Here is a 57059-nt window from a genome sequence, read left to right as displayed (position 1 = left end):
GGTCAGCGTGTGCCGGTGACCGTGGGCGTTGCTATGTCATTTCGCCGGCGTCCGTGACCATGCGGACGAGGGTGTCGACGAGTTCGTCGGCGGTGGTGTGCCACGTGCCTGTGTCGAGGTGGCCGCTGATCTCCATTCCCGCGATGCCGTGGGCGCTGGTCAGCAGCAGGGCACCGTAGCGCCGCGCGTTCCGCTTTCCCACGAGGTCGGCGACGATGTCCAGGAACTCGCCCTGAAAGCGTTCGGCCGCGCGTTCGGCCACGGCCGGGTCGCCTTCCGGCCCGCAGAGCTGACGCCGGAGGCGATCCATCCCGTCACCGAGTTGCCCAGGAAGGTTTGCGCGCCGCCTGAACAACACCTGGTACAGGTGCGGCTGCTCCCGGCCGACGTCGATGAGGGTGCGGAGAGCGCCGCGCAGCTTCTCGGAGGCTGACAAGGCCGGGTCGGTCCGCAGGGCGTGCACCTGGTCGCCCATCCGTTCCCAGCTTTCGGCCGCGACGGAGGTCAGCAGGCTGTCCTTGCCCGTGAAATGCCGGTACGGCGCTCCCCGGGTCACGCCTGCCCGGGCGCCCACCTCGCGCAAGGTGACCGCTTCGGGGCCGCCGAGGTCGAGGAGTTCGGCGGCTGCGTCGAGCAGAGCGCGACGGGTGGCGGCGGCGGACTCCGCACGGGTGGTCATGACGCCATCATAATGTTGACAACGTCATCTGAAACGGTACGGTAGCTCAGATGACAACGTCATCTGAGCATCGCAAGTTGATCGTCGTAACCGGAGCCTCCACGGGCGTGGGCGCGTCAGCCGCCCGCGAACTGGCTCGCCTGGGATTTCACGTCCTGGCCGGCGTACGACGCGACCGTGACGCTGACGCCATCCAATCGACAGGCATCGAGCCGATCATCCTCGACATCACCAAGTCCGAGCACGTGGAGGCACTCGCCGCGCGGGTGGCCGATGACCCCCGCGCACTGCACGCGCTCGTCAACAACGCCGGCGTCCAGGTGAACGCCCCAGTCGAAGTCCTGCCGATGGCGGAGTGGCGGCGGGCGTTCGACGTCAACCTGTTCGGCCACATCGCTGTCACTCAAGCGCTCCTACCCGCGCTGCTACGCAGCAAGGGCCGCGTCATCAACATCAGCTCGGTGGGCGGCAAGTTCGCCATGGCCACATACGGCGCGTACGCCGGCGCCAAGTTCGCCCTGGAGGCGGTCAGCGACTCGCTCCGCCGGGAGGTCGCTTCTCTTGGCGTACAGGTGGTGGTGGTCGAGCCCGGCGGCGTCCGCACGGAGATGGCTGCCCGCGGGGTCGAGACGGCGAACCACCTGGCTGCCCAAATGACGCCGGAGCAGGACGAGCGCTACGGCAGCCTCGTCCAGGCGAACAACAAGTTGATGACCTCGGGCACTGCTTCAGGGCTGACCGCCGACGCCGCCGCCCGGGTCATCGCGAGGGCTGTGACGGCGCGTAGACCGCGCACCCGCTACACCGCCGGCCGGGACGCCGCGCTGATCATGCGCCTGGGCCCGATGCTCTCCGACCGCATGCTCGACCGCGTCCTCGCCGCCAACCTGCGCCGCCACTACCCGAAGGAGACCGCGGGCCGATGAGGACTCCGCGAGCCGCTCCGTCGCCTGCGGTGCGGCCTCCGGTGAGGCGATGGCGGGCGGCGGTGGTTGACCGCTAGCCGGCGGTCAGCGAGTGCCGGTGACCGTCGAGTGGAAACGGTGGCCGGGCCGGCAGCACCTCCTGGAAGATGTAACCGCTCTTCTGCGCCACGCGGCAGGACGCCACGTTGTCCACCTGGTGCATGAGGTCGAGGCGGGTCAGGCCGGGAGACCGGTCGAACGCCCACCCGCTCAGCGCGACGACCGCCCGCGGGGCTATTCCGCGACCGCGGGCCCAGACCGCTGTCCAGTACCCCACCTCGGCCGTCGGGCCGTCGGGCGTGGCGTTCTTGAGCACCACGTTCGCCACCAGCCGTGGGCCGTCCGGGTCGTCCTGGAGGACGGCGAAGCTGTACCGGCTGCCGTCGTCCCAGTCCCGTCGCACCCGGTCCAGCCACTGCCGCGCCTCGGCGGCGTTGGTCACGGGCAGGCGGGTCCACCGCCGCAACACCGGATCCCGGTACGCGTCAACGAGGGCGTCCAGGTCGTCGGCGCACCAGGGTCGCAGAGCGAGGTCTCGCGCCGGGGAGACGGCTGGCGCCCGCAGCTCGATCAGCATCCGCACAGTCTGCCGCCGCGAGTCCTGATCGGGATGCCCCCACCCGTCGCGGGTCAGCCCCGGCGGCGCCAGCGCAGCCACCAGCTGCGGCGCGGCGACGCGACGGCGGTCACCGGCTCGACGGCGGGCGTAATGATCTCGGGCCGGGTGCGCTCGGCGCGCCAGCGGTGCACCACCGCCTCGGCGTTTACCGGCCGCACCACCACCCGGGGGCCTTCGGGGTTGCGCAGCCAGGCCACGATCTGCGCGTTGAGCTGCCCCACGAAATCCCGCACGGACTGCTCGGTGGGCAGGTCACGGACCTCGTCGGGGACCTGGTCGATGCGGCGGCGCAGTTGCAGCGGGGTGGGCAGGAGCAGGTCGCTCGGCAGCGCCTCACGCTCCAGGAAACTCTTGATCCACCACGACTCGTCGTACGGCGCGCCTTTGCCGGGGATCGGCTTGCCCATGCCGGGCAGGTCGTCGAACTCGCCGCGTTGCACGGCTCCCCGGATCTGCGCCTCCACGGCCGCGTCCCACGCCTCGGTCACCTTGCGGCACCTCCCCCGGTCACCGTAACGCGCCGCGTCCGCCCGCCGACACGCCTCGCAACAGGTCAGCGCGGCCGGGCCGTCGACCATTCCCGCCGTACGCCCACCAGGTGGTTTCGGCCCCCGTGGCCGGTTCAACACGGCAGGCCACCACCGGTCAGGTGGCTCTGGGCCACCGACGCCGGCCGCGTCTACGGTCGGTGCGGAGTGGATCAGCGAACGGGGGGACGGTCATGGTGAGCTCGGGTGCGGTGCTGGGCATCGCGTTGGTGGGGTTGGGGTTGGTGCTCACGCCCGGCCCGAACATGGTCTACCTGATCTCCCGGTCGGTGGCGCAGGGCCGCCGGGCCGGGCTGGTCTCGCTGCTCGGAGTGGCTGCCGGCTTCGGCGTCTACCTTGCTGCGGCGGTCGCCGGGCTGGCCACCGTCTTCGTCCTGGTGCCGACGCTGTACGCGGTGGTGAAGCTCGCCGGGGCCGGCTACCTGCTCTGGCTGGCCTGGCGCACGATCCGCCCCGGCGGGCGGTCACCGTTCACGCCCGCGCCACTGCCGCCGGACCGGCCGCGACGGCTGTTCACCATGGGCCTGGTCACCAACCTGCTCAACCCCAAGATCGCCATCCTGTACGTGTCGCTGCTGCCGCAGTTCGTCGACCCGACACGAGGGCATGTGGCGGCGCAGAGCCTGCTGCTCGGGCTGACCCAGATCACCGTGGCGCTGACAATGAACGCGCTGATCGTGCTCACCGCCGGTTCGCTCGCCGGGTTCTTCGCCCGCCGGCCGCTGTGGCTGCGGGTGCAGCGCTGGGTGACCGGGACGGCGCTCGCGGCGCTGGCCGTGCGCATCGCCGCCGACCGCAGCCGCGCCGCCGTCGCCACGCCCTGAGCGGCCGCAATCACGCCAGCGCCGGCACAGACCGAGCGTGCCCACCTGCGACGGCCGTACCAGGGTCAGCTTTCGGGGTCGCGGTGGCGGCGGACCATCCCGGCGGCCAGCGGCGCGGCGTCCAGGTCGCCGGCGGCGAGCCGGGCCGCGAGGGTACGCCGTACCAGCCGGTCGGCCAGCGCGGGCGCGTGCCGGCCGACGGCCATCTCGAGTCGGCCGCGTCTCGTGGTCGCCACATCCCGAGGTGCCCGTCGGGCGGTGGCGGTACGCAGGATCGCCGCGACGACACCGTCGACGGGCTCCGGTCGGGACACCCCTTGCAGGGACAGGCCGGCCTCGGCGGTGCTGTCGTGGATCGGTGAGGCCACCATGCTGGGGTAGACGACGCTCACGCCGACGTGGCTGCCGACCTCGTGGCGCAGCGCGTCGGCGTACGCGACGAGTGCCCGTTTGCTGACCCCGTACGCGGCGGCCAGTGGCAACGGCAGCACCGCCATCCTGCTGGCCACGAAGATCACCCGCCCACGGGCGGCGATCAGTGGGGGCAGTGCCGCGGCGGTGGTCCGCCAGGCGGCGAGCAGGTTGACCTCCAGTTGCTGGCGGACCACCTCGTCGGGCGGCAGTTCGGCAGGGGCGGGACCACCGATCCCCGCGTTGTTGATCAGCAGGTCGAGGCCGCCGAGCCGGTCGACAGCGGTGGCCACCGCGGCGGGTACGGCGTCCGGGTCGGTCAGGTCGCAGCCGAGCACCGGCACGTCGTCGTCGGGGCGCGGGCGGAGGTCGAGCCCGACGACCCGTGCGCCGGAGGCGCTCAGCGCGACTCCCAGGTGCCGGCCGAAGGTCCCGTTCGCCCCGGTGACGAGCACCCGCCGGCCGGCCAGCGAGCGGCCCGTCACCGCCCCGCTCCCGAGGCGGCCCGGCGGGCGCCGGAGGTCAGCTCACGTGTCAGCTCGGCCAGGTACGCGTCGAAGTCGACACGCATGGCCGGGCGACGCTGACCCCAACGGGCGGTCGCGGCGCGCAGTTCGGCCCGGCAGGCGGCGCGCTGCCGCTGCGGATCGGGCAGCGCGTACCGGCCGGCCAGGTGCGCGGCGATCAGCTTGGCCTGAGCCTCGACGAGGGGGAACGCAGAGCCGGTGGACTGCATCAGCCCGACGAACGTCAGGCCGGCAGCGTCGGGGTGGAACACGTGCCGGTACAGCGCCAAGGTGTCGGCGCCGCCGCCGAGCAGCGCTGGGTCGAGGAACGGGATCTGCACCCGGTAGCCGGTGCACCAGATGACCAGGTCGACGTGGTCGCTGCGGCCGTCGGTGAACTCGACCCGGTCGCCGTGCAGGGCGGCGACGCCGGGGCGGGCCTCGACGTCGCCGTGGGTCAGCCGGGACAGCAGCCCGTCGGAGAGCGTCGGATGGTCCTGGAGGAAGCCGTGGGTGGGTGCGGGCAGCCCGTAGCGGGAGGGGCTGCCGACGGTGGCGGTGAGCAGGGTCTGACTGATGCGTTGACGCAGTCGCCACGGCAGCCGGCGGGCCAGCGCTCCGTTGAGGGTGTCCGAGGGGCGGCCCAGCAGGTATTTGGGCACCACCCAGACTCCCCGGCGCAGCGACAGCAGAGTGCGCTGCGCGGCGTACGAGGCGTCGACGGCGATGTCCATTGCCGAGTTGCCGCCGCCGACGACGAGAACCCGCTTTCCCGCCAGCTGCTCCGGACCCCGGTAGTCGTGGCTGTGCATCTGCTCGGCGGTGCACTCGCCGGGGTACGGCGGGTCGGGCAGTCGCGGCACCCGGTTGTGGCCGTTGGCGACGACCACCGCCTCGACGGTGATCTCGACCGGCCCGTCCGGCCCGCTCGCGGTCACCGTCCACGTGCCGGCGGGGTCGCGGGTGACCTGCTCGACGGTGTGCCGCATGCGGATGCTGTCACGCAACCCGAAACGGTCGGCGTAGTCGGCCAGGTAGGCGGCGATCCGGCGGTGGTCGGGGTAGTCGGGCCAGTCGGCGGGCATCGGGTGGTCGGCGAACTCGGTGCGGCCACGGCTGGTGTTCAGGTGCAGCGTCCGGTAGGCGGGTGAGTCGGGCGCCCCGTACACCCAGAGGCCGCCAACCTGGTCGGTGGCCTCGAAACACACGGTGGGCACGGCCGCGTCGCGCAGTGCCTTGACGGCGGCGAGGCCGGCCGCGCCGGCGCCGATCACCGCGACAGTGGGTGGTGCCTGCATCGCTGCCCCCATGTAATCCAACGTCCGATGGATAATCGTCGGGTGGGGGCGGCCCGTCAAGAGGGCGGTGGCCCGTACAGGCCGTCCAGGAGACGGTGCACGAACGTCCGGAACTCGCGCCGCTCCCGGGCACCGGGGGCGCCTGCGGCCAGCGCCACGACGTGCCCGTGGGTGGCCCACACCAGGCTGCGTACGGTGACGTGCGGGGTCGGTTCGGTCAGCGCGCCGGCCTCCGCCGCGGCGGTCAGCAGCTCCGCCACCAACCGGTACAGCGGCTCGGCGTAGCGCTGGTCCAGTTCGGCGTGCCGCTGCGGTTCCAGCCAGCGGCGCAGCCACAGCGCTGTGGTCTCCGGGTGGTCCTCCAGGAAGTCGACGAACACGTCGACCAGATCGTGCAGCGCCCGCCGCGCCGCGTCAGGCCCCGCGTCGAGCGCCGCACGCGCCCGCTGCGCGGCCCCGGTGAGCACGTCCCGCTCGGCGCTGAACACCCGGGCGAAGCAGGCGTCGTACAGCGCGGCCTTCGTACCCGTGTGGTGCGCGACAGTGGCGACGTCCACGCCGGCGGCCGCGGCGACGTCCCGCAGCCCGACGGCGTCGAAGCCGCGCTCGGCGAACAGCGCGGTGGCGGCGGTGAGCACCACCTCGCGGGTCGGTCTGGTCTCCTCGCGTCGGGGCCGACCCGGACGGCGTCGGGGCATGGTCATGGCCGCCATTCTGCCCCTAGAATCCAGCAACCGTTGGATTGCGGAGAGGAAACGGCCATGACCGGGCTCGACCGGCGGCCCGCGGCCGCCACCGACGCGACGCTGCCCCGCGGCCCCCTGACGGGCTTCGCGGTCGGGTCGCTCGGCATGGGTGTCTGGGTGACAGTGCCCGGCCTGCTGCTGCTCTACTTCCTCACCGACGTGCTGGCCGTCGCACCCTGGCTCGCCGGCCTGGCGCTGCTGCTGCCGAAGATCGCCGACGTGCTGCTGCACCCGTGGATCGGTCACCGCGCCGACGTCGAGCAGACCCGCCGGGGCGACCGGCGTCGACTCCTGCTGGTCGGCTGCGCCCTGCCTGTCGCGTTCGCCGCGCTCTTCGCGGTGCCCGGAGGCCTGACCGGCGTGTCGGCCGCCGCCTGGGTGGCGGTGCTCTTCGTCGCCGGCAACCTGCTGTTCGCCGCCTACCAGGTCCCCTACCTGGCCACACCGGCCGACCTGCGGATCGGCTACCACGAACGCACCCGGCTGATGGCGTTCCGGATGGTCGTGCTGACCCTGGGCATCCTGGTCTCCGGCCTGCTGGCCCCGCTGCTCACCGGCGGCGACGCCGCGACCCGCGCCGGCTACCAGCGGATGGGTGTGATCCTCGCGGTCGGGATGCTGATCGCCATGCTTGTCGGCGTCGCCGGCATCGCCCGCCTGCGCGGCTCCGCGGCGACCCCCACCCCGGCGGGGCACGGCGGCTGGCGGGCGTTGCGCACGGCGCTGCGCGACAGGCAGTTCCGCTGGCTGGTCGCCGCCTACCTGGCCATGTCCACCACCACCCACCTGGTGCTGGCCGGGGTGCCCTACTACGCCGAGTACGAGCTGCGCGCCCCCGGCCTGACCACGGTGCTGGTGGCCGCGTTCGTCGCGCCGGCGCTACTGGTCACGCCGGCCTGGCTGGTCCTGGCCCGCCGGGTCGGCAAGCAGCGGGCTCTGCTGGGCGCGCAGGGCGCGTTCGCGGTCGGCTCGCTGGTGCTGGCGGTGGGCCGCCCGGCCGGCCTGCCACTGCTCATCGGTGCCGTGGCGGTGCTCGGCGTGGCGTTCGCCGGCATGCAGTTGCTGCCGTTCTCGATGCTGCCCGACGTGATCCGCGCCGCCACCACCAACACCACCGGCGCCGGCACCTACACGGGGGTGTGGACGGCCACCGAGGCCACCGGCGCGGCACTGGGCCCGTACGCGTACGCGCTGTGCCTGGCCGTTGGCGGTTTCGTGGCCTCCACGGCCGGTGAGTCGCCGGTGCAGCCGGACACGGCGCTCGCGGCGGTCCGCTACGGCTTCGGCCTGCTGCCGGCGGTGGCGATGCTCGCCGCGTTGCTGCTGCAACGCCGCTACACCCTGGACTCGGCGGCCCGGGCCGCGACCTGACCCCGTCGGCGGCCGGCACTAGACTGCCACCTCGATGGACGCCGAGCCCACCCCCACCGACACCCGCCCGTGCGCCCACTGTGGACAGCCGGTGCCGCAGCGCGTCGGCGCGGGTCGCCCCTTCCGCTACTGCCGGGACAACGACGGGGCGTGCCAGCGCGCCTCCCGCAACAGCCGGATGCGGCACCGCAACGCCCCCGGCCTGCCCGGGCAGGTGGCCCGCACGTGGGAGGCGGTGGACCGGCTCGACCAGATCGTCGAGACGCTGACCGAGGCCCTGCACGCCGAGCTGTCCCCGCTGGGTGTGCAACGGCAACTCGCCCAGGCGCACGCCGAGGCCGCCACCGAGATCGCCGCCGCCCAGATCGAACGCGACGAGGCCCGCGACGACGCCGAGAACGCCGCGGCCGACGCCGCACGCGCCCGGGAGCAGGCCCGCGTCGCCATCGCCGAGGCCGACGACGCCCGGCAGCGCGCCGAGCAGGCAACGCGGCAGGCCACCGCGGCCGACGAGCGCGCGCAGCACGCCGAGGCCGCCCGCGACGCGGCACGACACGACGCCAGCGCCGCCGAGGCGCTGCGCGTACAGGCCGAACACGACAGGGACCAGGCCCGCGCCGAGGTGCGGGACCTGCGGGCGCACCGCGACGCCGAGCGGCAGCGCGTAGCCGACCTGACCGTCGAGCGCGACGGGTTGCGCGCCGATATCGAGCGGGCCACCCGGGCCGCCGCCGACGCGACCGAGCGGGCCGGCCGGTGGCAGAGCGAGGTGCAGGACGTCCGCCGCCAGATCGACCAGGCCCGCGCCGACGCCGCCCGGACCCGCACCGAGGCCGCCGACGCGGCCCGCGCCCGCGAGCAGGCCGACCGGGCCCGCGACCGCGCCCAGGTCGCCGCCCGCGCGGCCGACGACGCCCGGCAGGAGGCCGCGGAGCTCGCCGCCCAGCTCCGCGCGGAGCTTGCCGCCACGGTCGCGCACCGCGACTCCCTCGCCGTCGAGCTGACCGCCGCCCGGCAGGCCGCCGCCACCGCCGAGGGCCGGCTCACCGCCCTGTCGGTACGCCTCGACGCCGCCGAGTCCGACCGTGACCTGGCCCAGCGGCGGGTGGCGCAGCTCGGTGACCAGGTCAGCGACCTGGCCGTGGCGCTGGCCCGCCTCGGCGCCGCCGCCCCCGGCGAGGCCGCCCGCTGACCGCTGGGGATGCCCGGCGCAACCTTCGCCGTGCCTGGGCGGTTAACATCCCCGGTGGCAGCCATCACCGCCGCCGCCGGAACACGGCCGGGCAGGTGTCCGGCCAGGCCGGCTACCCTTGGTTCCGGCCCACCTGTGGACGCATGGTGTCCTCGGGCGGGAATGGGGCGACGGGAACCCACCGTTACACCCGGAAGACCAGCACCACGAACGAGGGGAAGTCGATCATGGGCGAGCGTATGCTGCGCGGAAGCCGGCTAGGCGCGGTCAGCTACGAATCCGACCGCAACACGGAGCTCGCGCCGCGTCAGACCCGCGAGTACCTGTGTGCCAAGGGCCACCAGTTCGAGGTGCCGTTCGCCGTCGACGCCGAGGTCCCGACGACCTGGGAGTGCAAGTTCGACGGCAGCGTCGCCCGACTCGTCGACGGCAACGAGCCGGAGCAGAAGAAGGCCAAGCCGCCGCGTACCCACTGGGACATGCTGCTGGAGCGGCGCTCGATCGCCGAGCTCGAGGACATCCTCGCCGAACGGCTCCAGGAGGTTCGCACCCGCCGCGGCCGCGCCTGAGCAAGCCGCACCACACGCGTCGGCGCCCCCGGGGAATTCCCCGGGGGCGCCGACGTATCTGTGCCTCAGTTACGCGGGCCGGGCTCGACGATCTCACCCTCGATGGCCCGACCGCCGTCCACCACGACCGGCGGCGGCTCCGGCTGCGGACGTGGCGTCGGTTGCGGCGCGCCCTGGCGCACCCGCACCGTACGCGGCCCGAACAGGTCACCGGCGACCATCGACGACACCCGCCGCTCGGCGGTGCGTTGCACCCCGGCGCGGGCCAGACGACGCAGCGGCGGCACCATCAGCAACAACCCGACCAGGCCACTGACCAGCCCGGGAACCGCCAGCAGCAGCGCACCGGCCAACCCGACAAGGCCGTCGGTGACCTGCCGCCCCGGGGGCTGCCCGGCCTGCGCGGCCGTCCGGAACCCCCGCCACGCGCGCATCCCCTCACGGCGCAGCAGCACCAACCCCAGCAGAGACGCGGCGAACACCACAAGCACCGCCGCACCGAACCCCACCGCCCGCCCCAACAGGACGAACGCCGCCACCTCCACAAGCACCGCCAGCAGCAGGGCAACCGGTACGAACCTCAGTCCTCGCCGCATCTCACCTCATCGCTAATTGGGCGGCACACCCACACGCGCCGCACATCCAGCATGACACGGCCGTGCTCACGGCCACCGCACCTGACCTGTGGAGGTGCCGTTCACACCACGCCGTACCGCCTGACGGCGGTCCTGCACACCCCACCTGGTGATCCGCCACAACGCCTCGGCGACGATGCGTGGGCTCATCTTGCTGTCCCCATGCTCCCGCTCGGCGAACGTGATCGGCACCTCGACGATCCGCACACCGGCCTGGTGGGCCAGACGGGACAACTCCACCTGGAACGAGTAGCCCTGGGAGCAGACCGACTCCAGGTCGATGGCGTCCAGGGCGCTGATCCGGTACACCCGGTAGCCGCCCGTGGCGTCGGACACGGGCATGCCCAGCGCGAGGCGCGCGTACAGGTTGCCGCCACGCGACAGCAGCAGACGCCGCAGCGGCCAGTTCACCACCCGCGCCCCGCTGGTCCAGCGGGACCCGATCACCACGTCGGCGTCGCGGGCGGCCTCCAGCAGCGCCGGCAGGTCCTCGGGGGCGTGCGAGCCGTCGGCGTCCATCTCCACGACCGCGTCGTAGCCGCGCTCGCGCGCCCACCCGAAACCGGCCAGGTACGCCGCGCCGAGGCCCTGCTTGCCCTCACGGTGCAGAACCCGCACATGCGGGTCGTTCTCGGCCAGAGCGTCGGCGATCGCGCCGGTGCCGTCGGGGCTGTTGTCGTCGGCGATGAGGATCCGCACGGCGGGCGCGGCACGGCGGACCCGGCCCACGATCGCCGCCACGTTGTCGGCCTCGTTGTAGGTGGGGATCACCACCAGCACCTGACCCACGCCGGGCACCTCGTCGGGTCGCCGGATCGTATCGGTCGCCTGGATCACGGTTCCTCCGCTCCGCCGGCGTACCGGCTGCTGCTATCCGGGCACGACCCGCTGCCGGCGGCGCAGCACCCCCGCGCCGACCAGGGCTGCCACTGCCAACCCGGCCAGGGCCAGCTCCGGCCACCAACCGAGACGGGTGGCGAGGGTCCGTCCGTCGTGCAGCCGCAGCTCCCGCACCACGACCTCCCGGGTGTTGAACCCGGTGGCGTCGCTTACCCGCCCGTCGGGGGCGACGAACCCGGACACCCCGACAGTGGACGCCATCAACGCCGGCCGGCCGTGCTCCACCGCCCGCAACCGCACCATCGCCAACTGCTGGCGGGCCTCGGCCACATCGAACGTCGCGTTGTTCGTCTGCACCACAAGCAGCTGCGCGCCGCCGGTGACGGTGTCGCGGACCACCTCGTCGTAGGCCACCTCGAAGCAGATGACATCACCCAGGACGATCGGGCCGGCGCGTACCACGCCCGGGGTGCTTCCGGGTACGAAGTCGTTGCGGACCAGGTCGACCTTGTCGCTGACCATCCGGGCGATGTCGCGCAGCGGCACGTACTCGGCGAACGGCACCGGGTGCCGCTTCGTGTAGAGCTGCGACATGTCCGCCCCGGTGTCGGGCTGCCACAGGATGCCCGCGTTGCGGACCTGCCCCGGGCCGGGGCCGAGCAGCACCGCGCCGACCAGGATCGGTGCGCGGATCGTGTCGGCGGCCTGGGAGATGCGGGCCCCGGCAGTGGGGTTGCGCAGCGGGTCGATGTCGCTGGAGTTCTCCGGCCACACCACAAGGTCGGGTTGGCGTTGCGTACCGGCGGCGACCTGAGCGGCCAACTCGATTGTGGCGTCGACGTGGTTGTTGAGCACCGCCTGGCGCTGGGCGTTGAAGTCCAGCCCGAGGCGGGGGACGTTGCCCTGCACGATGGCCACGGTGACGGGCGCGCCGCTGCCCGCGGCGGCGAGCGGCACGAGCAGGCCCGCGGCGACCACTGCCACCGCGGCGACGGCCGGCGCGATCACCGGCGCCCACCGCCGCGCGGGCGCAGCCCCGGTAAGGGCGTTGCCGCCCGGCGCCGGGTCGCGCCCGTCGGTGTCGGCTGGTGCGGTGTCGGCTGGTGTTTGGCGGGCGGCCCTGAGGGTGGTCCAGGCGTGCCACGCGGCGGTGACCAGCAGCCCGCCGGTGAGGGCCACCGCGAAGGTGACAAGCGGAGCGCCGCCCAGCGCGGCCAGCCGCAGCAGCGGGGAGTCGTCCTGGCTGAACGCCAGCCGCCCCCACGGGAACCCGCCGAACGGCGTACGGTCGCGCAGCGCCTCCTGTCCGACCCAGAGCAGCCCGGTCAGCGCCGGCCACGCCCAGCGGCCACGGTCGGCCAGCGGCGACACCCAGGCGGTGGCCGCGCCCAGCAGGGCCAGGTAGCCGGCCTGAAGCAGCGACAGCAGCACCCACGGCAGGTAGCCGGTGTGCAGGTTCGTCCAGGACAGCAGCGGCGCGAACAGCGCCACCCCGGTGAGGAAGCCCACGCCGGCGCCGGCGCGCAACCTGCGGCGGTGCGCGGCGGCGGCCAGCAACGCCACCCCGACGGGCGCGAGCGGCCACACGCCGTACGGCGGGAACGCCAACAGCAGCGCCAGACCGGCGACGACGGCCATCGGCGCGGCGACCTTCAGCGGCAGCGGCCGCCCCGCGGCAACCGGAGGCGGCGGCACCGCCGGGGAGTGGGTCTCGTCCCGGTCCAGCATCGTCACCGCAGCATCCCCTCGATCACGGGGCGAAGGCTACCTGGCCGGGCGGCACATCGGCCGCATCGGGCTGCCGGGGACAGACCACCCGGCGGACATGAAATCGGGGCGCGGCTCGCGCCGCGCCCCGATGCTCCCAGGCCCTCCCCGGCCGGTGTGGCGAGGACGAGGAGCGCCGACCTTCGGACCGACCGGACGCGGACTGGCTGCCCCCGCCGGGCCGTTGTCTACTGGCCGTGCACCTCACCCTGCCCGTACACCGGTAACCGCGACCGGTTCGCGCCGCCCCGCCGACCCCCGCCCGCTGGACCTGGCCGCTGCGACGATGACGCTCAACTGTCGCTCGGCCAGCGGACGAAGGGACGAAGCGAACAACAGCCGCTTCCCGTGGTAGGACTCAAAGACGGTACGTGCCGACCCCCGCCTCCTGTCAACCCACCCCCGGCCTGTCGTGTGATGTACCACGGCGTGTCGGCCGGTGTTTCTCACTGCGTGCCCAGATGGTGGCGCAGCAGTGCCCCCGCCGCCGCCCGGTGCTCCTCGGCGAGCAGCCCGCCGGCGGCCAACACGTAGTCCACGTCCACCACGGCGCGGGCCGCCCGCGGCAGCGCCCACCCGCCGGCGTGGTCGGCGAGGACCGCCGCCAGCACCTCGGCGGACACCGGCGCGGCGGCGTGCCGCAGCACCCCACCGGAGCCCACCAGCAGCCTCACGTCGCGCAGATCCCGGCCGGCGCGTTCCCCGGTGGCGGCCCCACGGGCGTGCCGCCGCAACGCGACGGTCGCGGCGAGCGTGGCGATACGCCGGTCCACGGCCCGCTCGGCGTCGTCGCCGGCCAGGAACGCCGGGTCGGCGGCCCGCCGTTCCGCCGCGACCGCCAGATCGTCGGCGTCGGCGGCGGCCAGCAGCCGCTCCTCGACAGCGGCGCGCACCACCCCGGGGGCGCTCCACCGCATACCCAGGTCACCCTCGACGGTGCGGGCCCGCCACAGGCTCCCGGCCACCTCACGGCCCGGCCCAGCGGCCCGCTCGTCGGGGGTGAGCACCGAATACACGTCGGTGGTGGCCCCACCCACGTCGACCACCGCGAGGTCCCCGCCGATCGTGTCGGCGAGCACCTCCACACCGGTGAGTACGGCGTCGGGGGTGGCCGCGCGTACCAACCGGGCGAACCGGCCGCCCTTGGACAACCGTTTGCCGCCGATGACGTGGCGCAGGAACACCGCCCGGATCGCCGCCCGCGCCGACGCGGGCGCCAGCACACCGATGCGGGGCAGTACGTTGTCCGCGCCCGTCACCGGCACCCCGGCGGCCTCCAACAGCCCTGTCAACTCGTCGCGCACGTCACCGTTGCCCGCCAGCACCACAGGTATCCGGAAGCGGGCCCGGGCCAGCCGTGTGGCGTTGTGGGTGATCGTGTCGGCGTCACCACCGTCGGTGCCACCCACGAGCAGCACCACATCCGGTCGGGCCGCGCGCAACGCCGCCAGATCTGCCCTACCGAGACGCCCGGCGGCAACGTGCACCACGTGCGCCCCGGCGGACAACCCGACCCGCCGACCCGCCTGTGCGGTGACCAGCGGCTCATAGCCGACCACGGCAAGCCGCAACCCACCGCCGGCCGACGAGCACACGTACCACGGCACGTCACCCACACCCAGCCCGGCGGTCGCCGCCGCGACCGCGGCGTCCAGGCCCCGCAGCACATCGCTGCCCACCGTCGTGGGCGCGGCCGCCGCACCCACCAGCACACCGGCGGCCAGATCCACCACGGCCGCCTTGGTGTACGTCGAGCCGACGTCCGCGCAGACCGCCAGGGTCACAGGCCTCCCCTGTTCGCGACTGCGGGGCTCGCAACCCCGGCTCACTCCTCGCGACTCACACCTGCGGCGGGAACGACCACGGTGCCGGTCGCGGTGACCGCCACGATCGGCGGGTCGAGGACCTCGGCGGCGGACTCGGAGCGGTCCGGGCGGCCCCGGCACACCACCGCGCAGCTCAACTCCAGGGTGCGGCTGCGCGAGCCCACCTTCGACACCCGCGCCGTCACCTCCACCACGTCACCGGCGCGGATCGGCGCGAGGAACCGCACATCGGCGTACCCGGCGAACAGACCCTCGTCGCCGTCGGTACGGATGCACACCTCAGTGGCCACGTCGCCGAACAACCCGAGGGCGTACGCCCCGTCGACGAGGTTGCCGGCGTAGTGGGCGTGCGCGTACGGCACATACCGCCGGTGCGTCACCGTCAACCCGAGCCTGGAGTCGGTCATGCCATCGCCTTCCGCTGCGTGATCAGGGCGTGCACGAGGTAACTGGCCACCTCGCCGGGCGTGGTGCCCCGACCGAAGATCCGGTCCACACCCAACTCGTCGGTCATCGACTCGTCGAACCGGGGACCACCGACGATCAGCAACGGCCGACGGCCCGCCGGCATCGCCTCACGGAACGCCGCCGACATCTCCCGGGTGTTGTGCAGGTGCGCGTCGCGCTGGGTGACGACCTGCGACACGAGCACCGCGTCGGCCTTCTCCACCCGCGCCGCCTCCACCAGCTCCGGCACACTGACCTGCGCACCCAGGTTGGTGACCTTCAACTCCCGGTAGTACTCCAGGCCCTTCTCCCCCGCGATGCCCTTCACGTTGAGGATCGCGTCGATGCCCACGGTGTGCGCGTCGGTGCCGATGCACGCCCCCACCACCGACAGCTTGCGCCGCAGTCGCTGCTTCACCACAGTGTTGACCTCCTTGGCCGACAGCAGCGCGAAGTCCCGCTCCACCACCTGCACCCCGTCCAGGTCCACCAGGTGGTTCACCCGCCCGTACACGACGAAGAACGTGAACCCGTCGCCCATCGGTTTGGCGTGCACCACCATCGCCGGGTCGATGCCCATCCGGTTGGCCAACTGCACCGCCGCGCCCTCGGCCCGCTTGTCGTGCGGCACCGGCAGCGTGAACGACACCTGCACCATCCCGTCACCTGTGGTGTCCCCGTACGGCCGCACGATCTGCCCACTCACGCCGCCGCCTCCAGGATCTCGGTGGCCGGGTTGCAGTAGTCCGCCTCGTGCGCGGCGACCCCAGCGAGGCCCTTACCCCGGTCAGCGGGCCGTTTCATGATCCCGAACGTGCCCTCGGCGATCGCCGTCAGAAGCGTCTGCTCCCCGATGCGCTCCAACAGGTCCAGCGCCTCACCGAGAACCTGGTTGGCCCGGCGGCGGATGAACCCGCCCGGCGCCGGCACGAAGTCCTCGTGCAACCCGCCGGCCGCGCCCAGCACGTACCGCACGTTCTGCAGGGCGATGTCCCGGTCCGACAGCCACGGCGTCACCACCGCCTCGGTCATCATCCCCACCAGCAGGATGCCCTGCCCGGTCAGCGCGCCCGCAAGGTTGAAGAACCCGTCCAGCAGGTTGCCCCGGAAAACGTCACCTGTCATGTGCTTCGTCGGCGGCATCCACTTCAGCGGCGCCTCCGGGAACAACTCCCGGGCCAACAGGGCGTGCGCCAACTCCAACCGGAACGACTCCGGCACCTCCGGGTTGATCTCGAACGCGTGCCCCAGGCCCAACTGCCAGTCCGCCAACCCCGCCTCGTGGGCGAAGAACTCGTTGAGCAGCTGCGACACCGTCACCGTGTGCGCCTCGTCGACCGCGTCGGCGGTCGTCAGGTAGTTGTCCTCACCGGTGTTGATGATGATCCCCGCGCGGGCGTGCACCTGACGGGAGAACCGCTGGTCCACGAACGTACGGATCGGGTTGATGTCGCGGAACAGGATCCCGTACATCGAGTCGTTGAGCATCATGTCGAGGCGTTCCAACCCGGCAAGGGTCGCCATCTCCGGCATGCACAACCCCGACGCGTAGTTGGTCAACCGCACGTAGCGGCCCAACTCCTTCGACGACTCGTCCAACGCCGCCCGCATCAGCCGGAAGTTCTCCTGCGTGGCGTACGTGCCCGCGAACCCCTCCCGCGTCGCGCCCTCGGGAACGTAGTCCAGCAGCGACTGCCCCGTGGAACGGATCACCGCGATCACGTCCGCGCCCGCCCGCGCCGCCGCCTGCGCCTGCGGGATGTCCTCGTAGATGTCGCCGGTCGCCACGATCAGGTAGATCCACGGCCGCTGCGCCGGGTCACCGTGCCGCTTGACGAGCCGGTCCCGCTCCGCACGTCGCCTGTCGATGCGCCGTACACCCGCTCCGACGGCCTTGCGCGCCGCGGACCGGGCTGTCGTCGCGGCCCGGCCGGTCGGCACGGCGAAACGCACCGACCCGGCAGCCGCCTTCTGCGCCAGCAACGTCACGTCGGTGATGCCCTCACGGGCGAGGGCATCGAACACCGGCACCGCCACACCGTGGCCCAACCCGATGTCCGCGACGACCGCGTCGACGAGCCGGTTCACCCACGGAATGCCGTCCGGGTCGGCGCCGCTCACCCCGGCCAGCCGCAGCACGGCCCTCTCCACCGACACAGTGGTGTGGCTACGGGCCAGGTCCACCACCGGCTGTCCGGCCCGACGCGCCAACTCCCGCGCCCGCGCCACAAGCACCGGATCAAGATCAAGCTTTCCGGTCACGCCACACCGCTCATCTGCTCGCTCACGACGACCCTTCCTCGTAGATGACCTCACCGCGCAGCACCAGACGCCGGCACACAGGCAGCGGCGTCGGATCGTCCGGACCCCGCAACTCCGGATCCTCGGCCAGCAACACCGGCAGACCCCGATCCACACCCGCCGGCGTCGACCACACCGCGAACGTCGCCGGCGCCCCCAACGCCAGGACCCCCTCGACGTCCAGGTGCACCGCCCGCCACCCACCACGGGTGTGCGCCGCGAACGCCGACCGCACACCCATCCGCTGCGCCGGATTGTGGTGCGCCGCCGCCGCCCGCACCGACCCCCACGGATCCAGCGGCGTCACCGGCGAATCCGACCCGAACGCCAACGCCACACCCACCGAATGCATCGCACCCATCGGGTTGGACTCCAACGACCGGTCCAACCCCAACCGCGACTCGTACATCCGGCCCGCGCCACCCCACAACCTGTCGAACGCCGGCTGCATGCTCGCCACGACCCCGTACTCCACGAACCCGGCGATCAACCGCTTACTCATGATCTCCGCGTGCTCGATGCGGTGCCGAGCAGCCCGCAGCCGCTCCACACCCACCGCCCGCGCCGCCGCCGCGAAACCGTCGAGAACCGTGCCGATCGCCGCGTCACCGATCGCGTGGAACCCTCCCTGCATGCCATGCGCCGCACAGTCCAGCAGATGATCACGCACCTGCTCCGCCGACAGGTACCCGTGCCCACACCCGTCACCATCGCCGTACGGCTGCGACACGTGCGCCGTCCGCGACCCCAACGCCCCATCGGCGAACAGGTCACCACCAGCGCCCACCGCACCCAACTCCCGGGCCCGCGCCGCGCCACCCAGCTCACCCCAGTACCCGTACACCTCCGGCAACCCATCACCGGAGATGCCCAGCAGACCGGTGAAGTCCTCCTCGTCGGAGATCTCCGGCCCACCGCACTCGTGCACCGCCGCGATACCCAGCGACGCCGCGTGCGCGAGCGCCACCCGCTGCGCGGCCACCCGCTGCGCACGACTCACCGACCCCTGCGCCGCCGCCCGCACCACATGATGCGCGTCGCGCCGCAACCAACCCGACGCGTCGAAGCCGGCCGCGTCGGCCGCCTGCGGGCACGCCGCCAGCAGCGCCGACGACACCAACGCCGAATGGATCGACGCCTGCGACAGATACACCCGCCGACCGTCGGCCGCCCGGTCCAGCGCCGCCGCATCCGGCAACGTCGCGTCCGACCAGCCCGACTCGTCCCAGCCGTGCCCCAACACCACAGCGTCCACCGGCAGCCCCGCCGCGTACGTTGCCACCGCGTCGAGCAACTGCCCCGCCGACCGCACCCCGGACAACTCCAGCCCGGACAGCGTCAACCCGGTGTCGGTGGCATGCACGTGGGCGTCGACGAACGCCGGCGTCACCAGCGCACCATCGAGATCCACCACCCGGTCGGCAGGCGGCGCGTCACCGTCAATGCCCAACCAGGCGATCCGCCCACCGGAGACCAACAGCGCGGTAGCGCTCGGATCAGCGGGACAGTGCAGCACACCGCCGCGGTACAACGTCGAGGGGTTCGTCATGACCTCAGTCTGCCGCCACCCGCGCCGCGAAGAGCCGACGCACCCCCGGCTCGGCACGCAGCAACCCCAACGCCAACTCCGCGTGCCCCGGCACGTAGCCGTTGCCCACAAGCATCGTCACGTCCGCCGCCAACCCCTCGGCGCCCAACGCCGCCGCGGAGAAGCTCGTCGCCATCGAGAAGAAGACCACAGTGCCACCGTCAGCCGTGGACAGCACCGCCCCGTGCTCACAGCCCGGCACGTCCACGCACACCACAGTCACGTCCGCCGGGGCACCCAGCGCCGTCGTCACCGCCGTCGACAACCCCACCGGATCCCGCGCGTCGGCCAACGCCACCACCGACGCAAGATCGGCCGCCACCAGCGCGTCACGCTCCGCCGCGACCGGCACCACCCCGACGGTACGCGCCGCACCCGCACGTCGCGCCGCCGCAAGCGACAGCGACCCGCTCTTGCCCGCCCCGCCGATCACCGCCACCCGCACCGGCGTCGGATCACCTGCACGGCGCCGGTCCTCGACGTAGCGCGCCACCACCCGCGCGGTCAACGCCGGCGCCCCGCACACGTCGAGCACCGCCAGGGACAACTGCGGGTCCTCGTCCTCGGGCAGCACCGCCGCGATGGAACGGGCGAACAGGATCGCCCACCCGTCGCACGGCACCTGCTCGCTGCGCCCGTCCCAGCGGGCCAGCCCGTCGGTCACCACAAGCGGCGTCAACGTGAGCGACACAAGCGTGGCGACCCGCTCCCCCGCCTTGAGCCCCAGCGGGGAACGCCGACCGGCCTCCTCGACAGTGCCGATCAGCATCCCGCCGGAACCGGTCACCGGGTTCTGCATCTTGCCCCGCGTCGAAATGATCTCCAGTACCTCGGCGCGGACGGCGTCCCCGTCGCCACCGTGCTTCTCCGACAACTGCCGGAAGCTCGCCGCGTCCAGGTTGAGTCGCTGCACCCGGATCCGCACCTCGTTCGGGGCGATCGCGGCGGACGTGTCAAGCCGCCAGGCCGCCTGCGGCAGCACCCCCGCTGGCTCCACGACGCGGTGCAGTCCCACCGGTGACGTCACGCCGACCTCCCCTGTCCAGCCGTCCGAAGCCCCGGTCAAGGCTCGCGTAACGGGAAAACTTACGGCAGACTAATTTCTTTGCCGGATATTTTCCAGTAGCCTTCGAGCCTCATGATCAGCCACGAGCACCGAGGAGGGGCCGTGACCCAGACCCAACCGGTCGAGACCATCGCTCAACCACGTCACGCCCCGGTCGCCGTGCCGAGCGCCGGGCAGCCGTACGAATACCGCCGCCAGCCGCTTGTCGAACCCGACTGGACCCGCTTCCCCGGCTGGCGCCACGTCACCCGCGACCAGTGGGAATCCGCCCAGTGGCAGCGCGTCAACTGCGTCAAGAACGTCAAGCAACTACGCGCCGTCCTCGGCGACCTCGTCGACGAGAGCTTCTACGCCGACGTCCAGGCCGACCAGCAGGCACTGGCCACCATGTCGATGCTCGTACCACCCCAAATGATCAACACGATGGTGCCGTTCGCGCCGCCCACCACCGAGGCGCTGCTCGCCGACCCCATCCGCCGCTACATGATCCCGGTCGCCTCCGACCGCCGCACCGACTGGCCGTCACACCCCTACGCCAGCCGTGACTCCCTGCACGAGCACGACATGTGGGTCGCCGAAGGCCTCACCCACCGCTACCCCACAAAGGTCCTCGCCGAACTGCTCTCCACCTGCCCGCAGTACTGCGGGCACTGCACCCGCATGGACCTCGTCGGCAACTCCACCCCCGCCGTCGACAAACTCAAGCTCACCCTCAAGCCCGTCGACCGCTACGACGCCCACATCAGCTACCTCAAGGCCCACCCCGGCGTCCGCGACGTCGTCGTCTCCGGCGGCGACGTGGCAAACGTCCCCTGGCGCAACCTCGAGTCGTACCTGATGCGCCTCCTGGAACTGGAGACGGTCCGCGACATCCGGCTCGCCACCAAGGCCCTCATGGGCCTCCCCCAGCACTGGCTGCAGCCCGACGTCGTCGAAGGGCTGGAGCGGGTGGCCCGTACCGCCGCCCGCCGCGGCGTCAACCTCGCCATCCACACCCACGTCAACCACGCCCAGTCGCTCACCCCTCTGGTCGCCAAGGCCGCACAGACCGCCCTCGACGTCGGCGTACGCGACGTCCGCAACCAGGGCGTCCTCATGCGCGGCGTCAACGCCACCACACCCGAGCTGCTCGACCTCTGCTTCGCGCTCCAGGGCGAGGCCGGGATCCTGCCGTACTACTTCTACATGTGCGACATGATCCCCAACGCCGAACACTGGCGGGTCCCCGTCTGGCACGCTCAGCAACTCCAGCACGACATCATGGGCTACCTGCCCGGCTACGCCACCCCACGCATCGTCTGCGACGTGCCCTTCGTCGGGAAGCGGTGGGTGCACATGCTCACCGACTACGACCGCGACCGCGGCATCTCCTACTGGACCAAGAACTACCGGACCTCCATCGAGTCGGCAGACCTGGAGGCCCTCAACAAGCGCTACGCCTACTACGACCCGATCGACACCCTGCCCGACAGCGGGCAGCAGTGGTGGACCGACCACCGCGACGACTGATCCACCACCCGGAGCGCCTGTTGCGCCGCGAGGGCGCCCGGTGCCGCGGGCCGTCGGCTGTCAGCCGTCGTAGGCATCGGCCGTCGTAGGCGACGGCGACGTAGGTCTGCGGCGAGCGTGATACCTCTGCGTCATCAATATGACTCTGCGGTATCACGCTCGCCCATCAAGCCCGCTGGCCGTGCTTGCCGCAATGGCTGGCATGAACGCATACGGCCTCGGCGGCAAGGTCGACCCGCCGCTGCATCCTCCCTGCTCGGCCAGCAGCCGCCGGACTCTCAGCCGCCGGTCAGGACCTCCGACAGCGTCGCTGGCACCAGGCCCCGCTCGCGCAACCCGGCCAGGATGTGCGGCAACGCCTCGTCGGTCATCGAGGCGTTCGCCTCGGTCACGTGCATGATCACGATCGACCCGGGGCGCGCCTTGTCCAGCACCGCGCGCACCAGTGGCTGCCACGCCTCGGCGAACGGATCACCGCTGACCACGTCCCCGTCGACAACCGTCAGCCCGAGCGGAGCGAGCGCGTCCAGCGCAGCCTTGTCGTGGCACAGGCCCGGAAAGCGGAAGTACCGGGTCTGCCGACCCCCGTACGGCTCGATCACCCGGAACGTCTTCGCCACGTCCTCGGTCATGCCCCTCGCCGGCAACCGGGGAAGGCCGTAGCAGTCCCCCGTGAACGCCAGGTGCCCGTACGTGTGGTTGGCCAGCTCGAACCGCGGATTGCCGGCGATCCGCCGAGTCACCTCCGGATAGCGCTGCACCCACTTGCCGGTCAGGAAGAACGTCGCCGGCACCTGCTCCCGCTCCAGCAGGTCAAGGATGCGCAGGTTGGCGTACGACCGCACCCGGCCGCTGCGCAGACTGTGCAGCATCCCGTCGGTCATGTCCGCGTCGAACGTCAACGCCACCCGGTTGCCGACACGCGGCCCGTGATCGACGACCGGTGGCCTGATCCCCGTCGGCGTCGCACCCGGAACACCAGTCGGCTGCGGGCTCACCGGCGCCGCGACAGCGCCCGACGGCGAAGCCGAAACCGCCGGGATCGAAGCCGCCGGAGCAGGGACCGCCGGCGGCGAAGCGCCCGACGGGGCGACCGAAGCACCGGACGGGCTCACGAAGACCGGCGAGGACGCCCGGGAGGGCGGGGTGCCGCAAGCCGTGACGCCGAGCACGGCACCTGCCGCCAGAACACCTGCCAGAAGCCGGAGCCGAAAGTGGATCACGCAGCGGATCATGACAGACGCGAAAGGGACTCGGTGTCCCCCGCTCAGCCGCCTACACGGAACCGCCTCGCGGCGCGTACATGATGACGGCGACACCGAGCAGACACAGCACCGCACCCGTGACGTCCCACCGGTCCGGGCGGAAACCGTCGACCACCATCGCCCAGCCCAACGAGCCCGCCACGAACACCCCGCCGTACGCGGCCAGGATCCGGCCGAAGTTCGCATCCGGCTGGAACGTCGCCACGAAGCCGTAGCAGCCCAACGCCACCACACCGGCGGCGATCCACCACAGGCCGCGCTGCTCCCGCCAGCCCTGCCAGACCAGCCAGGCGCCACCGATCTCGGCCAGCGCCGCGAGCGCGAACAACACAAGCGAACGAAGCACCGTCACCCGGCGACAGTAGCCGCAGCACCACGGGTCCCCGGGCCGTCGTACGCCCGGGGACCCGTGGACAGCTCAGGTCACTTGGTGAAGGAGTCCTTCGCGTTGCGACCCGCGTCCTTCATGTTCTGACCGGCCTGCTTGGCGCGCGCCTCGCTCTTCTCGCTGGCGCCCTCGCCCCGCATCCGCTCGTTGTCGGTCATGTCGCCAACGCGCTCCTTCGCGGCGCCGGCCATCTGCTCAACCTTGTTACGTGCCTTCTCGGTGAAGCTCATCGCGCCTCCTCGGTCTGGCGACTGTCCCCACCCGCTTGCCCGGTCTCTGGGTGCCGAAACCGGCGGTGCCGGTCGGCACAACCCGTAAGGCATCCTAGGAAGATAGGTGGGATGGTGGAGCCGCATGCCTCCGTCCGCACGGTGGTTAACTGGCCGGATGGGAGAGCTCCTGCTGATCCGGCACGGCGAGACCACCTGGAGTGCCGCCCGCCGGCACACCTCGTACACCGATCTGGAGCTGACCCCCAACGGTGAGCGCCAGGCCCGCACCCTCGCGGCGTTTCTGGCCGGCAGGCGGTTCGCCACGGTGCTGAGCAGCCCTCGCACGCGGGCCCTGCACACCGCGCAGCTGGCAGGGCTCACCGTCGACGGCGTCGACGAGGATCTCGTCGAGTGGAACTACGGCGAGTACGAGGGGCGCACCACCGTCGACATCCACTCCGACCAGCCGCAGTGGAACATCTGGACCGACGGCTGCCCCGGCGGTGAATCACCCGCCCAGGTGGGCGCCCGGCTCGACCGGGTGCTGGCCCGGGCCACGCCGCTGCTGGACCAGGGCACCGTAGCCCTTGTCGGTCACGCGCACAGCCTGCGGGTCCTCGGCGCCCGCTGGGTCGGCCTGCCCCCGTCCGCAGGCGGCCTCCTGCGGCTGGACACCGCCACCGTCAGCGCGCTCGGTCACGAGCACGGACGGCGGGTCATCCTTCGGTGGAACCAGCCGGCTCCGCCGGCACCCGGGACCGCGACCGACTCGGTCCCCCCGCGCTGATCTTCGGCGGCCGGCTCTCGTACGGGGTGGACAACACCACCGTCGTCCGGGTCGTCACGCTCGCCGAGGTGCGGATCTCCTGTAACACCCGCTCCAGGTCAGCCGGGCTGGCCACCCGCACCAGCAGCATGTAGAAGTCCTCCCCCGCCACCGAATAGCACGAGTCGATCTCGGGCAGGTGGGCCAGCCGCTCCGGCGCGTCGTCCGGCTGCGACGGGTCGAACGGCCGGATCGCCACGAACGCCGTCAACGGCAGGTCCAGCGCCTCGAAGGAGACCTTGGCGGCGTACCCCTTGATCACCCCGCGCTGCTCCAGCCGGCGCACCCGCTGGTGCACGGCGGACACCGACAACCCCACCTTCTCGGCCAGGTCGGTGTACGACAGGCGGCCGTCAGCGGTGAGCGCGGCGAGGACAGCGCGGTCGATCTCTTCCACGGCGAGCAACCTACCGGGAAAACGGCCCGACGGCGACGGGCACGGCGAAGCCGCCGCACCCGTCGCAGCCCGCTCAGCCCTTCGCCAGCGACCGGGAAATCACCAACCGCTGGATCTGGTTGGTGCCCTCCACGATCTGCAACACCTTCGCCTCACGCATGTAGCGCTCCACCGGGTGGTCAGCCACGTAGCCGGCACCACCGAGCACCTGCACCGCGTCGGTGGTCACCCGCATCGCCATGTCGGTGGCGAACAGCTTGGCCTTGGCCGCCTCGATCGAGTACGGCCGCCCGGCGTCGCGCAGCCGCGCCGCCGCGAGGGTCAGCGCGCGGGCCGCCGAAATCTGCGTCGCCGCGTCGGCGAGACCGAACCCGAGACCCTGGAAGTCGATGATGGCGCGGCCGAACTGCTGGCGCTCGCGGGCGTAGGAGACCGCGTAGTCGAGCGCGGCCTGGGCCAGCCCGACCGCGCAGGCAGCGATGCCGAGCCTCCCCGAGTCCAACGCGGACATCGCGATCGTGAAGCCCGCGCCCTCGCCCCCGACGAGCCGGTCGGCCGGCACCCGGGCCTGGTCGAAGACGATCTGCGCCACCGGCGAGGACCGCAATCCCATGGTCCGCTCGGCCGCCTGCGGCGCGATGCCCGGCGTCGCGGCGTCGGCGACCACGCAGGAGATCCCTTTTGGACCCGGGCCTCCGGTGCGGCAGAACACGTTGTAGAAGTCGGCGTTCCGGGCGTGGGTGATCCACGCCTTGGTGCCGGAGAGGACGTACGCGTCGCCGTCGCGGACCGCCCGGGTGGTCAGCGCCGCAGCGTCGGAGCCGCCCTGCGGCTCGGAGAGGCAGTACGCCCCGAGCAGTTCACCGCCGAGCATGTCCGGCAGCAGCTTGCGCTGCTCGTCGGTGCCGAACGCGGCCACCGGATAGCAGGACAGGGTGTGCACGCTCACCGCCTCGGCGACCGCGAGCCACCGGCTGGCCAGGATCTCCAGCACCTGGAGGTACACCTCGTAGGGCTGGGCTGCCCCGCCGTACTCCTCGGGGTAGGGCAGGCCGAGCAGGCCGGCCCTACCGATGGTGCGCAGCACGTCGCGGGGGAACTCGGCGCGTTCCTCGAAGCCGGCGGCCTTGGGTGCGAGCTCCCGGTCGGCGAGCTCGGTGGCGAGGTCCAGCAGGTCGTGGGCCTCGTCGGTGGGGAGGATCCGGTCGACAGTCATAAGGCGATGAGCTCCGTGGGGGTGGTATTGAGCCGTTGCACGCCGTCCGTTGTGCAGACGACGATGTCCTCGATGCGGGCGCCGTGTCGGCCCGCGAGGTAGATGCCCGGTTCGATGGAGAATGCCATCCCGGGTTCCAGGGGCCTGTCGTTGCCAGCGACCAGGTAGGGCTCCTCGTGACCGTCCAGCCCGATGCCGTGGCCGGTGCGGTGCAGGAACGCGGGGCCGTAGCCGGCGGCGGCGATCGGTTCCCGGGCCGCGGCGTCGGCCCCCGCGCCGGTGACCCCGGGTCGCACGGCCGCCACCGCCGCGCGTTGGGCGTCGCGCAGCACCGCGTAGTAGTCCAGGAACTCGGCCGGCGCCGGCCCGCCCGCCACGTAGGTGCGGGTGCAGTCGGAGCGGTAGCCCGACGGCATCGTGCCGCCGATGTCGACAACCACCGGTTCGCCGGCGCCGATCGGCCGGTTCGAGGTGCCGTGGTGCGGGCTCGCCCCGTTGGGACCGGCGGCCACGATGACGAAGTCGACGCTGACGTGCCCGGCGGCCCGGATCGCGGCGGCGATGTCGGTGGCCACCTCGGCCTCGGTGCGGCCGGGGCGCAGCCATTCGCCCATCCGCAGGTGCACCTCGTCGATGGCCACGCCGGCCTCGGCGAGCGCCGCGACCTCCGCCGGGGACTTACGGATGCGCAGCTCGCGCAGCACCTCGGAGGCGAGCCGCTGCGCGGCGCCGGGCAGCACCGCGCGCAGTGCGAGAACCTGCTCGGCCCACATCCGGTCGGCCAACCCCACCGATGCCGGCGGGCCGTCGAGGGCTGCCACCACAAGGGGGTACGGGTCGACGCCGTCGGCGTGGTCGACGATGCGCAGGCCGGTGGCCGGTGACGCCTCGGCGGCCGGACGTTCCAGGGTCGGCACGATGAGCGTGGGCTCACCCTCGGCGGGCAGCACCAGGCAGGTGAGCCGCTCCCCCGCGTGTGCGTCGTAGCCGGTCAGATAGCGCAGGTCGGAACCGGGGGTGAGCACCAGCGCGTCCAGACCGGCGGCCGCTGTGGCGCGCTGCGCGGCGATCAACCGGTCGGACGGGTACAGCTCGTCGATTCCCACCTCGTCAGCTTAACGGTCGTTTGGGCATCCCCAGAAGCCGCGCGGGGTCCGCCGTGGGAAATCCACCGGGGTTGATTGACGCCGACAGTTAACACTCTTTAAGATTTGGCTGCCTCGAGGCCATACCCGCGTTTTCGCACCTCCCGCCCGTGACAACCCTGCGCGGGCGGGCGTCGTCCCCCGCCCGGGAAGGCCCCACCGATGCCCTCAACACTGCGCCGCGCGCTCACCGCCGGCCTGCTCGCGCTGGCCACCGCCGGCGCCACCCTCACCCTCGTCCCCACCGCCGCGCAGGCCGCCGTACTGCCCAACAACTTCAAGAGCGTCGGCTACCTGCCCTCGTGGGCCGGCAACGTCAACACCATCCAGTACAACAAACTCACCCACATCAACTACGCCTTCGTGCTGCCCAACAACGACGGCAGCCTGCGCCCTGTGGAGAACCCCAGCAAGCTCTCCTCGCTGGTCTCGCTCGGGCACGCCAACAACGTCAAGGTGTCGATCGCTGTCGGCGGCTGGAACGACGGCAACGACTCGGCCTTCGAAGCCCTCGCCGCCAACGCAGGTACCCGGACCGCCTTCGTCAACAACCTCGTCAACTTCGTCAACCAGTACAACCTCGACGGTGTCGACATGGACTGGGAATACCCGGACCCGGGGACCTCGGCCAACAACTACACCCAGCTCATGACCCAGCTCGGCAGCGCACTGCACAGCAGGGGCAAGCTCCTCACCGCCGCCGTGGTCTCCGAGGGCACCTACGTGCAGGGCGTACCCACCGCCGTCTTCGCCCAGGTCGACTGGCTCAACATCATGGCGTACGACGGCGGCAGCCCACACGCCAACTACGACTGGTCGATCGCCAGCATCAACCTGTGGAAGTCGCGCGGCCTGCCCGCCAGCAAGGCAGTGCTCGGCATCCCGTTCTACAGCCGCCCCGGCTACTACACGTACTCGGCGCTTGTCGGCATGGACCCGGCCAACGCCAACCGGGACTGCGCCACCGTCAGCGGCGTGCAGCAGTGCTACAACGGCATCCCGACGGTCAAGCGCAAGACCCAGTGGGCGCTCGCCAACGCCGGCGGCGTCATGAACTGGGAACTGTCGCAGGACACCACGGGCTCGACCTCGCTTGTCAGCGCCATGTACGACACCATCATGGGCGGCACCACCCCGCCGCCGAGCGGGCGTACCGGCCGGATCACCGGGATCGGCGGCAAGTGCGTCGACGTGGCCTCCGCGAGCACCGCCAACGGAACCGCAGTGCAGCTGTGGGCCTGCAACGGCACCAACGCGCAGACCTGGACGGTGGCCGGTGACAGCACCCTGCGGGCGCTCGGCAAGTGCGCCGACATCACCAGCGGCTCCACCGCCAACGGCGCGAAGATCCAGCTCTGGGACTGCAACGGCACCGGAGCCCAGGTCTGGCAGGCGCAGTCCGACGGCACGCTGCGCAACCCGCAGTCCAACAAGTGCCTGGACGCCAGCGACAACAGCTCCGCCGACGGCACCCGGTTGCAGATCTGGGACTGCTTCGCCGGCGCCAACCAGCGCTGGGCGCTTCCCGCCTGACGGCACGGTCCGTGAGATCCCCGGCCGACGCGCCCCGCGCCGGCCGGGGATCCTCGCGCTCACGCTCATCGCCGGCCGGGGATCCTCGCGCTCACGCTCATCGCCGGCGCGCTGGCCGACGGACGCTCTGGTTTTCCCGGTCGGACGGCCCCGGCGGTCATAGCCTGGGGTCAGGAACCCGCACGGGCTCCCGACCGGGAGGAGCGACGTGGCAGCGAACCAGGCGAACCGGGCGGCCACACGCCGTCGCCGTCAGCTGTGGGCCGGCGTCCTCGCGCTCGTCGGTCTGGTGCTGCTGGTCATCGGGCTCACCGTGGCCGACGGTGTCGCGGCCTGGATCGAGGTGCTTGTCGCCGTCGTGCTGCTGGTGACCAGCTATGTCGTGCAGCACCTGGCCCGGCGGGCGACCGTCTACGGGCACGACGAGCAACGCTGACGCCGCCGTCGGCAGGGCGTACCCGAGATCGTCGGAGGGCTGTGCCAGGCTGTCCGGCGTGGCACATCGACCCCCGATCCTGCTGATCGACGCAGCCAGCCTCTACTTCCGGGCCTACTTCGGCATTCCGGAGTCCGCAGCCCGCACCGAGGACGGCACTCCCGTCAACGCGGTACGTGGCTTCCTCGACATGCTCGCCACCCTCATCCGTGGACGCGGCGCCGACCGGATGGTCTGCGCCCTCGACTACGACTGGCGGCCGGCGTGGCGGGTCGAGCTGCTGCCGTCGTACAAGGCGCACCGGGTTGCCCCGCAGGGCGGCGAGGTCGTTCCGGACACGCTCTCCCCGCAGGTGCCGATGATCCTGGAGGTGCTGGCCGCGATCGGCATCACCGCCGTCGGGGCGACCGGCTACGAGGCCGACGACGTGCTCGGCACGCTGTCGGTGACCCAGCCGGGCCCGGTCGAGGTCGTCTCCGGCGACCGGGACCTCTTCCAGCTCATCGACGACAGCCGACCGGTCCGGCTGCTCTACGTCGGGCGCGGCGTGGCCAAGCTCGACGACTGTGACGACGCAGCGGTGCGCGCCCGCTACGGCGTGCCGGCCGACAGGTACGCCGACTTCGCGGCGCTGCGCGGCGACCCCAGCGACGGCCTGCCCGGCGTGCCCGGTGTCGGCGAGAAGACCGCCGCCCGGCTCATCGAGCGGTACGGCAGCATCGCCGGCATCCTTGCCGCGCTCGACGACTCCGACTCGTCCTTCGCGCCGGGCCTGCGCACCAAGCTCGCCGCCGCCCGTGACTACCTGGCGGTCGCCCCGACTGTGGTCCAGGTGGCCCTGGACGTGCCGCTGCCGGAGCTGCCCACCGCCCTGCCGACTTCTCCCGCCGACCCGGACCGGCTCCTCGAACTGGCCGCCCAGTGGAACCTGGCCGGCTCGACCCGCCGCCTCGTGGACGCCCTGGCCGACCACTGACTCCGGCCGACGCTGGCCGGGCCGGCGTCAGCCGCGTAGTTCGGCCGTGCGGGCGGCCATCACCCTCATGGCGTACCGCTGCATGCCGGGGCCGAAGGTGATGCGCGGAAGGCGGAGGCTGTCATCGGTCGCGTCTCCCGACGGATGCGCAGGGGGTGCTGGGACGGGCGGAAGCTATTTGACCTTGCGGGTCGACCGGACCACGATGCCCTCGTACTCCGGGTGCTTGCGCAGCCACTCGGCGAGGAACGGGCAGATCGGCACGACCATGCGCCTCTTGGCCTGGGCGTCGTCCATCACCGCGCGGGCCAGCGTCGACCCGACGCCTCTGCCCTCGTACGCCGGATCGGTCTCGGTGTGGGTGTAGACGATGATGCTGCCGGTCAGTTGGTAGGTGACGAATCCAGCGACAGCGCCCGCCTCGTCGCGCGCCTCGAACCGCTCCCGCGTCGGCGCCTCTGTCACTGTGAACTGCACCGGACCATCCAATCACAGCCGGCTCTGCTCGATTCCGGCACGACGCACGGGCGGGCCCACCCCCAGTTGAGGGTGGGCCCGCCCGTGCGTGGTCCTCAGTGCCGTCGGCGGCCGTACATGCCGGCGACGATTGCCACACCGATCGCCGCGAACACGATCTGGATGAACAGTTCGATCCAGTCGACGCCGGCGGTGTCGTCGACGCCGAACACACCGGCAACGAGGGTGCCGAGGATCGCGGCCAGTACGCCGATGGCAAGGGTGAGCCAGATCGGGATGTTCTGCTTGCCCGGCACCACCAGCCGGCCGAGGGCCCCGATGATCAGACCGATGATGATGGCGGTGAAGAAGCCCGTAACCTCCACGGGAACCGTCCTTCCTCAGTGTCGTGAAGCTGAAATTTTTCGTCGGCGACGCTTTCGTGCCCCCGATGGTGCGCCACCGAAACCGGAGATCGGCTCGTCAGCCGATTTGTCACGCGACTGTCATGAAACGTATGACTGCGCCCCACGGCCGGCGGTCGCGGTCACTGCGGCACGATGAGCGGGGCGAAGTCGGTGCGGGTGAGGGGCCGTTCGGTGAGCGAGCCGTCGGCGCGCGGCACGCCGAGGGGCTTGCCGTCGCGCAGGAACGTGACGGTGGCGACGTCGTCGCGGCTGGTCAGGGTGCAGACGATCTGGCCGAAGGCGAGGACCTCGTCGCTGCGGCCCACATCGTGGCCGGGTTCGTCGACAACGACGCGGGCCTCGGCGTCGGTGACCGTCGCCCCGGCGGCGGTCACCGCACCCGCGAGCGCGCTCGTCAACCCGTCGTCCCGCTCGGTCGTGGTGGGCCCGGCGAGCAGATGCCGCAGATGCTCCTCGACAGTCGGCGGACGTTCCACGCGCCGGAGCACGGGGACGATGCGGTTGTCACGCAGCAGACAGAGGATCTCCGCGGCGCTGCCGGCCGGGACCGTGGCATCCGTGGAAGCCACTGTCGGAAACGGCCCGCGTGGGGGCGTCACCGGCCGGGCCGTGTCGTCGGTGGGGATGCCACAGCCGGCGAGCAGCGCGGCGAGCGTCACCGCGACGACCAGACGACGGCCCGTCATGGCAGGCTCTCCGCGAGGGTGACCCGGAAGCGGGCGCCGCCGCCGGGCCGGTCGCCGAGGGTGACGTCGCCGGCGTGCGCGGCGGCGTGCTGGGCGACGAGCGCGAGCCCGAGACCGGTGCCGTCGCCGGTGCCACGGGTGTTCGCGGCGCGGCCCCGCACGAACCGGTCGAAGATCGCCTCACGGTCCTCGACCGGCACGCCCGGGCCCTCGTCGTCGACCTCGATGACACCTGCGCTGCCGTCGCGGCCCAACCGGACGGCCACCGGGCCGCCGCCGTAGGTTGCCGCGTTGCCGAGCAGGTTCGCGAGGATCTGGGCTACCCGCCGCCGCTCCACCTGCCAGGTCGCCGGCACGCCCGGACCGAGGTGGACCATGCTCGCGGGCAGGTCCAGGGCGTGACAGGCGTCCCGGGCCAGCGCCACCACGTCCACCGGGGCCCGACGGGCGGGGTGGTCACTGCGGGCCAGGTCGATCAGGTCGTTGACGAGCCGCTGGAAGCGGTCGATCTCGTCGGCGACGAGACCGGCGGCCGTCGCCGTACGTTCGTCCTGGTGTTCGCGGCGGCGGGCCAGGACGCTGGCCGCCGCGGCGAGGGTCTGCAACGGGGACCGCAGTTCGTGGCTGACGTCTGCGGCGAAGCGGCGGTCCCGTTCGATGCGCTGCGCGAGCCTGTCGACCATCTGGTTGAACGACGACGACAGGCGGGTCAGGTCGGGGTCGGTGGTCGGGTCGAGGCGGGCGGTGAAGTCACCGGCGGCGATCTTCTCGGCGGCGTCGGCGACCGCCGTCAGTGGACGCAGCCCGTGCCGGGTGGCGTACCAGCCGAGCGCGGCACCGGAGCCCGCCACCATGATCGCCACGGTGGTCAGCGCCAACGCCAGGACCTGGAACGTCTGCTCCAGCTCACGCAGGGAGTTGACCTCGAAATACATCGACGTGTCAGACAGCGGCACCCCGACCACCAGGGCGGGCTGGCCGTCGAGGCGTACCCGCTGCAACGCCGGCTCCCCGGCGGCCACGAGCCGTCGCAGGTCGACAGGGATGGACGTGGTGGTGCCCGAGTCGACGGTACGGGCGTACCACTCGCCGTCCAGGTGCAGCACGGGCCGGCGGCCCCCGCCGGTGTCCAGCGAGCGCAGCACCTCCACCACGTCCGGGGTGTCCGTGTCGAGGCCGGCGCGCACGATGGCGGCGTCGAAGTAGGCGGCGCGCAGGGCCGTACGCTCGCGTTCCTCAAGCAGGGAGCGGCTGACCAGCTCGTACGAGACGAGGGCCATCGACGCGGCCAGCAGGAGCGCACCGACGGCGAACGCGGCGGTGACCCGGGTACGGAGTCCGAGGCGGTGTCTCATCGCTGCAGCTTGTAGCCCATACCCCGCAGGGTGACCAGGTGGCGGGGCGTGGCCGGATCCCGTTCGATCTTCTGCCGCAGCCTGCCCACGTGCACGTCGACAAGCCGCTCGTCGCCCAGGTCGTAGCCCCAGACCCGTTGCAGCAACTGCTGCCGGGACAGCACGCGACCGGCGTGCTCGGCCAGCTCGCAGAGCAGCCGGAACTCGGTGCGGGTGACCGGCACGGGCTGGCCGGCCCGCCGGACCTCCCCCGCGTCTGGGCTGATCTCCAGGTCGCCGAAGGCTAACACGGGCACCGGCGCAGGCCCCGGACCGGCGACGCCCGCGCGGGCGCGGCGACGCAGGGCGCGCAGCCGGGCGGTCAACTCCTTGATCGCCACGGGCTTGACCACGTAGTCGTCGGCGCCGGCTTCGAGCGCGGCCACGATGTCGTGGGTCTCGTCGCGGGCGCTGACCACCACGATCGGGACGTCGTCGTCGCGGCGCAACTGCCGGATGCACTCGAAACCGTCAAGGCCCGGCAGCATCAGGTCGACAAGCACGTAGTCGGCCGGGTCACGGCGCTGGGCGCGCAGGCCCTCCTCGGCGGTGGCCGCGCCGACGGCGTCGTACCCCTCGTCCTCCAATGCGAGCAGCAGCGCCAGCCGGATGCGGTCGTCGTCCTCGATCACCAGTACGGCCGTCATACAGGGAATCATCCCCAGGCCGCACGCCGCGCGGCCAACCGCGCCCGCCGGTTGGTGGATTTGTCACGCAACTGTCATGGATCCGCGCGGTGACCGCCAAGCCGGCCCGGCACGGTCGTTGGCGTACAGGGCCGCGAGCGAAGGGGTACGCCATGACGGAGTCACCGGCACCGACGTCGTGGACGCTGCCGATGGTCGAGGTGTGCATCGACACGTTCGACCTGGCCGGTCTGCCGGAGACCGGGGTCGTGTTCGACAGGCTGCTGGCGCTGCGTCCCGGCCGCGTCGTGGTGGACCTGTCACGGTGCCGGCACATCGACGCCGCCGCCATCGGGCTGCTGCTCGACGTCCACCGGCGGCTGGTACGGGCCGACGGGGTCCTCACCATCCGTAACCCGAACCCCCGCATCCGGCGCATCCTGCACACCGCCCGGCTGGAGCAGGTTCTGCCGATCGTCATCGACGCCGAGGACGGCCAGCCCGAAGCCGCCCCGCCATCGCCGATCGCGCAGGGCCGGGCGCCCGTGACCACCCGGCACTGACGCCGGCAGCGACAGGAGAGGCAGCATGAGTGTCAGCGGGTTGGTCAGCGCCGTCGTCGTCGGCGTGGTCGCGGGGGCTCTCGGCCGGCGTGTCGTTCCCGGCCCGCACAGCGTTCCGCTGTGGGTCGCCCTGACCGTCGGCGTCGTCGCCGCGCTGATCGGGTCCACCGCCGCGCGCCTGGCCGGTGTCACCGCCCAGGGGTTCGGTTTCCTGGAGTTCCTCCTGCAGATCGGCGTCGCCGGTGTCGGCGTCGTTCTCGTCGTGGTGACCACGGGACGAGCCACCTCAGAGACGCCAGAACCGTGACGCACGGGATCCGCACCACCGATTTGAGCCCGCACCGAGGTCGTCCGCGGCCGGGCACGGACGTAGGAAGGACAGCGCCATGACCGTCGTCCCCGACGACGACCTGATGACCCTGATCTGCGACATCTGCGGTGACTCCCTCCGGGCCACCGCGTGCGTGCTGCCCGACGCGGAGGTCGTCTGGACGCTGGTGTCCGAACACGGCTGGAGTGGATCGCCGTTCGCCACCGGCCCCCATCGCTGCCCGCACTGCAGCCTGCGGCCGACCTCGCAGGGCGCAACGGTCTCGTGCAGCGACCACGGACCCGGCGGCATCCTCGCCATCGACCACCTCGACGACGTGACGGTCGTCGCGGCCACCGGCGACATCGACCTCGAAGCCGGTGACACACTGCGCTCCGCCCTGCGGCACGCCGCCGAGATGGGTGGGCACGTCGTTGTCGACCTGAGCCACGTGCACCTCATCGACTCCACCGGACTGGGCCTGCTCGTGCGCGCCCACCAGGACGCCCGCGGCCGTGGCGCCACGCTCAGCCTCGCCGCGCCGTCGCGGTTCATCCGCACCGTCCTGCACACCATGCGCCTGGACGGGACGTTCCCGATCTTCGAGAGCCGCGCCGACGCGCTCGCCCACCTGTCGCAGGACGCGTCCGTGTCGGGCACCCGCGTCTGATCACGGCCGATCCACCAGCAAGGAGCTCTTTTCGTGCACATGCCATGGCCGCTGCCTGACGAGAACTGGTTCGCCGCCAGTCAGCCCGAGCCGGACAGCCCGGACCGGCGGCTCGAGGCGCTTGTCGCGCAGCGACTGAGCGCCGACTCGACCACGAGGCGGCAGCGGATCGGCGTCACAGTGCAGAACCGGGTGGTCATCCTGTCCGGGTTGGTGAGCGACACTGACGCACGCCAGGTCGCCGCGGAACTCGCCTGGGACGTGCCGGGAGTCTTCGACGTCTGCAACACGCTGCGGCTCGGCGACCAGCGCCGCAGCCGCCGCTGAACCGGGTCGCACCACGCCGCAGCTCGCCGGCCAGGACCGCGCCGCCCGCAGCTCGCCCGCCAGGGGCCGTATGTCAGAGGCCCTGGCGGGCGAGCGCGTCGTTCAGTAGGCGTGCCCCTGTGGGAAACGCCGCGGGGTTGGGGCCGGCGTAGCTGAGTCGGAGGAACGGCCCTGTGGGTTCGGCGGGAAACCACTCGGTCCCGGGGGCGATGACGAGCCCGGCGTCTCCCGCGTCGGAGGCGAGCCGTTTGACGTCTGTGCCGTCGGGCAGGCGGACCCACAGGTTCAACCCTCCGGCCGGCACCCTGTCGATGTGCGCCAGTGGGGCGTGCTCGCGTAGCGCGGTGACGAGGAGATCGCGTCGCGCGCCCAGTTGCTGGCGCAGGCCGCGCAGGTGCGTGGCGAAGGAGGGCTGGGTGACGACGTCGAGCGCGGCGGCTTGCAGGAGGCCGCTGACGTACATCGACTCGGCGGCCTGGTCGGCCAGGAGCCGTTCGCGGGCCGGGCCCCGGGCGATGACGGCCGCCACGCGGATGGCCGGCGACACGCTCTTGGTGAGCGAGCGCAGGTAGACGACGTGGCCGCTGTCGTCGTGGGCGGCCAGGGGTGTCGCGGTGGCGGTGTCGCCGAGGTCGTGGGCCCAGTCGTCCTCGACGACGAAGGCGCCGTGCTCGCGTACGACGGTGAGCACCTGCTCGTGCAGCGCCGCCGACCACCGTGCTCCGGTGGGGTTGGCGTGGTTCGGTTGGGCGTAGAGCACCCGGGCGGCCGTCTCGGCGAACGCGCGGGCCACCTCGCGGGGGTCCGGCCCGTCGGGGCCGCTGGGGACCGGTACGACCCGCACGCCTGCCTGCCGTGCGGCCAGGATGGCTCCCCAGTAGGTCGGGGACTCCAGCAGCAGTGGTTGACCGGGCCCGACCAGGGCGCGGAACACCGAGCTCAGTCCACTCTGGCTGCCGGGGACGATGATGACGTCGCTGGGTGTGGGTGGTGTTCCGCCGAGCGGGGTGACGGCACGCACCTCGTCGGCGAACCAGGACTGCAACTCCGGCAGGCCGGCGGTGGGCGGCCGGGTCAGCGCAGCCTCCGTGCGAGCCGCCCGGGCGAGCGCGGAGCGGACCAGACGCTCCGGGAGAAGCTCCCGGTCCGGGTAGCCGGCGTGCAGCGCGACGACGTCGTTGGGGGCGCTGCGCAGCGCTGTCGGCACCGCGCCGGAAAGGGCGTGCGGCGCGCGTAGCGCGGCGGTCTGCCAGCCGTAGTCGGCCGGTCGCGCCGTCCGTACGGCGCGGACGAACGTGCCGACTCCGGGCCGGCTCTCGACGAGCCCGCGGGCGGTGAGGGTACGCAGCGCCTGCTGCACCGTCACGGGACTGGCCTGGTAGCGGGCGACCAGTTCCCGGGTGGACGGCAGCCGTGCACCGGGTGCGGCCGTCGTGATCCACCGGGCGAGGTCGGTGGCGATCCGGGTGCTGCTACCGTCATTCATGAGAACACAGAGTAGCGCTACTGCAATCACGCGGACGGCGATACCGCCGGCCGGGCTTCGCTGGGGTCTGGTGGGAGTAGCGGCGTTCTCGCTCACCGTCCCCCTCACCCGACTGGCAGTGGGCGGCCTGTCGCCCCTGTTCATCGGGTCGGCCCGAGCGGTCGTCGCGGCGCTGCTGGCCGCGATCGCTCTGACGATCACGCGCCAGCGCCTGCCGCGCGGCGCGCAGTGGCTCCGCCTCGCCGTGGTGGGCGGCGGCGTCGTCGTCGGGTTTCCGCTGCTGACCTCGTTCGCCCTGACCAGCGCGCCGGCCAGCCACGGCGCTGTCGTGATCGCCGTGCTGCCGGCGGTGACCGCCATGCTCGCCGTCCTGCGCGGACACGAGCGCCCGCCCGGCCGGTTCTGGGTCGCCGCCGGCGCTGGCGCGGTGGCCGCCACGGTCTTCGCCTCGGCGCAGTGGGGTGGCCTCGGTCGACTGCACCCCGCCGACCTGCTGCTCTTCGGCGCGGTCGTGGCCGCCGCCGCCGGGTACGCCGAGGGCGGTCTGCTGGCCCGCGAGCTGGGCGCCTGGCAGACCGTCTCCTGGGCGCTCGTCCTGTGCTCCCCGCTCATGGTGGCCCTGACTGTCGTCGCCGTCGCCCGAGAGGTCCCGCAGGGCACGCCTGCGCAGTGGGCGGCGTTCGGCTACCTCGGCGCGGTCAGCATGTTCCTCGGCTTCTTCGCCTGGTACCACGGGCTGGCGATCGGGCCGATGGCGCAGGTCAGCCAGGTGCAACTCGCCCAGCCCGTCATGAGCATCGCCTGGGCGGCCCTGCTGCTGGGCGAGCAGATCGGCGCCACGACGCTCGTCGGCGGCCTCGTGGTCATCCTGTGCGCCGCGACAGCGATCCGCACGCGACTCGGCACCAACCGGTGATGGGACGCGGGCCGGCGCGTAACCTCGGCACATGTGGATCGTGCGGGGGTTCGGTGGCTGACGCGGACGACGTGCGGCGACTGGCGCTCGCTCTGCCGCACGTGGTGGAGGTCGACAGCGCCGGCTTCGACTTCCGGGTGGCCGACAAGGGATTTGTCTGGTCCTATCCGGAGCGCCGCCCCGGCAAGCCACGGCTGATCCGCACCGACGTCGCCGTGCTGTTCGTCGGCGACGAGGCCGAGAAGCAGGCATTGCTGCTCGGCGAGCCCTACCTCTTCTTCACCGCGCCCGGTTACGAAGGGCTGCCCCTGGTGCTGCTGCGCCTGCCCGAGGTCGGCGTCGAACGCCTCAGCGAACTCGTCACCGACGCGTGGCGGATGCGGGCACCGGCCGCGCTCGTCGCCGACCTCGACGACCCCGCGACGCTCTCGGGCTAGCGACCCCGCCGCCGGCAGGCGGCCGCCGAGCCGGACCGGGCCGCGGCCGGACCGGGCGGCAGCGAGCAAGAGGGCCAGCCGCGTTGCGGCAAATAGCGACATCCGTACGCAACCTGGTTGACACATTGACGCGGATCTCGGCGTTCGATTACCGTGCGAGTCAGAGAGAGCGCTCTCTCAGTCGACCTTCTCCTCATTTCAGACGCAACGCGCCGGAACGGGCACGGACCGTGACCCGGCGTGCGATGGAGGCACCATGAAACCTCCCGTCCCCCACCGTCGATGGGTCCTGGCCGCCACCACGGCCCTGGCCCTGGTCGTCGGCGGCCTCACGATCCCCCTCACCCGCGCCGCCGAGGCCGCCGCCGTCGGCGCCGGTAGCTACACCACCACCCCGGTCGGCCCGCTCCCCTCCGGCTGCGGCTCGATGTCGAGCAACCCCCGGCAGTTCGCCACCGCCAACGCGCCCGCCGGTGCCATCCCCACAAACGACTGGTGGTCCTCGCTGCTCTGGAAGCGCACCGACTGCTCCTTCAGCGAGCCCCTGCACGCCCACCCGATCTCGTACGACACGTTCACCGACGGTCTCGGGTTCTCCGCCAACTCCACGCCCGCCATCAGCGGCACCGCCACCGGTGTCGGCGAGTTCCACTACCCGTACGTGCAGGACATCCGGGTCGGCGTCGCCGGGCTCGGCGCACCCCAGGTCAAGGTCGACGGCTGGAGCGACTGGACGGTCAGTCCGCACTGGAGCGACGGCACCCGCACCCTGCGGGCCACCATCGGCCACGGCCTGCCGTTCGCGTACTTCCAGAGCACCGGCGGCGACGCGGTGATCAGCACGAGCGGCAACCCGGAGGTCTGGTCCAACAGCGGTGCCACAATCGGATTCCGGGTCAACGGCCACGACTACGTGGGGTACGCCCCCAGCGGCGCCAGCTGGAGTGTCGCCTCCGGCCGGATCTCGTCGGGGCTGGCCGGTCGCGGGTACTTCTCGGTGGCCCTGCTGCCGCCGACCTCCAGCGCGTCGGAGCGCTCCGACCTGGCCGCGACGTACGGCAGGTACGCGCACGCCCACGTCACCGGCACCACAGTCTCGTACACCTACGACCAGGCCACGAGCGGGCTGAACACCACGTACGCGTTCACCACCACCGCCCGGGAGGGCAGCGCCACGCAGACTGTGGTCAGCCTCTACCCGCACCAGTGGAAGTCGCTGTCCGGGTCCACCCCGATCACGCCGACGTACCCGTCGGCGCGGGGGCGGATGAAGGTGCTCACCGGCGTCAGCCAGTTCCGCACCGCCATGAAGTTCCAGGGCGTACTGCCGGAGTTGCCGGCCGTCGGTGACGGCAGTGGCGCCGACCTGGCGACGCTCAACGGTCACCTGGCCGCCGCACGTAGCAACCCGATGGACCAGCGCGGCGGCGACACCTACTGGACCGGCAAGGGGCTCGGCCGGGCCGCCCGGCTCGCCGAGGTCGCCGACCTGGTCAACGACACGGCCACCCGCGACAGTGCGCTGAACGCCATCCGCAGCACGCTCACCGACTGGTTCACCGCGTCGAGCGGAAAGACCAGCAGGGTCTTCTACTACGACAGCAACTGGGGCACCCTCATCGGCTACCCGGCGTCGTACGGCTCGGACCAGGAGCTCAACGACCACCACTTCCACTACGGCTACTACATCGCGGCCGCCGCGACTCTCGCCAAGTTCGACCCGTCGTGGGCCTCCACCAGCCGCTACGGCGGCATGGTGGACCTGCTGATCCGCGACGCCAACAACTACCGACGCGACGACACGCGCTTTCCCTACCTGCGGGACTTCGACATCTACGCCGGCCACGACTGGGCCTCCGGGCACGGCTCGTTCGGCTCCGGAAACAACCAGGAGTCCTCGTCGGAGGGAATGAACTTCGCCAGCGCCCTCATCCAGTGGGGACAGGTCACCGGCAACACCGCCGTCCGTGACGCCGGCATCTTCCTCTACACCACGCAGGCCGCGGCCATCCAGGAGTACTGGTTCGACGTCAGCGACCAGAACTTCCCGGCCGCGTTCGGACACTCGACTGTCGGCATGGTCTGGGGCGACGGCGGCGCGTACGCCACCTGGTTCAGCGCCGAGCCGGAGATGATCCAGGGCATCAACCTGCTGCCGATCACCGGCGGGCATCTCTACCTGGGCAACAACCCGGCGTACGTACGCACCAACTACGCCGAACTGGTCCGCAACAACGGCGGGCCACCCACTGTGTGGCAGGACATCCTGTGGCAGTTCCAGGCCCTCGGCGACGGTGACGCGGCGCTGGCGAACCTGCGGGCGAACCCCAACTACACAGTCGAGGAGGGCGAGAGCCGGGCGCACACGTTCCACTGGATCCGCAACCTCGCGGCGTTGGGCACCGTCGACACGACGGTCACCGCCAACCATCCGCTGAGCGCGGTCTTCTCCCGCAACGGTTCACGCACCTATGTGGCGTCGAACCCGACCGCGAGCCCGATCACCGTCACGTTCTCCAACGGCACCAGGCTCACCGTGGCGGCCGGAAAGACTGCCACCACCGGGGCGTACACCTGGAGCGGTGGCAACGCCGCTGGCGGCGTCACCCCGACCACGCCGCCCACCACGGCACCGCCGACCACGGCACCGCCCACGACGGCTCCCCCGACGACGGCTCCCCCGACCACGCCGCCGCCCAGCTCGGGCTCTCCGACCCGGTACCTGCTGTCGAACGGCGGGCTGGGCACCGCCGGAAGCGCGGCCACGACGACTGTCGCGGCGGCAAACGGAAACCACGACGGTACGCCGACCAACGCGCGCGTGTTCACGGCGACCGGCCTCAACCTCGCCTACTCCGGCGGGCAGAGCGCGTTCGACCTGTTCCTGGACGCGGGCACGGCGGTCGGCAACGGCGTGCAGGTGCGGATCTCCTACGACCTGACCGGCAACGGCAGTTGGGAGCGGGTGGAGACCTTCCGCTACTTCGCCACCGACCCGGTTTCCGGCTACGAGCACTACACCCAGAGCGCCGGCCTGGCCTCGGCCACCGGAACGTTGGGCGCGCTGTCCAACGGCACGGTCCGGGTGGAGGTCTGGTCGGCGATCGGCAACAACCCCACAACCCTGGGCATCGGCAACCAGTCGGTGCTCCGGCTCCCCTACTCCTGAGCGCGCTTTCCGGGTCGCCGTCGGTCGGGCAACGACCGGCGGCGACCCGGAACCGCGTCCAGGTGGACCTGCGGCGAGCAAACCGACAGACCACCCAAACGACGCATCACGGCATCGACGCCGAGGATCGGACACCGATTCGGCAACCTGGGCGTGGCAGCCAAAAACTTTTGTCAGGTTCCTACAACTGAGCGGCGGTCTGTTCGGCGGTTGCGCCATGGCATTCCGCGCCCCGAGCCGGAAAAGTGATCACTGCCGGGAGCCCATCAACTCGCGGCGTGCACATGATGGTCTACCAAAGGGGTCAGTCGGGTGTTCAACCGTGTCGCCATCGTCAACCGTGGTGAAGCCGCCATGCGGCTCATCCACGCGGTCCGAGAGCTGGCCGCGGAGACGGGCATCCGGATCGAGACGATCGCCCTCTACACGGACGTCGACCGCACCGCCACGTTCGTCCGCGAGGCGGACATCGCCTACGACCTCGGCCCGGCGTCCACGCGCCCGTACCTCAACCTGGCCACCCTGGAGCGCGCCCTCGTCGAGACCGGGGCGGACGCCGCCTGGGTCGGCTGGGGCTTCGTCGCCGAGGACCCGGCGTTCGCGGAGCTGTGCGAGAAGATCGGCGTCACGTTCATCGGCCCGAGCCCGGACGCCATGCGCCAGCTCGGCGACAAGATCGGTTCGAAGCTGATCGCCGAGAAGGTGGGCGTACCTGTCGCGCCGTGGAGCCGCGGCGCCGTGGAGACACTTACCGCCGCCCGCGCCTCGGCCGCCGAGGTCGGCTACCCGCTGATGCTGAAGGCCACCGCCGGCGGTGGCGGCCGTGGCATCCGCGTGGTCCGCGACGAGGCCGAACTGATCGACGCGTACGAGCGCACCAGCCAGGAGGCGGCGCGGGCGTTCGGCAGCGGCATCGTGTTCCTGGAGCGCCTTGTCACCGGCGCCCGGCACGTCGAGGTCCAGGTGATCGCCGACGGGCAGGGCACAGCGTGGGCGCTCGGCGTACGCGACTGCTCGGTGCAGCGCCGCAACCAGAAGGTCATCGAGGAGTCGGCGTCGCCGGTGCTCAGCCCCGAGCAGGCAGCCGAGCTGAAGACGTCGGCGGAGCGGCTCGCCATCGCCGTCGGCTACCGCGGCGCGGCGACAGTCGAGTTCCTCTACCACCCCGGCGACCGGCTGTTCGCGTTCCTGGAGGTCAACACCCGCCTCCAGGTCGAGCACCCGATCACCGAGCTGACCACCGGATTCGACCTGGTCAAGGCCCAGCTGCACGTCGCGGCGGGCGGCCGGCTCGACGGTGAGCCCCCGGTCGAGCGCGGGCACGCCATCGAGGCCCGGCTCAACGCCGAGGACCCCGACCGGGACTTCGCGCCGTCGCCGGGGCGCATCGCGCGGCTGGACCTGCCCAGCGGCCCCGGCATCCGGGTGGACACCGGCGTCAGCGAGGGCGACACCATCCCCGCCGACTTCGACTCGATGATCGCGAAGATCATCGCGTACGGGCGCAACCGCGACGAGGCGCTTGGCAAACTGCGCCGGGCGATGGCGAACACCACGGTGATCATCGAGGGTGGCGCGACGAACAAGAGCTTCGTGCTCGACCTGCTCGACCAGCCCGAGGTGCTCGACGCCAGCGCGGACACCGGCTGGATCGACAGGGTCCGGGGCGAGGGCCGGCTCGTCACGCACCGGCACTCCGCTGTTGCGCTTGCCGCGGCCGCCATCGAGTCGTACGAGGAGGAGGAGCGGGCCGAGCGGCAGCGACTGCTGTCGACGGCCTCCGGCGGGCGCCCGCAGGTGCAGCACGCCAGCGGCCGTCCGCTGGACCTCAAGCTGCGCGGCGTCACCTACCGCCTGCGGGTGGCACGCATCGGCGCGCACCGGTTCCGCGTCGGCATCGAGGCGGGCGGCACCGTACGCACCGCCGACGTCGTCCTGGACCGCTTCGACAGGCACACCGGCCAGATCGTCGTCAACGGCATCCGGTACCGCCTGCTCACCGGCACCCACGGCCCGACCCATCTCGTCGAGGTCGACGGCGTCACCCACCGGGTCAGCCGCGACGAGGGCGGCGTCGTCCGCTCCCCCATGCCGGCTCTGGTCGTGGCCACACCGCTGGAGGTCGGCGCCGAGGTCGAGGCCGGCGCGCCGGTGCTGGTGCTGGAAGCCATGAAGATGGAGACGGTGCTGCGCGCGCCGTTCCGGGCGCGACTCAAGGAGTGCGCCGTCTCCGTCGGCAGCCAGGTGGAGGCCGGAGCGCCGCTGCTGCGGCTGGAACCCCTCGGCGACGAGTCCGCGACGACTGTGGCCGGCCCGAGCGCCGCCGCCGTCGAGCTGGACCTGCCCGCCGCCGACGACGACGTGTCGGCGTACCAGCGCAGCCGGCGCGGCCAGGAGGATCTGCGCGGCCTGCTGCTCGGCTTCGACGTCGACCCGCACGACGACCGTCGCGTGCTCGACGACTACCTCGCGGTACGGCGGACGGCCGCCGAGGAGGGCCACCCGCCGCTCGCCGCCGAACTGGACCTCATCGAGGTCTTCGCCGACCTGACCGAGTTGAGCCGCAACCGGCCCACCGGCGAGGACGGCGGCGCCCACGTCCGTAGTGCGCGCGAGTACTTCCACACGTACCTGCAGAGCCTGGACGTGGAGCGGGCCGGGCTGCCGGACGGCTTCCAGGCCAAGCTCGCCAAGGCGCTCGGTCACTACGGTGTCAGCGACCTGGACCGCTGCGGCGACCTCGAAGCCGCCGTCTTCCGGATCTTCCTCGCCCAGCAGCGGGCGGCGGCCGACGCCACTGTCATCGCGGCGCTGCTGCGCGCGTGGCTGCGCGAGACCCCGCCGGAAGAGGCGCTGCGCGAGCCGGCCGGACTGGCACTGGAGCGGCTGATCGCCGCCACCCAGGTCCGCTTCCCCGTCGTCGCCGACCTGGCCCGGGGCGTGGTGTTCGCCTGGTTCGCCCAGCCGCTGCTGCGCCGCAACCGCGCGCGCGTCTACGCCCAGGTCCGTGGGCACCTGCGGCACCTGGACGCGCACCCGGACGCGCCCGACCGCACCGAGCGCATCGCGGAGATGGTCCGCAGCACCGAGCCGCTGGTCCGGCTGCTCGGTCAGCGCCTCGTGCGCGACCACCTCGACAACACGGTAATGCTGGAGGTCCTGACCCGGCGGTACTACGGCAACCGGGCGCTCACCAGCGTGCGTACCCGCGATGTCGAGGGCTGCTCGTTCGTGGTCGCCGAGCGCGCGGATTCGAGTGTGGTCTCCGCAGCGGTGCGCTTCGACACGCTCGGTGTCGCGCTGCGCGGGCTTGCTGAGCTGGCCGGCGGCGAGGACGCCGTCGACGCCGACATCTACCTCGGCTGGGAGAACCAGCCGGAGGACTTCGACGCGATGGCCGCAGCGCTGCTGGAGGTCGTCACCGCGCACCCGCTGCCGGCGCAGGTGCGCCGCCTCACCACCACAGTCGCCGGTCGCGGCGGCGCGGTGATGCACCACCACTTCACGTTCCGCCCGTCGGACGGTCAGATGGCCGAGGATCGGCTGATCCGGGGTCTGCACCCGTACATCGCGCAGCGGATGCAGCTGGAGCGGCTGCACAAGTTCGACCTGACCCGGCTGCCGTCGGCGGACGAGGAGGTCTACCTCTTCCAGTGCGTGGCCAGGGAGAACCCCGCCGACGATCGTCTCGTCGCGTTCGCGCAGGTGCGTGACCTGACCGAGCTGCGCGAGCAGGACGGCCGGCTGGTGGCGCTGCCCACCGCCGAGGACGCCATCGCCGCCTGCCTCGACTCGATCCGCCGCGCCCAGACGCTGCGGCCGTCGAAGACGCGCTTCACCACGAACCGCATCGTGGTGTACGTCTGGCCGCCGAGCGAGCTGACCCGCCAGGAGATGGAGATGATCGCCGGGCGCGTACGTCCGACGACCGTGGGCGCCGGGCTTGAGGAGATCCTCTTCATCGCCCGCCAGCGTGACCGTCGTACCGGCGAACTGACCAAGATCGCTGTCCGGATCACGTTCGACGCGGCGGGTGGTGCCGAGCTGACAGTCGGCGAGCCACCGGTCGAGCCCGTCGAGCCGCTGGACGAGTACCGGCTGAAGGTGCTGCGCGCCAGCAGCCGCAACACCGTGTACCCGTACGAGCTGACCGGCCGCCTCGGTGACTTCGTCGAGTACGACATCGACGACGACCACGTGCTGGTGCCGGTGGACCGGCCGAAGGGGCGCAACCGCGCCGCGATCGTCGCCGGTGTCGTCACCACGCCGGCGCCGCTGCACCCGCAGGGCGTCACCCGGGTCGTGCTGCTGGGTGACCCGACGAAGTCGCTGGGCGCCCTGTCCGAGCCGGAGTGCCGGCGCGTGATCGCCGCACTGGACCTCGCCGAGAGCATGCGGGTGCCGCTGGAGTGGTGGGCGCTGTCCGCCGGCGCCCGGATCTCGATGACCTCGGGCACCGAGAACATGGACTGGGTGGCGGCGGCGCTCAAGCGCATCGTCGAGTTCACCCAGGCCGGCGGTGAGATCAACATCGTGGTGGCGGGCATCAACGTCGGCGCTCAGCCGTACTGGAACGCCGAGGCCACGATGCTCATGCACACGAAGGGCGTCCTGGTGATGACACCGGACTCGGCGATGGTGCTGACCGGCAAGCAGTCGCTGGACTTCTCCGGTGGCGTGTCCGCCGAGGACAACTTCGGCATCGGCGGCTACGACCGGGTGATGGGCCCGAACGGGCAGGCGCAGTACTGGGCACCGAACCTGACCGCCGCGCGGGACGTACTGATGGCCCACTACGACCACACGTACGTCGTGCCCGGCGAGGCGGCACCTCGGCGGGCGGCGACCACGGACCCGGTGGACCGTGACGTCTCCGACTTCCCGCACGACGTGGCGAGCAGCCCGTTCCGTACCGTCGGTGAGATCTTCTCGGTCGAGTCCAACCCGGACCGCAAGAAGCCGTTCGACATCCGGACGGTGATGCGGGCGCTCTCCGACCAGGACCACCCGGTGCTGGAGCGATGGGCGGGCATGGCCGATGCGGACACCGCAGTGGTGCAGGACGTCCACCTCGGCGGGATCCCGGTGTGCCTGCTCGGCATCGAGTCCCGGTCGGTGCCGCGGCGTGGCTTCCCGCCCACCGACGGCCCGGACACCTACACGGCGGGCACGCTGTTCCCGCGCTCGTCCAAGAAGGCCGCGCGGGCCATCAACGCGGCGAGCGGCAACCGGCCCCTTGTCGTGCTGGCCAACCTGTCCGGCTTCGACGGCTCACCGGAGTCGATGCGCAAGCTGCAGTTGGAGTACGGCGCCGAGATCGGCCGGGCGATCGTCAACTTCGACGGCCCGATCGTCTTCTGCGTCATCTCGCGCTATCACGGTGGCGCGTTCGTGGTGTTCTCGAAGGCACTGAACCCGCGCATGACGGTGCTGGCGCTGGAGGGGTCGTTCGCCTCGGTGCTCGGCGGCGCTCCGGCAGCGGCGGTGGTGTTCTCCGCGGACGTCAACGCCCGTACCGCCGCCGACGATCGGGTCCGCGACCTGCAGGCGCGCGTCGCCGCCGCGTCCGGCACCGACCGCGCCGCGCTGACCGCCGAGTTGGACGAGCTGCGGTCCTCGGTGCGGGCGGAGAAGCTCGGCGAGGTGGCCACGGAGTTCGACAGGGTGCACAACATCCAACGCGCTGTCGAGGTGGGCTCGGTGGACGCCGTCATCCGCGCCGCCGAACTGCGCCCGCGCATCATCGAGGCCATCGAGGACCACCTGCGGTAGCACGCGCGTTTGCCCACGGTGCCACTGTCGATCGTCGACAGTGGCACCGTCGCTGTGTGAGGGCCGTCCGGACGCCCGAAAGTTTCAACCATCCGATGTTCGTGGCCGCGCAGCTCACTCGGCCGATTTCCGGAAGTTTTCACAGTTGACGAGGTCCATCGACGGGCTTAACGTTTCGAGCAAGTTTCCGGTTCCTCCGTGGAACCATCGGCGCCACCCCCTGACCTGTCCACACCCCGGCACCCGGCGCCGACTTCCGTTTCCGTCACACCGAATCCGGGGCCGCACCCTCCCTTCAAAGATCGACATCTGTCGATCAATATCGAGAGGAAGGCAGATGAAGCCAAGACGGTGGATCAGCGTCGGCGCCGTCGCCGTCGCGACCGCTGCGGCGCTGAACGCGGTGCCCGCCACCGCGAGCCGACCGTACGACCCGACAGCGCAGACCCTCGGCGCTCTCGGCCAGCGCCACGGCCTGCACATCGGCACGGCTGTCAACGCGACTGCCCTCAACGACGCCAGCGACCCGCAGTACCGCCGGTTGGCGGCCACCGAGTTCTCCTCGGTCACCGCCGAGAACGCCATGAAGTGGGAGAGCCTGGAACCCACCCGGGGCACCTACGACTGGGCCGCCGCCGACCAGCTCATCGAGTTCGCCAAGCGCAACAGGCAGAGCGTCCGGGGCCACGTGCTGGTCTGGCACAACCAGGTGCCGGCCTGGCTGACCAGCGGCGTCGCCGACGGCAGCATCAGCAAGCAGGAGCTGCGCGACCTGTTGCGCAAGCACATCACCACCGTCGTGAGCCGCTACAAGGGCAAGATCTGGCAGTGGGACGTCGTCAACGAGGCAGTCAGCGACCCGTGGGACACCCCGTCGACCCTGCACTACAAGGGCTTCTGGGCACAGAACCTCGGCCCCGACTACATCGCCGACGCGTTCCGCTGGGCACGCGCCGCCGACCCCAAGGCGCTGCTGTTCTACAACGACTACAACATCGAGGCGTTCGGCTCCGGCAACCCCGCCGACGACAAGACGCAGTTCGTCTACGACATGGCCAAGGGGCTGCGCGCCAAGGGCGTCCCGATCGACGGCGTCGGCGCACAGGGCCACCTGGGCACCCAGTACGGCAACTTCGACACCCTCCAGGTGACTGCCGCGCTGAAGCGGTTCGCCGGGCTCGGTCTGGCCACCGCCTTCACCGAGGTCGACGTACGCAGCGAGATGACCGAGGCCGTGCGGGCCGGCAACTCCGCCGAGATCAACCCCCGGTTGCAGGCGTCGGCTGCCAACTTCAGCGTGCTGATGAAGGCGTGCCTCGCCGTCCGCACCTGCCTGTCGTACACGGTGTGGGGTTTCAGCGACAAGTACTCCTGGGTGCCGGAGTGGTTCAGTGACCCGCCGGAGGGCATGGCCACCATCTACGACGAGAACTACCAACCCAAGCGGGCGTACCAGGAGATCAAGTCCGACCTGATCTTCGCCGGACCGCCGTACGTGCTGCCTCGCATCGCGCCGAAGCCGCGCCGCTGAGCTGGCGCGGGCCGGGTGTGGGGCTGACCTCCCGCACCCGGCCCGCGTCGCGCGACCGGTCAGTCGGTCGGCAGGAGGGGACGCATGAACGTCCGCTCGTAGCGCACCACACAGCCCGACTCGTCGCGGATGCGGTCCGCCGCCACGTCGGCCCACAGTAGGATCAACGGCACGTCGCCTCCCCCATCCGGAGTCCGCATGCCCGAGCAGCCGGGCGCCTCCGGCACCCGATCCTGGTGGCACCCGCGCGGCCTCAGTCGACTCCGCGGTCGCGGCAGCCCCGGTCGCTCGTACCGACAGCTCCGCCGGGCCCTTGCCGTCGGCTGCCTGATCGCCGCCGCCGCGGTGCCGGCCGGCTCGTCGGTGGCCCGGCCTCCGGTCGCCGCCGACCTCCCCGCGCCCACCATCCTGCAAATGCTCCAGATGAACCTGTGCAACAGCGGTCGTGCCGGCTGCTACACCGGCCGATCGGTGACCAGGGCCGCCGAGGTGATCACGGCCGAGCGGCCCGACCTGGTCACCCTCAACGAGATCTGCCGGGACGACATGGCAGCCCTGCACCGCGTCCTCGCCGACGCGCACACCGGCGCCACGGTCGTGTCCGCCTTCCAGGCGGCCGGCGACCGTCCCAGCGGCGCCGACACCTGGTGCCGCAACGGCCAGTCGTACGGGATCGGGTTGCTGGCCCGCCTGCGGACGCCGGACAGCGGCCACACCGTGCACAGTGGCATACACCCGATACAGGACGTCGCCGACCCCGAGGAACGGGCCTGGCTCTGCGTCGACGTCACCGGAGCGCTGCTCGCCTGCACCACCCACTTGGCGGCCACCAGTCGCACCGTCGCGCTCGCCCAGTGCGGCCACCTGTTCGACGAGGTCCTGCCAACCCTGCGGGGCGGTGCCGGCCACACGCCCACCATGCTGGCCGGCGACCTCAACCTCCGCGCGGGCGGCGACCCGGATGTGCGGGCCTGCACACCGCCGGGCTATCTGCGGGTCGACGACGGCGCACTGCAACACGTCCTGGCCAGCGGCGACATCATCCCGGCCCGCACCAGGTCGGTGGGCATGGAGGGCGCTACCGACCACCCCGCGCTGCTGACCACCCTCACCATCGACGGCAGGCGTACCGACAGCTGACCGGCCCGCGAGTCAGGGCAGCAGGAGGACGTGCAACAGGCGTGGGCCGTGCACCCCCTCCACCCGGATCAGCTCGATGTCGCTCGTGGCCGAGGGGCCGCTGATCCAGGTCAGTGGGCGGTGTGGCGTCAGTCGGGCGAGCGCCTCGGGCACTGTGGCCACCACCTGGTCGGCGCGGACCACGCAGATGTGCCGGTCCGGCAGGAGGCTGAGCACCCGACGCCCCTGGTCGGGAGAGCCGTCCAGGACGACGGTGCCGGTCTGGGCGATGGCGACCGCGGCGGCGGTGACGACCGCGTCCGCGGCGCCGATCCGCGCGTTGTCCAGGCCGTCGTCGGGCAGGGCTGTCACCGTCGGCGGCAGCCACGCAGGCGGCAGACCCGGAGGTACGACGACAGTGCCGCCCGGCGGCAGGATGCCGGCGATCGTGTCGGCCACGGCGGCTTCGGCGACCCGGTGCACGTGTGCCCGGTAGTCGGTCAGCCGCTGCACCAGTTGGTCGAGGTCGAGGGTGCCGGTGTGCCGGTAGTCGCGGGGCACCTCCACCGGCTCCGTGCCGCCGGCGAGCGCGGCCCGCAGCCGGCCGAGAACGACGTCGCGCGAGCTCACCGGTCGGCCCACCAGTCACGGAACGTCTGCGCCGGTGGTTCCGGCAGGTCTCGGCTGCCGGTCCAGCCGTTCAGCGGCGGCGGCAGACCCCTCCCGCGCCGGCCGGCGAACCGGCTCAGGCGGGCGGCGCGCTGCCCGGCCGCGTACAGCCGGGGATGGTCCATGGCGTACGCGGCGGCGGCCATCGCTATCGACTCTGCTGTGGGTCGGCGATGCGACTCGACGGCCTCGGCCCGCAGGTGCACCAGCAGCTCCGGAATGTTGATCTTCACGGGGCAGGCGTCGTAGCACGCGCCGCACAGCGTCGAGGCGTACGGCAGTGAGGCGTTGTCCTCGATGCCGGTGAGCTGAGGTGACAGCACCGCCCCGATCGGCCCCGGATACACCGACCCGTAGGCGTGCCCGCCGGCGCGCTCGTACACCGGGCACACGTTGAGGCAGGCCGAGCAGCGGATGCACCGCAGCGCCTGCCGTCCGACCTCGTCGGCGAGCACCGCGCTGCGCCCGTTGTCAAGCAGCACGAGGTGGAACGCCTGCGGCCCGTCCCCGGGGGTGACACCTGTCCACATCGACGTGTACGGGTTCATCCGCTCCCCCGTCGACGCCCTCGGCAGCAGTTGGAGGAACACCTCGAGGTCCCGCCAGGTCGGCACCACCTTCTCGACACCGAGCACGGTGATCAGCGTCTGCGGCAGGGTGAGGCACATCCGGCCGTTGCCCTCGGATTCGACGACGGCAAGCGTGCCGGTCTCGGCGACGGCGAAGTTTCCGCCGGACACCGCCACAGGCGTACTCAGGAAGGTCTGCCGCAGGAAGCGGCGCGCGGCGGCGGCGAGGGCCGTGGGGTCGTCGGTAAGCGTCGGGTCGACGCCGGGCATCTCGCGGAGGAAGATCTCGCGGATCTCCGCCCGGTTGCGGTGGATCGCGGGGACCAGGATGTGGCTGGGCCGGTCACCACCGAGCTGCACGATGAGTTCGGCGAGGTCGGTCTCGACAGGCGTGATACCGGCGGCAACGAGCGCCTCGTTGAGGCCGATCTCCTGGGTCGCCATGGACTTGACCTTGATGACCCGGTCCACGCCGGTCGCCCGGACGAGGTCGGTGACGATCCGGTTGGCCTCCACCGCGTCCGCCGCCCAGTGCACGACGCCGCCGGCCTCGGTGACCCGCGCTTCGAGCTGCTCCAGCAGTTCGGGCAGGCGGGCCAGGGTGTCGGCCTTGATCGCCGCACCTGCCGCCCGTAGCTGCTCCCAGTCGGGCAGCTCGGCGATGACGCCGCCGGACTTCGCGCGGATCGTCGTCGTCGCGTGCCGCAGGTTGCGCCGCAACTGCGGGTCGGCCAGGCCGCGCCGCGCGGCGGCCGGAAACGACTCCGCGCCGCGTAGGTGGCCCACCCCGGGCGGCGCGGTCGCCGGCATGCCGAGGAACGTCCGGCGCGTCATGGCCGCGCCGCCGGCCTGTTGGCGGCAGGGCTTGTCGCTGCCTGCTCGGTCGAGCCCAGGATCTCGGCCCGGCTTGTCGCGGCCTGCTCGGTCGAGGCCAGGATCTCGGCGAGGTGCACGACACCGACCCCGGTCCGCAGCCGTGACAGGCCTCCGCCGATGTGCATGAGGCAGGAGGCGTCGCTGGCGGCGCACACGTCGGCGCCGGTGGCGAGCACATGGCGCATCTTGTCCGCGAGCATCGCCGTGGAGGTCTCGGCGTTCTTCACCGCGAAGGTGCCCCCGAACCCGCAGCACTGGTCGGCGGCCGGCAACTCGACAAGGGTGAGGCCGCGCACCTCGCTCAGCAGTCGTCGCGGCCGGTCCCCCACCCGCAGCATCCGCGACGAGTGGCAGGTCGGGTGGTACGTGACCCGGTGCGGGTAGTACGCGCCCACGTCGGTGACCCCGAGCACGTCGACAAGCAACTCCGACAGCTCGTACGTCCGCCGGGCCACCGACTCGGCCCGCCCGGCGAGCCGTTCGTCGCCCGCCCGCCGGGCCACCATGGCGTGCTGGTGCCGCACCGACCCGACGCAGGAGCCCGACGGCGCGACGATCACGTCGTACGTGTCGAAAACGTCCACGTGCCGGCGTACCAGGGGCACCGCGTCGCGCTGGTAGCCGGTGTTGACGTGCATCTGACCGCAGCAGGTTTGGCCCTGCGGAAAGGCGACCTCGTGGCCGAGCCGCTCCAACAGCCGCACGGTGGCGATGGCCGCCTGCGGGAACATGGTGTCGGCCAGGCAGGTCACGAACAGCGCGATCCGCACGGGCCACCTCCACCTGTCGGCCCATTCTGCGCCACCGGCACCGGCGGCAGGGGACGGGGTGTGGCAGTCATGGCCGTACGCGCAGGTGGGTGACGCCGCCGTCGACGTCCAGCACGGTGCCGGTGGTGGAGCCCGAGCGCGGCGACGCCAGGTAGAGGATCGCGTTCGCGACCTCCTCGGGTGTCACCAGTCGGCCGATGGGCTGGCGTGCCTGCAACGCCACCCGCTCGGCGGCCGGATCATCGGCCTGCGCCAGTAGGCGACCGACCCACGGTGTGTCGGCGGTGCCGGGGCACACGCAGTTGACCCGGATGCCCTCGCGGACGTGGTCGGTGGCCATGGCGAGGGTCAACGACAGCACGGCGCCCTTGCTTGCCGAGTAGAGCGCCCGGTTGGGCAGGCCGTTGAGCGCGGCGATGGACGAGGTGTTGACGACCGACGCGTGCTCCGAGCGGCGCAGCCACGGCAGGGCGGCGCTGACCACCCGGGCCATGCCGACCACGTTGACGTCGAGGACCAGGTGCCACTCGTCGTCGGTGTTGTCGGCCACCGTGCCGGTTGCGCCGACGCCTGCGTTGTTGACGACCACGTCGATGCCACCGAGGTCGGCGGCGACCGCACCGACCGCCTCCTGCACCGACGCACGGTCGGTCACGTCTGCGGTGTAGCCGGCGATGCCCTCGTCCAGGCCGCTCGGGTCGAGGTCAAGGACCGCCACCCGGGCACCCCGGGCGAGCAGTTCCAGGGCGGTGGCGCGACCGATGCCGGACGCGCCACCGGTGACGATCGCTGTCAGCCCGGCGAACTCCCCGGTCATGCCGCCACCATCGTCTGGCGGGCACGGCCCAGGCCGGCGATCTCCGTCTCCACCACGTCACCGGGCCGCAGGTAGGGGTGGTCCGGAAGGCCGAGCGCCACGCCGGCCGGAGTGCCCGTGTTGATGACATCGCCGGGGTACAGGACCATGAACTGGCTGAGGTACCAGACGACGTGCGCCACCGGGAAGATCATGTCGCGGGTGGACCCGTCCTGACGCAGAACCCCGTTGACCCACAACCGCAGCGCGAGCGACTGCGGGTCGTCGATCTCGTCGGCCGGGACGAGACTCGGCCCCAGCGGGTTGAACGTCTCGCAGCTCTTGCCCTTGTCCCACTGGCCTCCCCTGTCGAGCTGGAACTCGCGCTCGGAGACGTCGTGCGACACCGCGTACCCGGCGATGTGCCGCATTGCCTGTTCCGGCGAGTCGGCGTACCGGATTGTGGTGCCGACGACCACAGCGAGTTCGACCTCCCAGTCGGTCCGGGTGGAGCCGCGCGGGATGTGCACGTCGTCGAACGGCCCGACGATTGTCATCGGGTCCTTCATGAACACCACAGGCTCGGCGGGCAGTGTCGCACCTGTCTCGGCGGCGTGGTCGCGGTAGTTGAGCCCGATGCAGACGATCTTGTTGGGGCGTGCGAGGGGCGCGCCCACCCGCAGTGCGGCGGCGTCGGGCAGCTCGGCCAGCTCTACGCGCCCGAGCGCGGCACGGGTACGCGCGATCCCCTCCGACGCCCAGAACGCCCCATCCAGATCGGCGGTGAGCGGCCGCAGGTCGTAGGTCGTGCCGTCGTGCTGGACCACCGGGATCTCCCGGCCGGGCGGGCCGAGCCGCTGGAAGTTCATCGTCATCTCCTCTGTGAACGTTCGCGGTCATTCAACACCTGTCGCCCGGGCGCCGCGTACCGATCATGGGTGTCGTATATCGATGGCCTTGCATGTCTTGCATCTGCTCGTGTAGGAAGGCTGCAGCACCACCAGGTGCTGTTTCTGGGGAGGAGCAACGATGAAACACGCTCTACGCCGCCTGCGAGCGGTCGCCGTCACAGTCGGCGCCTGCGCGCTCGGGTTCACCCTGCTGCCGCTACCCGCCGCCGCAGAGACGCCCGTCCGACCTCTCGCGCCACAATCCGAACGGGCACCCGAGTCGAGCCAGTTCTCGGCCGAGGGCGTCACCACGGTCGGCGAACTCCGCGTCGTCGACGGCACCCTCTCCTACCGGCGCGACCAGCGGACCCAGATCATCCGGCACCCCGGCGCGACGTACATCAAGGTGCACTTCAGCGCGCTGCGCCTGGGCCCCAGCGACTACGTCACCGTGTCCAGCCCGGACGGCCGGGAGAGCTACCGGTACGACAGCCACCTCAGCACGTCGAGCGGATCGCCCTACACGACCGACGGCCAGCCGGGATTCTGGGCGATGTCGGTGGACGGCGACACGGCGGTGGTGACGCTGCACAGCAGCGGCCCCTCGCGCGGCACCACGGCCACCATCGACCGGTTCTGGCGCGGCTACGACCCCACGGAGATCACCCAGCACAACTTCTCCACGCTGTCCGTGTGCAGCACCGACGCCCGACGCGACGCGGTCTGCTACCAGAGCAGCCACCCCACCGAGTTCGCCCGGGGCCGGGCCGTGGCACGCCTGCTGATCAGCGGCGGCGGGATGTGCACCACCTGGCGCGTCGGCAACACCAACCGGATGCTGACGAACAAGCACTGCTTCTCCACCCAGGCCGCCGTCAGCGGCAGCGAGATGCAGTTCAACTACCAGTGCGCCACCTGCGGCGGCGCGAACCCGGGCGCCGGCACGAAGGTCAGCGGCGCCACCCTCTACAAGGTGAGCAGCGGCGGCTCCAGCCAGTTGGACTACGCCCTGTTCTCGGTGAACAACTTCGCCAGCATCCAGACCTTCGGCACCCTGTACCTGGCCACGAGCGCCACCACCACCGGCACTCGGATCTACATTCCCGGCCACGGCGACGGCAGCCCCAAGCGACTGTCGATCTACGAGGACACCCAGGGCGGCGCGACGTGCACTGTCAAGAACGCCAACTACAACACGTACAACATCAGCTACAGCTGTGACACGTCCGGCGGCAACTCTGGCTCGCCGGTGCTCAACGCCAGCCACCGGGTGATCGCCCTGCACCACCTCGGCGGCTGCCCGTCCAACCAGGGCGCGAAGGCGCACCTCATCTACAACGAGATCGCCAGCCTGATCGACAACAACGGCTGACCACGACGGGCCGTCGGGGCTGTGCCCCGGCGGCCCCGCCGTGGCCGGGGAGGCGCTCTTCGCGGCGTCCCGTTCCTCAGCATCGAGGAGCGGGTCCGCCAGTCGACGTCAGCGGGGCGGGTTGTCCCGGCGTGACGGGAACGGGGTGCCCGGCTGGCCGAGGGTGGAGCGGGCGCGCAGCCCGACCGGGTCCGGCGCTGCCACCGGCGCCGCCGGCTGCTCCGGAATCCGGCGTGCGTTCAGGTACGCGGCGCCGGCCAGGTCGTCGTCGGTGGGCGCGGCGAGCAGGGCGTACAGCAGCCCGACCACTCCGAAGATCACCGCCAGGACGATCGGCACCAGCAACGCGCTCACTCCGGCGCCGGCCACGCCGCCCTGCCGCTCGTGCAGGTGCACCGAGAGGGCAGTCATGCCGGTGAAGTGCATCCCGTTCACCGCGATGCCCATGACCAGGGCGGAGGCGAAGATGACAAGGCCACGGCGGACGGTCATGGCCAGCCACAGCGCGACGGTGGACGCGACGACAGCGATGACCACCGAGAGCACGACCCGGAGGGTGTCGTAGCGGAGGCTGCCGTTGAGGTGCATCGCCGCCATGCCCGTGTAGTGCATGGCAGCGACGCCTGCGCCGGTGAAGACACCTCCGGCGATCAGCCGCACCGGGTTCAGCCGGCCGGTTCCCACGATGGCCAGGCCGATGCCGACCGCCACCACGGCGATCACGGTGCTGGCCGCGGTGAGCGGCACGTCGTACCGGATGCGGGTGCCGTCGACGGCGAAGCCGAGCATGGCCATGAAGTGCATCGCCCAGATGGCGGTGCCACCGATGGCCCAGGCCGAGAGGAGACCCCACCAGGCGCGCTGCCCGGCGGTACGGGCCGTTCTGATGCGGCCGGCGCACACGAGCCCGAGGATCGAACCGAGGACGGACAGCGCGTAACTCAGCGCAGGTGTGATCCACCCGTACTCAAAATGATTGATCTCCGCCATGGCGGTCTGCTCCCCACTGGTCACCAGCGCGCGTGCACGGCGCTCGGGCAATGATCAGGGGTGCTCCGGGCCGATGCAACAGTGACCCCGGGGCTATCCGGGGCGTACTGTCACGGTGACCGTCCGCTGTGTCGCC

General features: G+C 71.8%; 54 protein-coding genes. 21 read left to right on the top strand and 33 right to left on the bottom strand.

Annotation, left to right across the window (positions count from 1 at the left end):
• Positions 1–31: 31 nt before the first annotated feature.
• Positions 32–679 carry a TetR/AcrR family transcriptional regulator gene (locus F4558_RS09835; RefSeq protein WP_167943839.1) on the bottom strand — a complete coding sequence of 216 codons (648 nt, stop codon included), beginning with the start codon at positions 677–679 and terminating at the stop codon, positions 32–34.
• 50 nt (positions 680–729) lie between these two features.
• Here F4558_RS09835 and F4558_RS09830 point away from each other — a divergent pair, with 50 nt between their 5' ends.
• Positions 730–1605, top strand: a complete 876-nt coding sequence (locus F4558_RS09830; RefSeq protein ID WP_167943838.1) for an SDR family NAD(P)-dependent oxidoreductase — start codon at positions 730–732, stop codon at positions 1603–1605.
• Between the two features lie 73 nt (positions 1606–1678).
• Here F4558_RS09830 and F4558_RS09825 read toward each other — a convergent pair whose 3' ends face one another.
• Together F4558_RS09825 and F4558_RS09820 are read right to left on the bottom strand one after the other, a co-directional pair.
• Positions 1679–2221 (bottom strand): GNAT family N-acetyltransferase, encoded by a 543-nt coding sequence (locus F4558_RS09825; RefSeq protein WP_053661427.1) that lies wholly within the window; start codon positions 2219–2221, stop codon positions 1679–1681.
• A gap of 53 nt (positions 2222–2274) precedes the next feature.
• Positions 2275–2751 carry a DnaJ family domain-containing protein gene (locus tag F4558_RS09820; RefSeq protein ID WP_167943837.1) on the bottom strand — a complete coding sequence of 159 codons (477 nt, stop codon included), beginning with the start codon at positions 2749–2751 and terminating at the stop codon, positions 2275–2277.
• 233 nt (positions 2752–2984) lie between these two features.
• On the opposite strand from F4558_RS09820, the gene F4558_RS09815 reads away from it, so the two are divergent.
• Positions 2985–3635: a LysE family translocator gene (locus F4558_RS09815; RefSeq protein WP_167943836.1), complete on the top strand. Its 651-nt coding sequence runs from the start codon at positions 2985–2987 to the stop codon at positions 3633–3635.
• A gap of 65 nt (positions 3636–3700) precedes the next feature.
• On the opposite strand, the gene F4558_RS09810 is transcribed toward F4558_RS09815, so the two are convergent.
• From F4558_RS09810 to F4558_RS09800, 3 genes are read right to left on the bottom strand one after another with little or no spacing between them, the layout of a single operon-like run.
• Positions 3701–4531 (bottom strand): SDR family NAD(P)-dependent oxidoreductase, encoded by an 831-nt coding sequence (locus tag F4558_RS09810; RefSeq protein WP_167943835.1) that lies wholly within the window; start codon positions 4529–4531, stop codon positions 3701–3703.
• A complete protein-coding gene (locus F4558_RS09805) occupies positions 4528–5862 on the bottom strand; it encodes a flavin-containing monooxygenase (protein WP_167943834.1) in 1335 nt (444 codons plus the stop codon). The genes F4558_RS09810 and F4558_RS09805 overlap by 4 nt, the downstream gene beginning before the upstream one ends.
• A 44-nt stretch (positions 5863–5906) precedes the next feature.
• Positions 5907–6554: a TetR/AcrR family transcriptional regulator gene (locus F4558_RS09800; protein ID WP_245241299.1), complete on the bottom strand. Its 648-nt coding sequence runs from the start codon at positions 6552–6554 to the stop codon at positions 5907–5909.
• 57 nt (positions 6555–6611) lie between these two features.
• Here F4558_RS09800 and F4558_RS09795 point away from each other — a divergent pair, with 57 nt between their 5' ends.
• The 3 genes from F4558_RS09795 to F4558_RS09785 all read left to right on the top strand — a co-directional run bounded on the left by F4558_RS09795 (position 6612) and on the right by F4558_RS09785 (position 9728).
• Positions 6612–7967: an MFS transporter gene (locus F4558_RS09795; RefSeq protein ID WP_053661220.1), complete on the top strand. Its 1356-nt coding sequence runs from the start codon at positions 6612–6614 to the stop codon at positions 7965–7967.
• A 34-nt stretch (positions 7968–8001) separates the two neighbouring features.
• Positions 8002–9159 (top strand): coiled-coil domain-containing protein, encoded by a 1158-nt coding sequence (locus F4558_RS09790; RefSeq protein ID WP_167943833.1) that lies wholly within the window; start codon positions 8002–8004, stop codon positions 9157–9159.
• Between the two features lie 227 nt (positions 9160–9386).
• Positions 9387–9728 (top strand): RNA polymerase-binding protein RbpA, encoded by a 342-nt coding sequence (locus tag F4558_RS09785; protein ID WP_007460094.1) that lies wholly within the window; start codon positions 9387–9389, stop codon positions 9726–9728.
• Positions 9729–9793: 65 nt separating this feature from the next.
• Here F4558_RS09785 and F4558_RS09780 read toward each other — a convergent pair whose 3' ends face one another.
• The 9 genes from F4558_RS09780 to kdd form a co-directional block, all read right to left on the bottom strand.
• Positions 9794–10324, bottom strand: coding sequence for an FxsA family protein (locus F4558_RS09780; RefSeq protein ID WP_053661224.1), 531 nt, complete (start codon positions 10322–10324; stop codon positions 9794–9796).
• A gap of 66 nt (positions 10325–10390) precedes the next feature.
• Complete coding sequence (locus tag F4558_RS09775) at positions 10391–11200, bottom strand: polyprenol monophosphomannose synthase (protein ID WP_306271455.1); 810 nt, start codon at positions 11198–11200, stop codon at positions 10391–10393.
• A gap of 33 nt (positions 11201–11233) precedes the next feature.
• Positions 11234–12931 (bottom strand): apolipoprotein N-acyltransferase, encoded by a 1698-nt coding sequence (gene lnt, locus F4558_RS09770; protein ID WP_167947346.1) that lies wholly within the window; start codon positions 12929–12931, stop codon positions 11234–11236.
• A gap of 485 nt (positions 12932–13416) precedes the next feature.
• Positions 13417–14754, bottom strand: coding sequence for a glutamate mutase L (locus tag F4558_RS09765; RefSeq protein WP_167943832.1), 1338 nt, complete (start codon positions 14752–14754; stop codon positions 13417–13419).
• 41 nt (positions 14755–14795) lie between these two features.
• On the bottom strand, positions 14796–15203 hold the full coding sequence (kal, locus tag F4558_RS09760) for a 3-aminobutyryl-CoA ammonia lyase (protein ID WP_167943831.1): 408 nt from the start codon (positions 15201–15203) through the stop codon (positions 14796–14798).
• Positions 15200–15949, bottom strand: a complete 750-nt coding sequence (gene kamE, locus F4558_RS09755; RefSeq protein WP_167943830.1) for a lysine 5,6-aminomutase subunit beta — start codon at positions 15947–15949, stop codon at positions 15200–15202. Before kamE ends, kal begins: the two co-directional genes overlap by 4 nt.
• Positions 15946–17505 (bottom strand): lysine 5,6-aminomutase subunit alpha, encoded by a 1560-nt coding sequence (gene kamD / locus F4558_RS09750; protein WP_167943829.1) that lies wholly within the window; start codon positions 17503–17505, stop codon positions 15946–15948. The genes kamE and kamD overlap by 4 nt, the downstream gene beginning before the upstream one ends.
• Before the next feature lie 22 nt (positions 17506–17527).
• Positions 17528–19093, bottom strand: coding sequence for an amidohydrolase (locus tag F4558_RS09745; protein ID WP_053661234.1), 1566 nt, complete (start codon positions 19091–19093; stop codon positions 17528–17530).
• A gap of 4 nt (positions 19094–19097) precedes the next feature.
• Positions 19098–20159 carry an L-erythro-3,5-diaminohexanoate dehydrogenase gene (gene kdd, locus F4558_RS09740; protein WP_167943828.1) on the bottom strand — a complete coding sequence of 354 codons (1062 nt, stop codon included), beginning with the start codon at positions 20157–20159 and terminating at the stop codon, positions 19098–19100.
• Positions 20160–20300: 141 nt separating this feature from the next.
• On the opposite strand from kdd, the gene F4558_RS09735 reads away from it, so the two are divergent.
• Positions 20301–21707 (top strand): KamA family radical SAM protein, encoded by a 1407-nt coding sequence (locus F4558_RS09735; RefSeq protein WP_053661237.1) that lies wholly within the window; start codon positions 20301–20303, stop codon positions 21705–21707.
• A gap of 278 nt (positions 21708–21985) precedes the next feature.
• Here F4558_RS09735 and F4558_RS31915 read toward each other — a convergent pair whose 3' ends face one another.
• The 3 genes from F4558_RS31915 to F4558_RS09720 form a co-directional block, all read right to left on the bottom strand.
• A complete protein-coding gene (locus tag F4558_RS31915) occupies positions 21986–22615 on the bottom strand; it encodes a polysaccharide deacetylase family protein (RefSeq protein ID WP_312877300.1) in 630 nt (209 codons plus the stop codon).
• A 367-nt stretch (positions 22616–22982) separates the two neighbouring features.
• Positions 22983–23324 carry a YnfA family protein gene (locus F4558_RS09725; RefSeq protein ID WP_167943827.1) on the bottom strand — a complete coding sequence of 114 codons (342 nt, stop codon included), beginning with the start codon at positions 23322–23324 and terminating at the stop codon, positions 22983–22985.
• Positions 23325–23395: 71 nt separating this feature from the next.
• Entirely contained in the window at positions 23396–23590 is a 195-nt protein-coding gene (locus tag F4558_RS09720) for a CsbD family protein (protein WP_053661241.1), read from the bottom strand.
• A 157-nt stretch (positions 23591–23747) separates the two neighbouring features.
• Between F4558_RS09720 and F4558_RS09715 the strand changes: the two genes are divergently transcribed.
• Entirely contained in the window at positions 23748–24359 is a 612-nt protein-coding gene (locus F4558_RS09715) for a histidine phosphatase family protein (protein WP_167943826.1), read from the top strand.
• Here F4558_RS09715 and F4558_RS09710 read toward each other — a convergent pair.
• The 3 genes from F4558_RS09710 to F4558_RS09700 all read right to left on the bottom strand — a co-directional run bounded on the left by F4558_RS09710 (position 24289) and on the right by F4558_RS09700 (position 27117).
• Positions 24289–24795 (bottom strand): Lrp/AsnC family transcriptional regulator, encoded by a 507-nt coding sequence (locus F4558_RS09710; RefSeq protein WP_167943825.1) that lies wholly within the window; start codon positions 24793–24795, stop codon positions 24289–24291. The two genes, F4558_RS09715 and F4558_RS09710, sit on opposite strands and share 71 nt — an antisense overlap.
• 73 nt (positions 24796–24868) lie before the next feature.
• The gene (locus tag F4558_RS09705) at positions 24869–26011 is read right to left on the bottom strand and encodes an acyl-CoA dehydrogenase family protein (protein WP_053661248.1); all 1143 of its coding nucleotides are present in this window, start codon (positions 26009–26011) and stop codon (positions 24869–24871) included.
• Positions 26008–27117: a M24 family metallopeptidase gene (locus tag F4558_RS09700; RefSeq protein ID WP_053661250.1), complete on the bottom strand. Its 1110-nt coding sequence runs from the start codon at positions 27115–27117 to the stop codon at positions 26008–26010. The genes F4558_RS09705 and F4558_RS09700 overlap by 4 nt, the downstream gene beginning before the upstream one ends.
• A 201-nt stretch (positions 27118–27318) precedes the next feature.
• Between F4558_RS09700 and F4558_RS09695 the strand changes: the two genes are divergently transcribed.
• From F4558_RS09695 to F4558_RS09685, 3 genes are all read left to right on the top strand, one after another.
• The gene (locus tag F4558_RS09695; RefSeq protein WP_167943824.1) at positions 27319–28689 is read left to right on the top strand and encodes a glycosyl hydrolase family 18 protein; all 1371 of its coding nucleotides are present in this window, start codon (positions 27319–27321) and stop codon (positions 28687–28689) included.
• Between the two features lie 208 nt (positions 28690–28897).
• Positions 28898–29125, top strand: a complete 228-nt coding sequence (locus F4558_RS09690; RefSeq protein WP_053661254.1) for a hypothetical protein — start codon at positions 28898–28900, stop codon at positions 29123–29125.
• Positions 29126–29183: 58 nt separating this feature from the next.
• Positions 29184–30101: a 5'-3' exonuclease gene (locus F4558_RS09685; RefSeq protein ID WP_167943823.1), complete on the top strand. Its 918-nt coding sequence runs from the start codon at positions 29184–29186 to the stop codon at positions 30099–30101.
• A 174-nt stretch (positions 30102–30275) separates the two neighbouring features.
• Here the strand turns inward: F4558_RS09685 and F4558_RS09680 are convergent, their stop codons facing one another.
• From F4558_RS09680 to F4558_RS09660, 5 genes are all read right to left on the bottom strand, one after another.
• The gene (locus F4558_RS09680; RefSeq protein ID WP_053661259.1) at positions 30276–30578 is read right to left on the bottom strand and encodes a GNAT family N-acetyltransferase; all 303 of its coding nucleotides are present in this window, start codon (positions 30576–30578) and stop codon (positions 30276–30278) included.
• Between the two features lie 95 nt (positions 30579–30673).
• Positions 30674–30943 (bottom strand): GlsB/YeaQ/YmgE family stress response membrane protein, encoded by a 270-nt coding sequence (locus F4558_RS09675; RefSeq protein WP_053661261.1) that lies wholly within the window; start codon positions 30941–30943, stop codon positions 30674–30676.
• Between the two features lie 161 nt (positions 30944–31104).
• A complete protein-coding gene (locus tag F4558_RS09670) occupies positions 31105–31671 on the bottom strand; it encodes a GerMN domain-containing protein (protein ID WP_053661263.1) in 567 nt (188 codons plus the stop codon).
• Positions 31668–33026 carry a sensor histidine kinase gene (locus tag F4558_RS09665; RefSeq protein ID WP_053661265.1) on the bottom strand — a complete coding sequence of 453 codons (1359 nt, stop codon included), beginning with the start codon at positions 33024–33026 and terminating at the stop codon, positions 31668–31670. Before F4558_RS09665 ends, F4558_RS09670 begins: the two co-directional genes overlap by 4 nt.
• A complete protein-coding gene (locus tag F4558_RS09660; protein ID WP_167943822.1) occupies positions 33023–33712 on the bottom strand; it encodes a response regulator transcription factor in 690 nt (229 codons plus the stop codon). The genes F4558_RS09665 and F4558_RS09660 overlap by 4 nt, the downstream gene beginning before the upstream one ends.
• 152 nt (positions 33713–33864) lie before the next feature.
• Between F4558_RS09660 and F4558_RS09655 the strand changes: the two genes are divergently transcribed.
• The 4 genes from F4558_RS09655 to F4558_RS09640 all read left to right on the top strand — a co-directional run bounded on the left by F4558_RS09655 (position 33865) and on the right by F4558_RS09640 (position 35561).
• Positions 33865–34254, top strand: a complete 390-nt coding sequence (locus F4558_RS09655; protein ID WP_157553092.1) for an STAS domain-containing protein — start codon at positions 33865–33867, stop codon at positions 34252–34254.
• Positions 34255–34279: 25 nt separating this feature from the next.
• Complete coding sequence (locus tag F4558_RS09650) at positions 34280–34561, top strand: hypothetical protein (protein WP_053661269.1); 282 nt, start codon at positions 34280–34282, stop codon at positions 34559–34561.
• Between the two features lie 79 nt (positions 34562–34640).
• Positions 34641–35234: an STAS domain-containing protein gene (locus tag F4558_RS09645; RefSeq protein ID WP_053661270.1), complete on the top strand. Its 594-nt coding sequence runs from the start codon at positions 34641–34643 to the stop codon at positions 35232–35234.
• Between the two features lie 33 nt (positions 35235–35267).
• The gene (locus F4558_RS09640; protein ID WP_053661272.1) at positions 35268–35561 is read left to right on the top strand and encodes a BON domain-containing protein; all 294 of its coding nucleotides are present in this window, start codon (positions 35268–35270) and stop codon (positions 35559–35561) included.
• 73 nt (positions 35562–35634) lie between these two features.
• Here F4558_RS09640 and F4558_RS09635 read toward each other — a convergent pair whose 3' ends face one another.
• Positions 35635–37047, bottom strand: coding sequence for an aminotransferase-like domain-containing protein (locus F4558_RS09635; protein ID WP_167943821.1), 1413 nt, complete (start codon positions 37045–37047; stop codon positions 35635–35637).
• Between F4558_RS09635 and F4558_RS09630 the strand changes: the two genes are divergently transcribed.
• The 6 genes from F4558_RS09630 to F4558_RS09600 all read left to right on the top strand — a co-directional run bounded on the left by F4558_RS09630 (position 37046) and on the right by F4558_RS09600 (position 50012).
• On the top strand, positions 37046–37963 hold the full coding sequence (locus F4558_RS09630; RefSeq protein WP_167943820.1) for a DMT family transporter: 918 nt from the start codon (positions 37046–37048) through the stop codon (positions 37961–37963). The genes F4558_RS09635 and F4558_RS09630 overlap by 2 nt on opposite strands.
• 53 nt (positions 37964–38016) lie before the next feature.
• Positions 38017–38400: an MmcQ/YjbR family DNA-binding protein gene (locus F4558_RS09625; protein ID WP_312877299.1), complete on the top strand. Its 384-nt coding sequence runs from the start codon at positions 38017–38019 to the stop codon at positions 38398–38400.
• Between the two features lie 256 nt (positions 38401–38656).
• Positions 38657–41569 (top strand): glycosyl hydrolase, encoded by a 2913-nt coding sequence (locus F4558_RS09620; protein ID WP_167943818.1) that lies wholly within the window; start codon positions 38657–38659, stop codon positions 41567–41569.
• Between the two features lie 312 nt (positions 41570–41881).
• Positions 41882–47341: an ATP-binding protein gene (locus tag F4558_RS09615; RefSeq protein WP_167943817.1), complete on the top strand. Its 5460-nt coding sequence runs from the start codon at positions 41882–41884 to the stop codon at positions 47339–47341.
• 337 nt (positions 47342–47678) lie between these two features.
• Complete coding sequence (locus F4558_RS09610) at positions 47679–48872, top strand: endo-1,4-beta-xylanase (RefSeq protein ID WP_053661285.1); 1194 nt, start codon at positions 47679–47681, stop codon at positions 48870–48872.
• Between the two features lie 198 nt (positions 48873–49070).
• A complete protein-coding gene (locus tag F4558_RS09600) occupies positions 49071–50012 on the top strand; it encodes an endonuclease/exonuclease/phosphatase family protein (protein ID WP_245241298.1) in 942 nt (313 codons plus the stop codon).
• Between the two features lie 12 nt (positions 50013–50024).
• Here F4558_RS09600 and F4558_RS09595 read toward each other — a convergent pair whose 3' ends face one another.
• The 5 genes from F4558_RS09595 to F4558_RS09575 form a co-directional block, all read right to left on the bottom strand.
• On the bottom strand, positions 50025–50621 hold the full coding sequence (locus F4558_RS09595) for a LutC/YkgG family protein (RefSeq protein WP_306271434.1): 597 nt from the start codon (positions 50619–50621) through the stop codon (positions 50025–50027).
• The gene (locus F4558_RS09590) at positions 50618–52063 is read right to left on the bottom strand and encodes a LutB/LldF family L-lactate oxidation iron-sulfur protein (RefSeq protein ID WP_167943816.1); all 1446 of its coding nucleotides are present in this window, start codon (positions 52061–52063) and stop codon (positions 50618–50620) included. Before F4558_RS09590 ends, F4558_RS09595 begins: the two co-directional genes overlap by 4 nt.
• On the bottom strand, positions 52060–52875 hold the full coding sequence (locus F4558_RS09585) for a (Fe-S)-binding protein (RefSeq protein WP_312877298.1): 816 nt from the start codon (positions 52873–52875) through the stop codon (positions 52060–52062). The genes F4558_RS09590 and F4558_RS09585 overlap by 4 nt, the downstream gene beginning before the upstream one ends.
• A 67-nt stretch (positions 52876–52942) precedes the next feature.
• The gene (locus tag F4558_RS09580) at positions 52943–53692 is read right to left on the bottom strand and encodes an SDR family NAD(P)-dependent oxidoreductase (protein WP_167943815.1); all 750 of its coding nucleotides are present in this window, start codon (positions 53690–53692) and stop codon (positions 52943–52945) included.
• A complete protein-coding gene (locus F4558_RS09575) occupies positions 53689–54540 on the bottom strand; it encodes a fumarylacetoacetate hydrolase family protein (RefSeq protein WP_167943814.1) in 852 nt (283 codons plus the stop codon). The genes F4558_RS09580 and F4558_RS09575 overlap by 4 nt, the downstream gene beginning before the upstream one ends.
• Before the next feature lie 160 nt (positions 54541–54700).
• Between F4558_RS09575 and F4558_RS09570 the strand changes: the two genes are divergently transcribed.
• Complete coding sequence (locus F4558_RS09570) at positions 54701–55933, top strand: trypsin-like serine peptidase (RefSeq protein ID WP_167943813.1); 1233 nt, start codon at positions 54701–54703, stop codon at positions 55931–55933.
• Between the two features lie 108 nt (positions 55934–56041).
• On the opposite strand, the gene F4558_RS09565 is transcribed toward F4558_RS09570, so the two are convergent.
• On the bottom strand, positions 56042–56923 hold the full coding sequence (locus F4558_RS09565) for an MHYT domain-containing protein (RefSeq protein WP_167943812.1): 882 nt from the start codon (positions 56921–56923) through the stop codon (positions 56042–56044).
• Positions 56924–57059 lie beyond the last annotated feature (136 nt).

Source organism: Micromonospora profundi, assembly GCF_011927785.1.
Taxonomy (GTDB): domain Bacteria; phylum Actinomycetota; class Actinomycetes; order Mycobacteriales; family Micromonosporaceae; genus Micromonospora; species Micromonospora profundi.
Note: the sequence above shows the minus strand (reverse complement) of the source record. Positions and strands in the feature narration are given on the sequence as shown.

Bases quoted from the DNA above. Each gene is read 5' to 3' on its own strand.
- F4558_RS09645 (WP_053661270.1), top strand. From the start codon at position 34,641: ATGACCGTCGTCCCCGACGACGACCTGATGACCCTGATCTGCGACATC.
- F4558_RS09795 (WP_053661220.1), top strand. From the start codon at position 6,612: ATGACCGGGCTCGACCGGCGGCCCGCGGCCGCCACCGACGCGACGCTG.
- F4558_RS09630 (WP_167943820.1), top strand. From the start codon at position 37,046: ATGAGAACACAGAGTAGCGCTACTGCAATCACGCGGACGGCGATACCG.
- F4558_RS09800 (WP_245241299.1), bottom strand. From the start codon at position 6,554: ATGACCATGCCCCGACGCCGTCCGGGTCGGCCCCGACGCGAGGAGACC.
- F4558_RS09580 (WP_167943815.1), bottom strand. From the start codon at position 53,692: ATGACCGGGGAGTTCGCCGGGCTGACAGCGATCGTCACCGGTGGCGCG.
- F4558_RS09790 (WP_167943833.1), top strand. From the start codon at position 8,002: ATGGACGCCGAGCCCACCCCCACCGACACCCGCCCGTGCGCCCACTGT.
- F4558_RS09610 (WP_053661285.1), top strand. From the start codon at position 47,679: ATGAAGCCAAGACGGTGGATCAGCGTCGGCGCCGTCGCCGTCGCGACC.
- F4558_RS09655 (WP_157553092.1), top strand. From the start codon at position 33,865: ATGACGGAGTCACCGGCACCGACGTCGTGGACGCTGCCGATGGTCGAG.
- F4558_RS09600 (WP_245241298.1), top strand. From the start codon at position 49,071: ATGCCCGAGCAGCCGGGCGCCTCCGGCACCCGATCCTGGTGGCACCCG.
- F4558_RS09665 (WP_053661265.1), bottom strand. From the start codon at position 33,026: ATGAGACACCGCCTCGGACTCCGTACCCGGGTCACCGCCGCGTTCGCC.
- F4558_RS09705 (WP_053661248.1), bottom strand. From the start codon at position 26,011: ATGACTGTCGACCGGATCCTCCCCACCGACGAGGCCCACGACCTGCTG.
- F4558_RS09805 (WP_167943834.1), bottom strand. From the start codon at position 5,862: ATGGGGGCAGCGATGCAGGCACCACCCACTGTCGCGGTGATCGGCGCC.
- F4558_RS09570 (WP_167943813.1), top strand. From the start codon at position 54,701: ATGAAACACGCTCTACGCCGCCTGCGAGCGGTCGCCGTCACAGTCGGC.
- F4558_RS09745 (WP_053661234.1), bottom strand. From the start codon at position 19,093: ATGACGAACCCCTCGACGTTGTACCGCGGCGGTGTGCTGCACTGTCCC.
- F4558_RS09620 (WP_167943818.1), top strand. From the start codon at position 38,657: ATGAAACCTCCCGTCCCCCACCGTCGATGGGTCCTGGCCGCCACCACG.
- F4558_RS09815 (WP_167943836.1), top strand. From the start codon at position 2,985: ATGGTGAGCTCGGGTGCGGTGCTGGGCATCGCGTTGGTGGGGTTGGGG.
- F4558_RS09590 (WP_167943816.1), bottom strand. From the start codon at position 52,063: ATGACGCGCCGGACGTTCCTCGGCATGCCGGCGACCGCGCCGCCCGGG.
- kal (WP_167943831.1), bottom strand. From the start codon at position 15,203: ATGACCGACTCCAGGCTCGGGTTGACGGTGACGCACCGGCGGTATGTG.
- F4558_RS09825 (WP_053661427.1), bottom strand. From the start codon at position 2,221: ATGCTGATCGAGCTGCGGGCGCCAGCCGTCTCCCCGGCGCGAGACCTC.
- F4558_RS09565 (WP_167943812.1), bottom strand. From the start codon at position 56,923: ATGGCGGAGATCAATCATTTTGAGTACGGGTGGATCACACCTGCGCTG.
- F4558_RS09720 (WP_053661241.1), bottom strand. From the start codon at position 23,590: ATGAGCTTCACCGAGAAGGCACGTAACAAGGTTGAGCAGATGGCCGGC.
- F4558_RS09830 (WP_167943838.1), top strand. From the start codon at position 730: ATGACAACGTCATCTGAGCATCGCAAGTTGATCGTCGTAACCGGAGCC.
- F4558_RS09695 (WP_167943824.1), top strand. From the start codon at position 27,319: ATGCCCTCAACACTGCGCCGCGCGCTCACCGCCGGCCTGCTCGCGCTG.
- F4558_RS09635 (WP_167943821.1), bottom strand. From the start codon at position 37,047: ATGAATGACGGTAGCAGCACCCGGATCGCCACCGACCTCGCCCGGTGG.
- F4558_RS09835 (WP_167943839.1), bottom strand. From the start codon at position 679: ATGACCACCCGTGCGGAGTCCGCCGCCGCCACCCGTCGCGCTCTGCTC.
- F4558_RS09575 (WP_167943814.1), bottom strand. From the start codon at position 54,540: ATGAACTTCCAGCGGCTCGGCCCGCCCGGCCGGGAGATCCCGGTGGTC.
- F4558_RS09715 (WP_167943826.1), top strand. From the start codon at position 23,748: ATGGGAGAGCTCCTGCTGATCCGGCACGGCGAGACCACCTGGAGTGCC.
- lnt (WP_167947346.1), bottom strand. From the start codon at position 12,931: ATGCTGGACCGGGACGAGACCCACTCCCCGGCGGTGCCGCCGCCTCCG.
- F4558_RS09780 (WP_053661224.1), bottom strand. From the start codon at position 10,324: ATGCGGCGAGGACTGAGGTTCGTACCGGTTGCCCTGCTGCTGGCGGTG.
- F4558_RS09785 (WP_007460094.1), top strand. From the start codon at position 9,387: ATGGGCGAGCGTATGCTGCGCGGAAGCCGGCTAGGCGCGGTCAGCTAC.
- F4558_RS09660 (WP_167943822.1), bottom strand. From the start codon at position 33,712: ATGACGGCCGTACTGGTGATCGAGGACGACGACCGCATCCGGCTGGCG.
- F4558_RS09670 (WP_053661263.1), bottom strand. From the start codon at position 31,671: ATGACGGGCCGTCGTCTGGTCGTCGCGGTGACGCTCGCCGCGCTGCTC.
- F4558_RS09650 (WP_053661269.1), top strand. From the start codon at position 34,280: ATGAGTGTCAGCGGGTTGGTCAGCGCCGTCGTCGTCGGCGTGGTCGCG.